Genomic DNA, 57,671 nt, shown 5'->3' on the forward strand with positions numbered 1-57,671 from the left:
TGTGACGAATCTGAAGTATTTGCCAAGACAGGATGGACAAAGCAACGGCAGAATTACGGCTTACAATGTTTATGTAAGTAATGATGGCGTTAACTTTACGAAAGTTTCAACCGGAAACTGGGCGAATGATGCGACAGAGAAAGACGTTACGATTCCGCCTACAAATGCTTCCTATGTGAAGCTTGAGGCAACAGCGGGGGTCGGCGGATTTGCATCGGCAGCGGAATTCAATGTTTACTTTGACTTGCCGGTGTTAATTCCACATTCGCAAATGTCGGCAACCGCAACGAGCGCTCAAGCCAGTGATGCAGCGCCAAATGCTATTGACGATAACACGTCCACCATATGGCATACGAAATGGGATTTATCTAATCCATTGCCACAGTCGATCACGCTAAATTTAGGAGGCAGCTATAAAGTTAGTCAAGTCAATTACTTGCCAAGGCAAGCAGGTGGTTCGAATGGAATCATTACGGGTTATAACGTGTATACGAGCACAGATGGCGTGAATTACACGAAAGTAACGAGCGGAAGCTGGGCAAACAGTTCAGCTCTCAAAATCGCTACATTTACACCCGTAAACGCAGCTTATGTGAAGTTGGAGGCAACTAGCGGAGCAGGCGGATTTGCATCAGCAGCAGAAATTAACGTGTATCGAAGCGGTCTCGGTACATCTACAGGATTAACGACAACGGACAATGCGCCAAGTGGCTGGGTCAATCAAAACACCACGGTAAACCTAACCGCAACGGGTGGCGGATCTGGCGTTGTGACGACAAATTACATCGTAGACGGTGGAGCCCAGCAAACTGGAACTTCGATCGTGCTGACAACGGAAGGCGTTCATACAATTAAATATTGGAGCGTAGAGGACGCGGGTACCACAGAAGCCCAAAAGACGGCAACGGTTAAAATCGACAAAACAGCGCCAGTCTCAACAGTGACTCTGTCACCAGCCGGGCCGAACGGACCAAATGGCGAATACATCACTCCTGCCACGGTTACAGCAAGTGTCTATGATAATCTGTCTGGTGTGAAGAAGACGGAGTACAGTCTGGATAACGGGAATACATGGGTGGCGTATACAGCGCCTGTTACTTTCGTAGAGAATGGCCAGTACATGGTTATGGTTCGTTCAACCGATCAAGCAGGACTTGTTGAGCAACCAAAAAATCTTAGTTTTACAATAACGATAAGCGGGCAAACAACGCCTTTAGTGGCACTTGCCGCCTGGTGGAAGCTCGACGAAGGTTCTGGTACAACCGTAACTGATTTAACTGGAAACGGCAACACAGGAACGATGACAGCCAACAGCCCGACTTGGACCACGGGCAAGTTCGGTGGAGCGCTTTCATTTAATGGTACTGCTACAAACACTCAACGGGTCGAGTTCAGCAATTCGTCTACTTTGAATTCAACGGCGGCGAGCGGTGAGACCCAAATGTTCTGGTTCAAAACTTCTCAGGCCTCATCCGGTACAAAAGCTGACCTAATTCGTCATGATGGACGTTTCACTGGATTGCAGCTTGATGCCGCAGGTAATGGCCGTGCTGTATTTTGGCCAAACACTTCATCAAGTTATGTTCCGCTTACGTTTACATGGAAACCTGGCTACTACGATAACAACTGGCATCATTATGCAGCTTCCTACGATAATGTAACAGGTATGAAGATCTATATCGACGGTAATTTAGTAGCCCAAGACACAACCAACACCGGAGCGCTTAAACAGTCATCGAAACTATTTGAGTTAGGAGCCGCAGAAAACAATTCTGAACCTTACAATGGATTGCTGGACGATGTCCGCGTATACAGTGGTGCGTTGACTCGAGCTCAAGTGCAGCAAGTGATGAATGCTGTTGCATGGATCTCTGTAAGCGGTGCAAATGGTGTGAATGCCATCACTAGCAAGAATGACACACTGCAAATGCAGGCTGCTGTTCTGCCTGCCAATGCAACAAACAGCAGTGTAACATGGAGCGTCTACGAGGTTGATGGTGTCACGGCAACGGATAAAGCGACGATTGATGCCACTGGATTAGTTACGGCTGTCAAAGATGGGACAGTGAAAGTGGTTGCAACAGCTGCGGACGGCAGCGGTGTACAAGGTTCCGCGACGATAGCGATAAATGGACAAACACCGCCTGTGCCAACGTTGCCTTTTGCAACGCTAACGGGTCCAGCCTCGGTTCAGGGTGGAGCATTATTCAGCACGAATGTAGGCTTTGGCAATCTGGCAAACAGAGTTAATTCCTCGGTTTATGCAGCGGATATCACGTTAAACTTTGGAACAAATGGCATTGATTTTGTCTCGGTGGAACCGTTGAAGCCCGGATTCGCAGACCTTGAGATCAAGACTGACGTGGCAGGACAAATTCGAATTATAGCAGCGGCTCAAGGGGCAATGGGAGCGTTAACGACAAGTGGAGATGTATTCAAGATCAATTGGAAAGCGAAGTCGCTCACACAGGTGGCGCAAGTCAACTTGAACCTGACCGGTGCTGCCCTTTCCAATGCCTTGGGTCAAGAGACAGGAGCCGCATTGACTTCATTATTGGTATCGGTTACCCCTGTTGATCGTACATCTTTACAAGCGGTCATTGACACAGCGCAGTCCAAATACGATACAGCGGTAGAGGGTTCTCTAGCCGGTCAATATCCGGCAGGTTCCAAAGCGGTGTTGTTGTCTGCTATTAACGCAGCTAAAACAACCAACTCGGATCCTGCGGCTACCCAGCAGCAGATCGATAACGCAGCTAATACGTTAAACCAGGCATTGCAAGCCTTTAATCAACTGATTATCACCTTCGTTCCAGGAGATCTGAATGGTGATGGTCATGTAAGTATTGGAGACTTGGCAATTGTAGCCGCGAATTATGGAAAGACGTCGGCCAGCGAGGATTGGAATAAGGCTAAATTTGCCGACTTCAATCATGACGGCAAGATCGATATTATTGATTTAGCGGGAGTCGCCATTTTGATCCTGCAATAATAGACAGTAGATAGGGAAGAGGTTGTCCCAAAGCCATGAAAATGGCGAGGGGCAGCCTCTTTTCAATTTCGTAAAATAAAAAGAAAACGTTCTTTGGTAAAACAAATGGGGCTGACTCACAAGCAATATTTGCTTGAAGCAGCCCCCTCCACAAAAGTCAGTACAATGTTAGACTATTACAGTACGAATTTCTATTACTAATTATCCGTAGACGCGATATTCTATTTATATATCGTACATGAAACATGGTTGGGTATATCGAATTATTTGATGGTGCAGCGAAAGAACAACTGGAGGGAATACGGATGAAAAGCAATGCAAACGTAATCATTGGAGATGACACCAAATCAAGTTATCCAAAAAAAGGGGTATTATTATCCATTTTTAAACGAAGTGATACAAGTGTGATCGTGGCAACATTAATTCTATTTATCGTATTTTCGCTTGGATCTTCCAGTTTTTTATCTTCTTATAACTTGTTTAACGTCTTTAGAACGTCCTCTTTGTTTTTATTCGTTGCATTAGGTCAAGCCATCGTACTGGTCATTGGTGGTATGAACTTATCTTTGGGAGCTATTGGAGGACTTTCCGTCGTTACTGCAGGTTATGCGATGCATACGTTGGGATTACCTGGTTGGGTAGCTGTCCTGTTAGCGTTAATCGTTGGAGCTGTAGCTGGATTTATCAATGGTTTTGTAATTGTTCGATTGAAGTTAAATTCCTTTGTAGTCACGTTGGCGACTTCATTCATTTATACGGGTCTTGTTTTTGGTATATCTAAAGGATATCCATACACGAAAATTTCGAAGGGGTTTACTTTTATAGGCAGGGAAGGCTTTCTTGGATTGCCTTATCTATTCTGGCTTATGATCGTGACATTAATCGTGTTGTGGTATGTATTTAAGTACACCGTAATTGGCAGGCAAATTCTTGCAACTGGCGGGAATTTAGTAGCTGCACGCTATTCCGGAATTAAAACAGATAAAATTATTGTGTTAGGCAATGTGTTGTCAGGTGTATTTGCTGCTCTAGCTGGCGTGTTATGGATCTCAAGAATGGGGTCGGCTACACCGGCAACTGGAACGGATTGGATGATTATCTCATTCGCTGTGGCTGTTATCGGCGGGACTGCTCTAAATGGTGGTGCCATAAGCGCAATAGGTCTATTTGCAAGTTCGTTAATGATCGCGCTGATTAATAATGGCTTAATTATGCTTGGTGCCAATGTCTATTATGAACAAACCTTCCTTGGGGCTATTATCATGCTTGCGGTTATGGCAGAAAGTTTACGACACAAATATAGTTCACTACGAAAGTGATAAGTGAGGAGGGTTTACATGCTGGAATTAAGGGGTGTTAGTAAACATTTTCCAGGTGTTAAGGCACTCGACAATGTTTCGATTACGTTCAATCCCGGTGAAGTTCACGCGCTATTAGGGGAGAATGGAGCAGGGAAAAGTACGCTTATCAAAATTATCTGTGGGTTATATCAGCCTGACGAAGGCGAGGTTTTCTTAAACGGCAAGAAAGTACAATTTACAAGTTTTCGTGATGCTTTAGAAAACGAAATAAGTATTGTTAACCAAGAAATACAAGTGATTCCCCAATACAGTATAGCGGAAAACATTTTTATAGATAAAATTAGTAAATTTGCACATGCAGGGATTGTCAATTGGAAACAGATTAATGCGGAAGCAGCCAAATATTTAAAGATGGTCGGTTTGGATATGGATCCAACAACCATTATCTCCGGTTTGAGTGCAGCCCAGAAACAACTCGTTCAAATCGCCAAAGCGATATCTTCCAATGCAAAGGTTTTGCTGCTCGATGAACCAACTTCCTCATTAACGAAGCATGAAGCCTTAAAACTATTTACACTTGTGACGAAGTTAAGGCAACAAGGTGTTGTGCTGATATTCGTATCACATAAACTTGAGGAAGTTTTATCGCTCAGCGATAAAGTATCTGTCTTACGTGATGGAAAGTATGTGGGTACTAAGGATCGTAGAGATTTAACCAAACAAGATATTGTGAAAATGATGATTGGTCGAGAAACCAAAGATCATTATTTGGGGCAGCTCGATATTAATCAGAGCAATAAAGTTCTTGAGGTGAAGAATGTAACGCAAGCAGGGCGATTCAACAATATCAATCTCGATTTACACGAGGGTGAGATATTGGGCTTCTATGGTCTTGTAGGATCTGGAAGAACAGAATTAGCGAAGATTCTGATCGGTGAAGATAAGATGGACGCTGGCGAGGTGTTCATTAACGGCAAGAAGGCATCCATTAAAAGCATGGCGGATAGTTTATACAAGTATCGTTTGGGATATGTATCCGAGAACCGAAAGGAAGAGGGACTAATCCTGGAGGAAAGCGTCCGAACAAATATTGGTATAACGATCTGGAGTAATATTGTTCAACCGATGATCCGAAAAATTAATTTGAAAACGGAAGAATCCGTAGCACAGCAGATGATAAAAGTACTTAATATCAAAGTGACCGGTTCAGACGATATTGTTGGTGGCCTGAGTGGAGGCAATCAGCAGAAAGTAAGTATTGCGAAATGGCTTGCCGCAGGCTGCGATATATTAATTATCGATGAGCCATCCGTTGGCGTAGATGTTGGAGCCAAGGAATATATCCATGAGTTGATATGGAATTTAGCGAAGGTTGAGAAGAAATCGATTATCGTCATTTCATCTGACTTGCCTGAATTGTGTACACTTGCAAGAAGAATACTGGTATTTAGAGAGTTTCAAATCGTAGGTGAATTGAATGATATTAATGATAGGCCTTATTCGTATGAGGAGTTAAGCGGCAGGATTGGTCAATTTTTAGCTTAACATATGCATGATGTTGATATGGGAGTTGGCAAGTTCACTTCCAATTTACATATAAATGAAAAGGGTTTCAATAGTCGAAGGGGGAAAAACAAAATGAAAAAGGGTCTTGTTTCACTTATGGTTTTATCACTTACTGGTACAATTCTAGCTGGTTGCAGTACATCTAAGACTGTAGATAATGCAGCATCAACAACGAAAGCGGCTGCAACAGAGGCGGCTGCAAAGAAAGCAGATTACAAATTAGGTTGGTATGCGTCCGCTCCTCATCCGTATTTTGAAGAAGTGAAAAAAGGCGTTGAAGCTTTTGAGAAAGATTACGGCATTAAGGTCGAGAAACAAATCGGACCCGACTGGAAGCAGCCAAGTGAAACCGACAATGTGCAAGCTTTAGCAGCCAAAGGCATCAAATATTTCTCCATTTATCCATCCGACGGTAGTGGAGCAAACGGATTGTTTGAAGAATTAACAAAACGCGGCGTGAAGTTTGTCAACTTCGGTGCATCTACAGTTCAACCTACGACAGCATCATTCTTTGTTGGAACAGACGCGAAAGCGGCAGCAATGGTCGCTACAGAAAAACTGATCACTTTGATGGGCGGCAAAGGGAACATTATTAACGTGCTTGAAGTGTTGGAAGACTCGAATACGATTTTACGGAAACAGGGTATAGAAGAAGTTGTAAAGAAACACCCTGATGTAAAAATTATTCAAGAGATATCCGGCATGAAAAGTACAGAAGAAGCCGTTCAGAAGGTTGACAGCGCTATTGCTGCCAATATCGATAAAGTAGACGGTATTATTGCTACTGGATTTACCCCTACGGTTGCAATTGCCCAGGTTATGGCGGATTACAAAGGTAAAGGCGGCAAACGTACTATCCATTCTATTGGAATTGACACGGATCCGATTGTGGTTAAAGCCATCAAAGAGGGCGCGATGGATGCAACCATTGCACAGAATTCATTCGGTGCAGGTTACTTGTCTATGCTGTTGCTCAAAGAAATGGCTGACGGATGGTCACCCAAAAAAGATGCATACGCGGTCGACGGCGGTATTGTTGTCGTGACGAAAGACAATGTAGAGACGTTCCAAAACGATATTATGAAAGTAACTAATGATCTTAAAGCTAGCTTAGAGACAAAGTATTTGGAGAAAAAGTAAAAATAATTGAAAAATGCTCTTCGTAAAAGTGCCAGGATGTTTTATCTTATCGATGAACACACTGGCACTTTTTTAATGAAATTCTCTCGTAAAGCGATCTAAGTGAGGGGAGGTGAGTGTTGGTTCTGTTTCTAGTGCAGTGGCAAAGACTCTTTACCATTAAGTTAGTAAAAGTAACAAACATTTGTTTCTCATTGAAAATCATGTAAAGCAGGAGGTATTACAGATGCTCTTGGAAAGTGTTATATCAAGTAAGGCTAGACTGTCTAGTCGGGTTCTTTCTTTATGTCTTACTCTAATTGTAAGCGTTCTTATTCAGCCGAACGTATCACATGCCGCATCCCAAAATTCGTTTTATGCATCACCTACAGGAAGCGGAAATAGTTGTACGTTTGCTTCTCCATGTTCGTTAACAGGTGCACGAGATAAGGTCCGCACTGTAAGTTCCAATATGACAGGAGACATCGAGGTTATTCTACTGGACGGAACGTACAATTTAACATCGTCTTTTACTTTAACTGAAAACACGACTACACACGACTCAGGCACGAATGGTTTTAACATCATTTATAAAGCAGACAATGGTGCCAAGCCAGTCATCAGCGGTGGAACTGGGCTTACAGGCTGGGCGTTATTTGAGAGCACTAAAAATATTTATCGTGTTAATGTGGGCACTGCGCTAGAGACGCGTCAATTATATGTCAATGGTCAACGGGCAACAAGAGCAAGGGGCGATGTGCTCCCTTCGGGATTTGTCAAAACCGCAACTGGATATACATTGCCGTCTTCAGGAACCTATGCCAATATGGCGAGTTGGAGAAATATTTCGGATATTGAAGTTGTAGATACGTCAAGTTGGAGACACTCACGTTGTGATATTTCTACGATTTCAGGCAGGAGTGTTACGATGAAACAGCCTTGTTTTAAAAATGCCAATATCACTGGCGCTGCGGGATCTGGATGGTCACCGGTCATGAACAATGTTCCATCTTATATTGAGAACGCTTATGAGCTACTCGATACTCCTGGAGAATGGTATTTGGACCACGCAGCAGGATATCTGTATTATATTCCGAGGAACGGTGAACCAATCAACAATTCGGAGGTTATTGCACCAACAGTAGAAACTTTAGTTGCTGTAACAGGAACATTGGATAATCCGATCCACAATATTCAATTTTATGGATTAACTTTCTCCTATGCGACATGGATGCGTCCGAGTACGAACGAGGGCTATGCCGGAATGCAAGCTGGATTTACTTATACGGGTAATAAAACAACGGTAGATTTAACGGGATCTGATTTTACAAAAACGCCGGCTAACATCTCTTTTGTAACTGCGAAAAATGTCCGATTGGAACGTAATGTATTTCAACATCTTGGGGGAGCAGGTGTCGGCTTCGAGGTTGGAAGCCAGAATAATAACATTATTGGAAATAGCTTTTCAGATATTTCGGGTAATGGCCTTCAAATTGGTGATGTTACGGTAAAGGATCATCACCCAACGGATAATCGATATATTAATTTAGGACATACAATAAAAAACAACTATATTAGTGACACTGGAACTGAATTCTGGGATGGTCTAGGCATATTTGTGGGTTATACGCAGACAACAAAAATTGATCACAATGAAGTTGCGAATACGGCTTATAGTGGAATTTCAATGGGGTGGGGATGGTCAAAAGCGGACGCGGGTGGAGCCGGAGGCTACACAACGGATTCAATTGCTAAACAGAATGAGATTACGAATAATTTAGTTTACAATGTTATGAATACGACAGCATACGAATCAGGAAGAGAAACTGTCGATGGTGGGAATGTCTATACACATGGGGCGCAAGGTTCTGGCATTGGAAATGGGTCTATTGTCAAAAATAATTATTTACATGACAATGGACAAAATTTTGCTGCCATGTATTTAGATGGTGGAACAAAATATTTTACTTATGAAGCAAACGTCGTTCACAGTACGCCTACTTATCTGTTGATACAATCTTGCTGTGATCAGTATTCCAAATACAATACGGTGAAAGACAACTTTAGCGATACTACTGCTGTACAAGATAGAGGTGATAGTACAAATACGATAACAAATACAACATTTGTTACAAATGGAAACTGGCCAGCTGCAGCCCAAACGATCATGAATAATGCTGGTATTGAAACCAGCTATCAAAATATTAAGCCGCCAACGAATCTAGCATTAAATAAAACAGTAACGGCTAGTAATTATTGGCAGAATGATCCGAGATTTAGCCCTTCGAAAGCGGTGGATGGCTCTACACAAACAAGGTGGGCGACAAATGGAGGAACAAGCAGTGCGACTTTGGAAGTGGATTTTGGATCTAAAACCACATTCAATCAAATCGTTTTTAAAGAAGACAAGAATTTTGGTAATGCCATAACAGGGTATAAAATTCAATACTGGGACGGTACTAATTGGGTTGATGCCTATACTTCCGATAAAAAGCCTTTATTTACTGAGATTGATTCCTTTGCTCTAGTGACTGCAAGTAAAGTTAGGCTTAACATTACGAGTGCAACGGGCGGCCCTTCTATTAGGGAGTTTGCGGTTTATAACGTACCTGCGCCTAAGCCGCAGAATCCTCTTCAAACGATCGAATTGACTCATATACCGAACGAGTTGAAGGTTGGCGATACGGTCCAAGCGATTGTATATGCGAAATACGGCAATGGCGATGTCACGCCAATTACCGATGTCGTAATGTACAATAGCAGCAGTCCGGAGGTTGCTTCCATTGACGCCACGGGTACCATTCATGCGCTTAGTTCGGGTCATACAACAATTATGACTGAATTTAGAGGCAAGCAGGCGTCTGTTGATGTTACGGTAACAAAGATCGCCTCAACCCAGGTCGAAAGCACCTTAACCGGAAGCGATTCTATCGCTGCGGGAGCTGCTTTTACCGTTCAATACGGGCTGAATAACGTGCAAAATGTATATGCACAGGACTTAACCTTTGCTTATAATTCGGATCTGTTGGAATATGTTTCAGCAGAATCGCTTAAAGAGGGATTAGTCATTGTTAATAAAACGGAAAAGCCAGATCAAATCCGGCTTATTCTGGCAAGCACGAGCGTAAATGCCTCCAATGCGAGCGGAGATCTGCTGAAACTGCACTGGAAAGCCAAATTAATCTCTCAGCCGCAGGCAGCAGTATTCACGTTGTCTAACATTAAGATTGCTAACGGCGAAGGTGTGGAAACAGTAGTGTCCGGTAGTTCCAACAGCGTACAAATTACTGTTGTGGACAACTCTATTCCTGGCGACATTAACGAAGATGGCAAAATATCTATTGGCGACTTAGCTATTGTAGCTTCGGCTTATGGAAAAACTTCTGCAGACCCAAATTGGAATCAGTATAACAAAGCGGATGTTAACCATGATAACAAAGTAGACATTAGTGACCTTGCAGCAGTAGCAACAAAAATTCTCGAATAACACAACGTGCATACACGTAGTCACAAGCGATAGAGAAACAGAAGACAGATAGAATGTGTATATCAGCATCTGTGCGATATACACATTCTATACTTAAGGTCAGCGACCTGATCAGGATTTATAAACGGAAGAGAAGAACACACGTCTGTTCATAATGATACAATTTGTATCATTATGAAACCTTTGTATTCTGACTTACACCAAATCAATGAGGTGAAAGAAATGAGAAAAATGATCAGCGGTATCTGTTTGGCCACTTTGCTATTGGTTTCTCTGCCGTTCCAGCCGGCCCTTGCTGCCGAAACAAGCACGAATTCGAAACCGAAAGTCATTCCAAGTTTACAGGAATGGACAGGGGATACGGGCACTTTTACATTAGGAAGCCAATCACGGATTGTCATTCCGCCTTCAAGCGATTTAGCGAGAACCGCATCTGTTTTTAAAGAAGACTTGAAGGCAATTACAGGTCGCGATGTTTCTATCGTGCAAGCAAATTCTCCGGTTCCTGGCGATTTCTTCCTTACCTTGGACCAGCAAAAAGACACTTCGATTGGCGAAGAGGGTTATTTTTTCGAAGTTGGCGATGTTGTCAACATCCATGCCAACACGATCACCGGCGTGTTCTACGGAACCAGAACGGCGCTGCAAATCTTGCAGCAGGACACGGCTAAGGCTAGCCTTGTCAAAGGAAAGGCCAAAGATTTTCCGAAGTATAAAGATCGCGGGTTCATGCTTGATGTGGGCCGTAAGTTTTTTACGATGGATTTTTTGAAAGACTACGTGAAATTCATGTCGTACTACAAAATGAATGACTTTCAACTTCATTTGAGCGATAACGAATTTGCTACAGGCGACAGGCAGGGACAATGGAACAAATACTCGGCGTTCCGGTTGGAAAGTACCAAGTACCCTGAACTCACGGCCAAAGACGGACACTACACGAAGCAGGAATTCCGCGAGCTGCAGGATCTGGCCAAAGACCGGGGCTTGACGATCACGCCAGAGCTTGACACGCCGAGTCATGCTCTAGCCTTTACGAAAGTCAGACCCGACTTGGTGAAAGACAACTTGCCGCTTGACCATCTGGACATTACCCGCCCGGAAGCGGTTGAGTTCGTCAAAGACGTCTGGAGCGAATATTTGGACGGCAATTGGTTTGATGCGAAGGAAATCCATATCGGTGCGGATGAGTTTGACCGGAATGATAAAAGCACGGTTGAGGCATACCGCCAGTATTTAAACACGTTGAATGCCCTTTTCAAAAGCAAAGGCAAGACCGCAAGAGCGTGGGGCAGCTTGTCGTTCTTCCCGGGCACGACGCCGGTGGACAGCGATATTACGCTGAACGGTTGGAACAACAGCTGGCAAAATCCGATTGATGCGGTGAACGCAGGCCATAAAATAATTAACACGACGGACGGCTTGCTGTATATCGTACCGAAAGCGGGGTATTACTACGACTATTTGAACACCCAGTGGCTGTATGGAAACTGGGAACCTACTTATTTCAGTAGTACTTTGAAATTAAGCGCGGACAATCCGAAATTGCTAGGCGGCATGTTCGCAGTATGGAACGATTTGTTAGGTAAAAAAGTTAGCGCCCCAGATGTGCATGATCGTGTGAAAGACGCGCTGCCGACGTTAGCGGAGAAAATGTGGAGGGGCCAGTCAAGTGACACGACTTACACCCAATTCCGTCAGATTAGCAGTGTGATCGGCGAAGCGCCTAATACGAATTTGCTTCATAAAGTCACAACGCAAACCGAAAAGGTGCTCAGCTATCCGTTTGACGAAGGCAGCGGCCTAACGGCTGGTGATACTTCCGGCAACGCTTATAACGGTACTTTGAGCGGAGTTAAATGGGCGAACGGCAAGACAGGCAAGGCTGTTGTATTTAGTAATCCAAGCGACCGCATAACAAGCGGCTTGATAACGAAAGGGTTTCCATGGACGGTATCGGCGTGGGTCAATATGACCGACAACTCGCAGCCGGAAGCGATTCTGCTTGAATCCGCAGACGGTGCAATCAAATTGAAGCAAAAGGAAACGGGCAAAGTTGGCTTCTCTCGGGAAGGCTTTGACTACAGCTTCAATTCGGCGATTCCGACAGGACGTTGGGTGCATGTCGCATTAAAAGGAGATTTAAAGGGAACGTCGTTGTATATAGACGGTGAGTTGAAAGATAAACTTACGGATACGACGATGCTCCCAGCAGCTGTTGTGGGCAGTGCAACGCAGGCGTTCAAAGGCGCATTGGATGATTTGAGGATTGTAGACCGGGTGCTGTCCGACAAAGAAATCGCGGTTGCCGCAGGTTCTCCTCAGTGGACGATTAACATAGCTGCACGCCAGCCGGCAGTGGCTTCTTCGACAGAAGTCTCTTATTTATCGGCAAACCTGGCGTTTGACGAAGTTGAGTCGTCAAGCTCTCGCTGGGCATCCAATTACACTGATAACGAATGGATTTATGTGGATCTCGGCAAAAACTATGACATCAACAAGGTGATCTTGAAATGGGAAGCTGCATACGCCAAAGGGTATAAAATCCAGGTTTCAAATGATGCGCAAACGTGGAAGGATGTCTACACGACGAGTGCGGGGCTCGGCGGAACGTCAGTCATCAATTTCCCTACAGAGAGTGCCCGTTATGTGAAAATGCAGGGTGTTCAACGGTCGAGTACTTATGGCTACTCGTTATACGAGTTCGAAGTGTATCAGGCAAATACGATAGTGTCTGTATCTGGCGTTCAGCTTGATAAGACGACGCTTGCCTTGAAAGCAGGCGAGATTGCGGAACTTGTCGCCACAGTACAGCCGAATAATGCGACGAATAAGAACGCAACTTGGTCGAGCAGCGACGAAACCGTTGCTAAAGTGGTAGATAGCGGAAACGGCAAAGCGGTTGTAACGGCTATCAAAGCAGGCAGCGCAGACATTACCGTCACAACGGCAGAAGGGAATTTTACGGCAGTAAGTAAAGTAACCGTAGAATCTGTCGTTCCACTGGCTCCTGGAACTACGATCAGCGGTGCGAACTCCGTTCTCGCAGGCAGCGAATTCACCCTTCGTTTCGGATTGAAAAACGTGACACAGAGCGTTTACGGTCAGGACATCAAGCTAAACTATGATGCGAACGTCATGGAATTCGTCTCGGCGAAGTCTACGAAAGACGGCATAAGCATGGTCGAGTCTAAGGATCAAGCAGGCACGCTGCGCCTTATCATTGCAAGTCAAGGCGCTGGTAATGCTGTTACAGGAACGGCAGAATTCGCTGAAATCGTCTTCAAGGCGAAGAACGTGACGCAAGCGGCATCGGGGACGATCTCGGTAGCGGATGCAACACTCGGCGATGGCAATGGAACCGAGACGAAAGCGGACGCCTCGTCGATCAGCATCCAAGTAACGCCGGTACCAGTTGGCATCCCTGGTGATGTGAACAACGACGGCAAAGTGAGTATCGGTGATCTGGGCGTTGTAGCGGCGAACTATGGTATCACTTCTTCGAGTCCGAATTGGAATCAGATTAAACGCGCAGATATGAACAATGACAACATTATTGATATTGTCGACCTCGCAGCTATCGCTAACAAAATAATTCAGTAAAGGTAAGGAGAATGGGGGGAGTGTAACGTTGCGTACATTCCCTTTCTTCATACAGTCGTGGTTTATTGGTGGACATTCATTCCCTACACTTTAATTAGGAGGAATCAACGAATGTGCGAATCTTTGAAACAACGCAATAAGTTTATACCTTGTGTTCTGACCGCATTGATTCTGTTTAGTTTCGTTATGATAGGTTTATTTGCCCCTCCTTCTTCTGCTTATGCCGCAAATCGTCCTAATACAATACCTGCCCTTCAAGAGTGGACGGATGGCGGTATGGGTAGTTTCACATTCAATTCAAGTCGTCGGATTGTTGTTGATAGTGCATATAATTCTCAGCTTGCAGGAACGGCTTCAACATTCGCCAACGATCTTCAGCAGCTTTCTGGCTGGACGATTCCGGTCGTAAATGCGGTGAGCAGTAGTGCTGGGGATATATTCTTGACACTTGGCTCTACAGATACTGCTCTAGGAAATGAAGGTTATCAATTTTCCGCGTCGGACCGCCTCGTAATTAGCGCCCGAACGGATGCGGGGGCGTTTGCAGGGACTCGAACCATTTTGCAACTGCTCAAGATGAACTATACGATCGGCGCAGGAACGGCTCGCGACTGGCCAAATTATCCACAACGCGCGTTGATGGTCGATACGGGCCGTAAATATTTTACTGTAGGCTGGATCAAAAATCAGATTCGCGAGTTGGCATACCTCAAATACAATGTGTTGCATCTTCATTTGTCCGACAATGAAGGGTATCGTATCGAAAGTACTAGTCACCCTGAGATCGTATCGGCTAACTATATTACAAAGGCTGAAATGAAGGACATTATCAACTTCGCCAGCCAATATCATGTGATGATCGTTCCGGAAATTGATATGCCTGGCCATATGGGGCAAATATTGACCGCGCATCCCGAGTTGACTTTGACTAGCAGCACAGGTGCGAAAGCGACTGGCTATATAGATATTTCGAATCCTTCCGCATACACACTCATTCAGGATTTGCTTCAGGAATATTTGCCATTATTTCCAGGCCCATATTTCCATATCGGCGCAGATGAATATGTAGGTGACTATACGCCTTATCCGCAAATTCAGGCATATGCAACGAATCGCTATGGCGCGAATGCGGTAGCTCAGGATGTGTTTATCGGTTTGATCAATTGGGCTAACCAAATCGTCAAATCTTCAGGCAAAACGATGCGTATCTGGAACGATGGGCTAACGACGGGAAAAGCGTTGACGATGGATAGGGATTTCCAAATCGATTTTTGGTTGGGCGGCAATGCCCAAGGGGCAATTAATCAAGGTAGAAGCGTGATTAACTCTAATAGCGATTACTTATACTACGTGCTAGGAAAAAGTTGGAAACCGAATAATACGAGCATGTATGAAACGTTTGAACCCAATATGTTTTCTGGCGGTAACATTGCCGCACTAAATCCGAACAATTTGGGCGCCAAATTGCATGTCTGGTCCGATCTTCCGAATGCGGAAACAGAAGATCAGGTACAGTTAGGTATACAAAATTCACTTCGTGTGCTTTCTCAGAAAAATTGGGGCTCTCCTAAGATCGTCTCTTCGTATGCCGGATTCCAGCCTATCATCATGGCGATGGGTAATGCCCCAGGCTACACGGGCCCTTCCGGCTTCGTGGGATCTGGTGATATAGCGCTTGGCAAAACAGCGACGGCATCCTCATTAGAATCGAGCGGGCGGCCTGCAAGCAGTGCGGTTGATGGCGATATCGCCTCGACGCGATGGGCTAGCGCATATAGCGACCCGCAATGGATTCAGATCGATCTAGGCGCCCAGTACTCGATTCAACGGGTCATGCTAAATTGGGAAGCGGCTTATGGCAAAGCATACCTAATTCAGGTTTCCAATGATGCGACGAGTTGGACAACGATATATTCAATGACGAATGGCGATGGACAACAAGATGATCTGACCGGCTTATCGGGCACCGGACGCTATATTCGAATGTATGGTACACAGCGTGCAACAAGTTGGGGCTACTCGCTATATGAGTTCCAAGTGTTCGGTACTCGTTTAGATCCCGGGACTACTGGCGTAACGCTGAATCAAGCGGCATTGAATTTAAATGTACTGGATGCGCCTGTTACCTTAAAGGCAACGGTAGCGCCTCTCAATGCGCCGAACAGATCGGTTACGTGGAGCAGCAGCGATCTGGGCGTTGCGATGGTGGATGAGAATGGCACTGTCTTTCCGAAAGGAGCAGGTACAGCGAGGATTACCGTCACTACGGTGGATGGCGGATTCAATGCAACAGCGAATGTCACCGTAATGGGGCAAACCGGTTTGGCGGAAATCCCGCAAAGCCAAATGACGGCAACGGCTTCAAGCTTCCAACCTGGAGATGACCCTGGCAATGCGCTCGATGGCGATGTGAACACATTGTGGCATATCAAATGGGACAAAACCGATGTACTTCCGCAATCGATTGTATTGAATTTGGGCGGTACGTACCCAGTCAGCAAGCTGCACTACTTGCCTCGTTCGAATGGCGGTAACGGAACGATCACTGCATACAACGTATACGTCAGCCAAGACGGCGTTCAGTATACTAAAGTTGCTAGTGGTAAGTGGCTGAAAGACAACTTGGTAAAAGAAGTGAATTTCGCACCTGTTGGTGCCGCTTACATCAAGCTAGAAGCGACGGAAGGTGTTAACGGCTTCGCTTCTGCAGCCGAGCTGAACGTGTTTAAGAAGAATGAAGTCGCTCAGCCGACGCTGCAAATGATCGCGTTTGACGCAGCGAGCTATGAAATGAAACAAGGACAATCCGCTGTGGTGAAAGTGACCGCGCAATATTCGGACGGCAGCCATCAAGACGTGACAACAGCGTCCCTGTTCGAAATCGGCAATACCGCATTCGCAACGATTGTGAACGGTACAATCACAGGTTTATCACAAGGTGAAACCGTCGTTACGGCCACGTATGGAGGCAAGCAGGTGACTGCCGGAGTCATGATTACGAAAGCACCTGATCCGGCACAGCTGACAGTAACTTTAACAGGAGATGGCGTTGTCAAGGCAGGACAGACAGTGACTGCTAAGTATGGCCTCACTGGCGTAACCGGAAATATTTATGCACAAGATATTACGATCGAGTATGACCCATCCATCTTGACTTTTGTAGCAGGGTCCGAACAATCTCTGATTTCAGGCGTTGATATTATGAATGATGTAGTTGAGCAGACACCCGGCAAACTTCGCCTGTTATTAGCAAGTTTAGGCGCAGATCATGCCATTACCGGAACTGCTAATGTAGCTCAGCTAACTTTTAGAGCCAAAGATGTTGAGATAACGAGTGAAGGAACAATACGCGTGAGTAAGGCCTTAGTAAGTAATGAATCAGGTACTGAAATGAATGCTGCCTTATCTTCCATGAATGTCAAAGTTGAGGTTGAGGTCAGAAATCCTGGAGACACCAACAATGATGGCAAAATCAGCATCGGCGACCTGTCCATTGTTGCAGCTAACTATGGCAAGGATAGCTCCAGTCCGGACTGGGATCGCATTAAATATCTGGATATGAATAAAAGCGGTACAATAGATATTCTTGATTTGGCGTTTGTGGCTCACAAAATATTAGAGTAAGAGGGAAACAAATGGGGCTAACTCACAAGCAATCTTTGCTTGAGGCAGCCCCTCCACAAAAGTAAGTACAAACTTCGCCTATTATAGTACGAATTTCTCTTAATATTTTTCGGTAGACGCGTTAATCTATTTGTATAATATTCTAAATATTTCCAGTGGAAAAGTGTTGGATTTTCCCCTACAGCTAGGGCGCGATGGATGCAACCAATGCGATAGTAAACAAAAGATGAAAGGGTGATTGTTTTGCGCAAGTTATTGAAGACGCCTCTCAAGAAGGAAGCTTTATTAAGTATTATGGTAGCGGCTTGTATTTCCTCAGGTTTTACTGGTCTTACGACTCTATTGCCGCTAGGAATAGCGCATGCGGCAACTGCGGTCACATACACGGGTTCTGCACAGCCCCCAGCTCATAATCTTGCCCTATGGTATCGACAACCGGCAACGGATTGGCAGAAACAAGCTTTACCGATTGGAAACGGTTACATGGGTGGAATGGTTTATGGCGGTGTAGATCAAGAGCATATCCAGTTCAACGAGAAGACGCTTTGGACAGGAGGCCCGCGGTCTATTGCCGGAGGCGGAAGGGACGGCAATAGAGATGGTGCGGCCGATCATTTAGAGGATGTTCGTCAGAAGCTGGCCAGTGGCGATCAAGCAGGAGCCAGATCGATTGCCGAGCAATATTTGACAGGGACATTAAACGATTATCCGCAATTTGGCTATTATCAAAATTTCGGCGATATCTTTTTCGATTTTGCGCTTCCTGCTTCCGTGACGGTGAGCGACTATCGACGCGAACTTGATCTGGAGGATGGGATCGCACGTGTTACTTACAAGCAGAATGGGGTCGAATATACACGCGAATATTTTATGAGTTATCCAGATAAAGTGATGGCGATGAGGCTTTCCAGCAGTCAGCCGAATCAGTTGAACTTTGATGTTAGGGTTACAAGCCCGCAGACGAATCCTTCCATCGTGGCTAATGGTAATATACTGACCCTCAGCGGTAAGCTTGCTGATAATAATATGGCGTATGAATCGCAGTTCCAAGTTAAGAGCGATGACGGAACGGTTACGGCCGGTAATGGAAAGTTGACAGTAGCAGGCGCTAGCTCGGTTACGATCCTCATGTCTGCAGCTACGGATTATACCAATCATTATCCGGATTATGTCGGAACGGATCCACACCTAACTGTGACCGATAACCTAACAGCAGCTTCTGCCAAAACATATGATGTGCTGCGGGCGAACCATTTGGCTGATTATCAGTCGCTGTTTAAGCGAGTATCGCTTAATCTGAATGACCAGCAAGCCACGATACCGACTGACCAACTTCTGGCCAACTACAGAACGACCCGCAACAGTGCGCTCGAATCTCTGTATTTCCAATATGGCCGATATATGCTCATCGCTTCTTCGCGTCCGGGATCGCTGCCTGCCAACTTGCAAGGCGTCTGGAATAATTCCAAGACACCGTCATGGGGAGCCGACTACCATACCAATATCAATCTTGAAATGAATTACTGGCCTTCTGAAGTTACCAATTTGAGCGAAACGGCGATTCCTTATGTTGATTTTGTCGATTCTTTGCGGGCTCCTGGCCGGGTCACAGCCCAGAAGCATCACGGTGTAACTGGTTCCGGTTGGACGATTCATACGTTCACTAGTATTTTTGGCTATACGGCACCAGGCTGGGATGTTGCTGATTGGGGATGGCAACCAGCCGCTGGCGCATTCCTTTCCCAGCAGCTTTGGGAGAAATATTTGTTCACGGGCGATACGGCATACTTACGTAATAAGCTTTATCCCATTATGAAGGAAGCGGCTGAATTTTGGACAAAAACGCTCGTTACGGATACGGACGGAACACTGGTATCTACGCCGGGTGTTTCACCGGAGCATGGTCCATTAAGCATAGGGGATTCCTATGATCAAGAATTGATTTGGCAATTATATACGAATTGCATCGAAGCCAGCAATGTTCTTGGTATAGATGAAGCCTTCCGCAATGTATTGATTGACCAACGCAGTCGGCTATCTATGCCGAAAATTGGTAAATACGGGCAAGTACAGGAATGGAAACAGGATATCGACGATCCAAATGATAAGCATCGCCATATCTCTCATCTGGTAGGGTTATATCCTGGAAACTTGATTAACAAGGTAACTACGCCCCAGTTATTTGATGCAGCAAAAGTGACCCTTACGCAGCGTGGAGATGAAGCGGAAGGTTGGAGCAGAGCGAATAAACTGAATCTGTGGGCTCGTATGCTTGACGGTGACCACGCTGAGAAGATTTTCCAAGGACAGCTTGATGACAGCACGTACTCGAATTTATTCAATATTGGCCCGCCATTCCAGATTGATGGTAACTTTGGGGGGACATCCGGGATCGCAGAGATGCTTCTGCAAAGTCATACAGGAAGTATTGACTTGTTACCGGCTCTACCTTCGGCTTGGCCCAAAGGAGATGTCAAGGGCTTGAAGGCAAGAGGCGATTTTGAAGTGGATATAAGCTGGAATGGAAAGGTATTGAGGAATGCAGCGATCACTTCCCTGGAAGGAAATGTCGCCAAAGTCAAGGAAAAGACATTCACTCATGCCGGACAATTTACCGTGCTTAAGGCTGCGGACAATACGCCGGTGAACTATACGGTTAGCGGAGATACGATAATGTTCAATACCGAAGTGGGACAAAAGTACGTGATAACGTCGTCGCTGCCAGCGACACAATTGGCTGTTACGGCTCCTGATTACGTTTCTTCAGGAAAAAGATTTGAAGTAACGACAACATTTAAAAATGACGCACCGAACGCAATTTCAAACGCGAATCTCTCTTTACAGGCTCCGAGCGGATGGACAGTCGAAGCTGTTACACCAAATGTTATTCAGCAAGTAGCGCCGGGCCAATCCGTTGATACAAAATGGGCCGTCACAGCGTCTACAACGGCTGCTACTGGCATGTATGAGCTCTCAGGCAAAGTGACTTACGATTACGGAGCTTTCACTGGCAGTGTTGACTCCAAAGTGAAAGTAACCGCTCCGCCAATTGTGCCTTCAGGCGAAGCTTATTTAGGCGACGCTACCTGGTTGAGTATGACGAATGGATGGGGACCCGTTGAACACAACATGAGTAACGGAGAGTCATCGGCTGGTGACGGTAAGCCAATTACTTTGAATGGAGTTGTCTATCCAAAAGGACTTGGTGTCCATGCAGCGTCCGAGATATCCTATTATTTAGGTGGGAAAGGGAAGCTGTTTACATCGGATATCGGTGTCGATGACGAAGTAGGAAACAGTGGAAGTATCATTTTCCAAGTTTGGGCAGACGGTAGTAAAATTTATGATAGCGGCGTCATGAACGGAAGCAGTGCAACGAAGCCCATAAGCCTTGATATGACTGGCGTGAATGTCCTTAAGCTAGTCGTAACGGATAGTGGAAACGGTAACGGTTCCGATCATGGGAATTGGGCTAACGCCAAGGTTACATCACCTATACCAGTTGGGGCGGTAACCGGCGTACAACTGGATAAGATGGATGTTGCGCTTAAAGTGGGAGAGACGACACAGCTTAGCGCAACGGTTCAACCCGCGAATGCTACGAACAAAAACGTCAGCTGGGCAAGCAGTGATCCGTTGGTAGCCAAAGTTGAAGTTGTCAATGGCATAGCTAAGATATCAGGTCTCAAAACAGGCACCGCCGAAATTACGGCGACGACTGCAGACGGAAACTTTAATGTGAAGGCCCAAGTGGTCGTCACGAATAAGAATGAGACCGTACAAGCAATAAAAGTCGACGAAAAGGATCCATCCATCGTGTATACCGGCACATGGTCGACTTATAGCACATCTCAAGATTACGGCGGTTCAGAGAAATACAGCAGTACAGCTGGCAGCTCCGCGCAATTTACGTTTACGGGAACAGCGATCAAATTAATAAGCATGAAGCAGACGAACATGGGCAAGATTGATGTGTATTTGGATGGCGTGTTAGATCAAGCGGATATCGATTGTTATGCGCCCATTACAACCAAACAGGCTGCCCTCTACAGCAAGACAGGTCTGCCGGCAGGAGAACATACGATCAAAATCGTTGTTAAAGGTACGAAAAGCCCATCGGCAATTGGTACAATCGGAGCTATCGATGCATTCGAATATACACCAGCAATAATAGCACCGAACGTTTCAGCAGACGATACAAACAATGTAATTGTAGGTGCTGACGAGAGTATGGAATATTCGATAGACGGCGGTGTTAGCTATACAAAGTTCAATGCTACCCAAAGCCCTTTATTCAATGGCGACAAGTCCGTACTCGTACGTGTTGCGGCAAATGAAGTTAACTCGGCTGGACTCGCGAAGACGCTGACGTTTACACAGAATTCGCTTCAGCCTGCAACCACGTTAACTGGAACCAACACGATCGCAGCGGGAACAGAGTTTACCGTTCAATACGGGCTTAGTAACACGCAAAATGTATATGCACAAGATCTGACCCTTACCTATAATTCGGATCTGTTGGAATTTGTTTCAGCAGAATCGCTGAAAGAGGAATTAGTCATTGTAAATAAAACGGAAAAGCCAGGTCAAATCCGACTCATTGCAGCGAGCACAGGCACAAATACCGCTAATGCGAGCGGAGATTTGCTGAAGCTGCACTGGAAAGCCAAATTAATCTCTCAGCCGCAGTCCGCAGTAATCACGTTGTCTAACATTAAGATTGCTAACGGCGAAGGTCTAGAAACAGAAGTATCTGGTAGTGCCAACAGCGTACAAATTACTGTTGTGGATAGGGCGGCACTCACTGCCATAATTACTGAAGCGCAAACGAAACATGATGCAGCGGTAGAAGGCACACAAGTCGGACAGTATCCAATTGGTACCAAAACAGCACTGCAAACAGCAATTGATAAAGCTAAGACAATAGCAAATGACTTGGGAGCAAATGAGGCTCAAGTGACGCAGGCAGTGACAGAGTTGAATGCTGCAGTTCTGTCCTTTACATCTTCCGTCAACATCTCTATTCCTGGCGACATCAACGGAGATGGCAAAATATCTGTTGGCGACTTAGCTATTGTAGCTTCGGCTTATGGGAAAACTTCTGCTGACCCAGATTGGAATCAGTATAACAAAGCGGATGTTAACCATGATAACAAAGTAGACATTAGCGACCTTGCAGCCGTAGCGAAAAAGATTCTCGAATAATACAACACGCAGGCACATAGTCACAGGTGATTGAGAAACAGAGGACAGTTAGAATGTGTATATCAGCAATTGTTCGATATACACATTCTACACTTAAAGTTCAAATAGTAGAGAGGATGGTTATTTATTTGAAAATCAGCCATCGCAAGTTGAAAAAAAGCGCAGCAGTATCATTAGCATTGCTTACAGCTATGCAAATATATGCCGCTGTACCGGCAGGTACAGCTCAGGCGGCTGTGGGGGATGCTTATTTCCAGGACTATAACAACGGTCAAATTGGCGGCTGGAAACAAGCCTCCGGCACCGCGACTTTCAGTGTAGTTAACAATATGCTCAAAGTCGCTGCTTCCGGAGCGACTTTGGTGGTAGACGACAATTCACCTTCGTTGCAGAATGCCGAGTTCGCAACTAAATTTAGTGTCGATAGCGGAACAGGCCGGTATGGATTCCTGTTCCGGTATGTCGATGTCAATAATTTTGCCGGCGTTATTTATGACGGTGGCAACTGGCTCTACTACTATAAAAAGAACGGTACGGAGTCCTACGCCACGATTGCCTCCAAGGCGATGTCTAACAACCAGACCTATGATATTAAAATCAGATATGTGGACTCGGATATTATTTTGTGGATTGACGGTGTGAAGGTCGCTGCTACAACCGTCGCAGGGATGCCTACTGCTCCTGGGAAAATCGGAATGAGAGCGTGGTACGACAATAAATCGCTGTATCTCGATGATACCAGCTATACGCCATACACGAAGCCCACACCTCCTCAGCCTAATCCTAATGCAGTTAATTTTGTGATTGAATCGGACACCATGAAAGCGGAAGTGGACAGCACGTTCCCCCGCGTAGACAACTACGTGTGGAAAACTAACGGAGCCGTCATGAACGGGCAGAAAAATTATCTGTACGCCGTGAAAATCAACGGGGAAGAGTATTGGCCGAAAACGACGGCAGAGAAAGTGGGGAACAGCGTTATCTACACGCTGAATGTAGAAGAGCTTGCCATACTGTTGAAAGTGAAGTTGGAAGTCGTGGACAATGTACTCGAGCTGAAGTTCACGGATATCCAAGAGAACGGCAGCACGAAAGTGAAAACGATCGAGTTCCCGAACCATAGCTTGGTCTCTGTCTCTTCGACACAGCCGAAAGCACAGGAGGCGGCTGCGCGGTTCTCCGGCGGTTGGGATCCCGTTTTTGAAGAATATATTGATTTGAAAAATGGAGCGCAAAACCTGAATCCAAGCGGCAGGACGTTCGGCTTCGTCAATTCCGATCAACTGGCGGCGACCATTGTCAATAATGTCATTAACGCTAATGATAAAGTGCGTGCCAGTGTGGCTGATGCATCATCGGGCGAGAAAGTTGCAACATTATCGAACGGTGCTTGGACGTACCGTGAAAGTATGATCGCCCCGGCTCCAGAAGCGTTGCCATGGTCGAAAGTCGTTATTACGCCGGACGCGAATCATGACGGCACTCTTGATTGGCAGGACGGAGCCATCATGTACCGAAGCCATTCCGAGATGCCGTACGGAAGCGACATGATTAAGGATAATATTTCTTGGATCAGCATGAATATTGGAACGGCGGGAATGCCATTTCTGCGCTCGCTTGACAACGCCAAGAAAATTTCCCATTTGACCGATGGCTTCGGACAGCTCGTTGTGCAAAAGGGCTATCAAGCCGAAGGGCATGACGACTCGCATCCGGATTATGGCGGCCACATCGGTATTCGACAGGGCGGAAAGGACGATTTCAACTACTTCCTGACCGAAGGAAAAAAATACAATATCAAAGGCGGCGTGCATATCAACGCCACGGAGTTCCATTTGGACGCATTCCAAACAAAGATGGCGAATTTGGTCGCTCCGCTGAGCAAAGGCTGGGGCTGGCTCGATCAAGCCTACCTTGTCGATAAGCGCAAGGATATCGAGTCCGGTGAATTGAAACGGCGCTTGGATATGCTGAAAGCGGATACTGGGAACAATTTGGACTTCGTTTATGTTGACGTTTATTCAGGTGCAGGCTGGGATGCCAAAAAGTTGTCCGAATACATCAACGGCAACGGCTGGATGCTGGGCACGGAATACGCTGGTCCGATTCAGGAACAAACGGCATGGGTTCACTGGGGGACGGATCCTGCATATCCGAACCAAGGGAATAACAGCAAAATCGTTCGTTTCATTCGCAACACCAATGTGGACGGATTTTTGAGTGAGCCGTTATTGAAAGGTATTCAACAAGCTGGTGTCGGGTACTGGCAGGCAAACTCGAATTTCTACAGTTATCAGGAAGTAACGAAAACATTCTTTAACCAGAACCTGCCGACGAAGTATATGCAGCATTTCCCGATCATGAAAATGACGAACAATCGCATCGATTTTGCAGGGAATGTCTCAGTTGCACGGGCTGGAGACGGAAAAATTCATTTGACCAAAGACGGCAATGATATCGCGATCATGACAGATTCGAGCAATGTGAGCAACAGCACTGTGTTTATTCCTTGGGATCCAGTGAAAGAAGATAAGATTTACCACTGGAATCCGTCAGGTGGCAGCACAACATGGAAGCTACCTGCTTCGTGGAACGGCGTACAGTCCGCTAAGCTCTATAAGCTGACAGATACTGGCCGTGAGTTGGTGGGAGACGTCCAGGCATCGAATGGACAAGTGACACTAACGGCTGTGCCTAATGTCGGTTATGTGCTGTACAAGACTGATGCTCCGCAGGAACCTGCAACCGTCTGGGGCGCAGGCAGTCCGGTCAAAGATCCAGGTTTTGACAGCCATCAGTGGGGGACTTGGAGCAAATCATCTACTGGAGGAACGACGGATCATATCTCCTTTAAGAAAAGCAGCAATGCGGAGGATTATCTGGAAGTAAAAGGAACAGCTGACGCGAAGATAGATCAGGTTATCACAGGACTGAAGCCGGGCAAAACGTACAGCGCATCCGTGTGGGTGAATGTAAACGGAGCAGACCGCAAATCGTCCATTAGCGTCAAACAAGGCGACAAGGAAGTGTCCAATTACTTGGTGGACACCAAACTGAAATATTTTGCTCCGCAGCACAAATATTACAATACCTTTTTCCAACGCGTGAAAGTGAATTTTGAAGCACTAAGCGATACGGCTGTACTCTCACTAACCGTTGCGCCGGGGGATGCAACGGTTTCCTTAGACGATGTGCGGGTTTGGGAAAACCCTGGGAAAACGGATGGAGCAGATGTGATCCTTAATGAAGACTTCGAGAATGTTGATGAAGGTTGGGGACCGTTCGTCTACGCGAAAGCAGGTAATGTTCAAACGCATATGGTGGATACAAACGGAAATCAAGTGAAATCGTATGTGCTTGACGGCAGATTCTCGCTGAAAACGAATGAAGGCGGAGCAGGCGAATGGCTGCGTACACTGCCGCAGACGCTTCGTCTCGGTACGAATTCGAAGTACCGCTTGACGATGCAGGCAAATGCGGATGTCGCCAATCAGTACACGGTTGCCGTTCGTGTGAATGATAACGGCACTGTACGTGACCTTGCGACCAAAACACTGCCGGCAGGAGCAAGCGCCGTCGACTTGACGTTCACGACTGACAATGCAAAGAATGCTTATCTCGCCATCGTGAAAGGCGCAGACGTCAGCAGCGCCGAGCTCAATGGACAACTCACAGTTGACAACATTCGCGTGACAGACGAAACGCTTCATGCGGTGACAGGTGTCGTGCTCGACAAAACGGAAGCATCGATCGTAGAAGGAACTACCGTAGAGCTGAATGCCACGGTGCAGCCCGAGAATGCGACGAACAAAAACGTGACGTGGTCCAGCAGTGATGAAACAATCGCCAAGGTTGAGGTAGTAAACGGTAAAGCAATCGTTACAGGCTTAACAGCAGGCAGTGCAGCCATTACAGCAACAACGGCAGATGGCAGCTTCAAATCGACGGCGCAAGTCACCGTCACGAGGGTGATCACATCTCCAGGAACGACAGTACTCGCACCGTCGTCCGTTCAAAAGGGGGAATCCTTTAAAGTACGAGTAGGTTTGTCAAGCGTGACACAAGCCGTTTACGCACAGGATTTGACGTTATCCTATGATCCGGCAACAATGGAATATGTGTCATCCCAATCAACTCAAGAAGGGATCAGCATAATTTCCCAGAGTGATGCAACACCAGGCAGCCTCCGGTTCATCCTTGCCAGCCAAGGCGCGGCTCATGCGTTCAGCGGCAGCGGCGACGTACTGGAGCTTACCTTTAAAGCGAAAGACCTCGTCCAGTCGGGAGTGGGCCGAATCGCTGTGGAAAAGGCAATGCTCGGGGATGCTGTGGGACAAGAGAAGAACGCGACGCTTGCGTCTGGCAATGTTGCGATCACTACGTCGCCTCCAGGTACCCCAGGCGATGTGAACGGAGATAACAAAGTGTCGATCGGTGATCTTGCGATGATCGCAGCTAGATATGGTAAAGACTCAACTAGCGCGGATTGGCAGCTTGTGAAGAAAGCCGATGTTAACGGCGACAATAAAATCGATCTGTATGATCTTGTGATTGTGGCTTCACGGATCATCAACTAAATGTACCGCCAGGGAGGAAATATCCCTGGCGGTATTTTATTTTGACCATAAGAAAACAATGGAATGTTTTCCAAGAAAAAATTTGGGGTTATGCTGAAAAATAGCTCGAACTCTGATATATTTAAAAGGCAAACCCTGAATATGTATAATAGACAATCCCTGCTACTGAAAGCGATCACATCTTAGAAAAAGAATAGGGGAACTGATGTGGGGAAGTTAGTAGGATTTTTCAGACACCGTAAATGGACGAATCGATTCTATCATTATTTATTCTCCTACATTTTACTTGTCGTAACACTGTTATTATTTGTTAGCGGTGTAGTATACAAATCTTTTATTGCTACTTTAAGTGATGAAATAGAAGCTTCCACTGTTTCAAATATGAGTAAAATTAAAGACGAAATGGATACAAGAATTGGCGAATTAAATCGGATGGCTTTGCAAATTGGCTCCGACTCTTTATTAACGCCATTTAAAGTTTCTGAGGATGCATATTCATCGTACATCACAGTGACAGAATTAAAAAAATATCAATCAACAAACCTCTTCATTCGCGACATCGTTTTATATTACTCTTGCCTTTCATGCACGTCCATGTACGCAGCAAGCGGAACATATGATACAAATAACTTTTTCAACTTCATCTATAAATATCAGAATTGGGGTTTAGAACCCTTTTTAAAGTCATTACCCACCATGGATTCGCCAGTAATGCGGCCGCTGGAACGTGTAAGTATTAATGGAAGACCAATTAATATGTCTACATATTTGTTTCCGATTCCATATAATTCGCCAAAACCATTTGGCGCATTAATGTTCTTAATTGAGGAACGGACAATGAACCAACTAATTCAAAATGTATTGGGAAATAATCGCGGGTTCGTGTTTATAAAAAACAGCAGCGAAATCTTAGCACATCATTCGAACGGCGAAAGCGAGGAAGATGTGGCGCATATCCAACAATGGGTTGAGACACACAAGGATACAGCTCCCGTAAGTGAAGTGAAGATCAATCGCATTAACTATACCGTAATTCATGTGAAATCGGACTATAATGGATGGTCTTACGTCACCGTATTGCCGAATGCGCAAGTGATGAATAAATTGGTTCAAAGTCGCAAGTTATTTTTTTGGACAATTGGTGCTGTGTTCATACTGGGAATATTGATGGCCGTTTCCTTTTCAAAAAGAAATTACAGACCCTTGAAAAAGTTAATTGCGGCAATAAACTTTGTTCAGCATACTTCGATAAAGGATTTATCGAAAAAGTCAAATGAAATCGATTTGATTTCTGATTTTGTATCGGAAATGAATAAAGAACGTGAAGGATTAATGAATAAGCTGCAAAGCCAAGCAAGCATTGTCAAAGAACAATCTTTACTTCAAATTTTGAAAAGAAGCCCAAAAGAAAAGGAACAGTCAGATACTGTGGCTGCTATTTCGAGACTAGAGCTGGATAAATCGCATTCTATCGTCATGTTATTTATGATTGACAATTACAATCGATTCATTCAACAATACCCAAAATCCATGCAAGAAATTTTGAAATATAGTTTAATCAAGGTTACAGAAGAGTTATCTGCAGAGCTGGGAAAGGGATTCGGAGCGGAATTGACGGATGATCGAGGAATCGTGATCTTGCTCAATATGAATGAAGAGACCGCTAAACTTGAGCAAATTAAACATTTGGCAAGTAAGGTCAAAGCGTTCTTTAAACAAGATTTCGATTTGACACTAACCGTTGGAATCGGCAACGTCATTAACGATTATTCGATTATTCATCAATCTTATTTACAGGCCAAGCAGGCGATTCGGTATCGTTTTATAAAGGGAGTAGACCAAGTTATTTGCTACAGCGAGATTCAAAACTCCAAGAAATATGAAAATTGGTATCCCAACGAACTGGAAATGCAGATGTTAATGGCGATCAAACAAGGGAATGATGGAGAAGTACAGAAAATCATCAGAGAGACAATGGACAATGTCGTAATAAGACAAATGTCGCTTGAGGCTGTGGAGTTTATTTGTTTCGGCATTGTTAATACGATAATGAAAGCTCTCATGGAATTGAATATCGAAACCGAACAAGGAATTGAGCAAATGCTGGAGGATTTATATATCCCGCGTTTTGAAACTATTGAAGAAATGGAAATCATTATTTTAGACTTCTGCCGCAAAGTGTGCAAACACATTGGGGACAAGAAGGAAAGTAAAAATGTAGTACTGCTTGAAAACATAAAAGTTTATATTACCAACAATTTCCGGGACAATACCATCGATCTTAACAGAATCGCCGATACGTTCGGTATGTCCGGTTCATACGTTACCAGATTTTTTAAAGATCATACGGATTATTCAATCATGCGTTATATCGATCAACTAAGAATGGATGCAGCAAAAAAATTAATTGGTGCGACAGAGTTGACGTTAAAGGAAATTCTACTTGAAGTAGGTTATGTTGATTCAACCAATTTTATCAGAAAGTTTAAAAAAAACGAAGGAGTTACGCCGATGGAGTATAGAAAAATTGCCAAAGGCAAATCCTCAGAGATAGAAATCGAATTTCTGCAAATGGAGGATATACTTTGAAAATGATAAAATTGTTCTCTATATGCATGGGAACAGTGATGTTTTCATCGCTCATTGCCGGCTGCAGTAGTGAAAATGGCAGAGATAAACCGACTGAGCAGAAGAAAACGGTAACAGAATCGAATCTGACAATGTCGGGACTGCCCATTGTCAAAGAGCCAATCACGTTGAAATTTTTTGCGCCTAAGCGATTAACAACGCAAAACTTGAACGATATTTTGCTTTGGAACGAATATGAGAAAATGACGAATGTAAACATAGAATGGACCGATGTCCATAGGGATCAAATGGTGGAGAAAAGGAATATTATTTTGGCTAGCGGGAACTATCCGGATGTGTTTTACGGAAGCCGGTTTTCGAGCTCGCATGTGCTCAAATATGGGCAACAAGGCGTTTTCATTAAACTGAACGACTTGATTGACCAAAATGCACCTAATATAAAACGTCTTATTGATCAAAATCCTGAAATTAAAAAAGCAATTACACTGCCCGATGGAAACATCTATACCATTCCGACATTGATCGATCCATCATTCGAATCCATGCGATCAGGTACCTTTTTGTGGTTCCAAAAGCAGTGGCTAGACAAGTTAAATATGTCAGTGCCTAAGACGACGGAAGAACTTTATAAATTCCTCAAGCAAGTTAAAGAAAAGGATTCTAACGCCATTCCATTGGGCGGCAGTGGTCATGTCATCAGCCTTATTAGGGGTTCATGGGGACTTGGTAACCGGGGCAATTCTCATCCGTATGTTGACATGGATCCGAAAACAGACGTATTGCGATTTATTCCATCCTCAACAGGGTATAAAGAAATGCTGCAGTATTTAAACAAGCTGTATAGTGAAGGACTCCTGGAAAAAGAAATTTTTACAGCAAACGCTGAGCAATCAATTGCCAATGGTACGCAAGGGAAGTATGCTGTTATTCCGGGCTATAATCCAGAAGCTACGCTCAAGCAAAAAGGATATATCGCCGGCGTGACTTTGAAGGGTCCTAATGGAGATCAGTTATACGCTAACGTGGACTCATTAGTCAGATCAACCGGGGATTTTGTCATTACCAAAAACAATAAAAATCCTGAAGCTACAATGAGATGGATCGACTATTTTTACAGTGATGAAGGCGCAAAAATGTTCTTTATGGGCTTCGAAAGTGCGACGTATACAAAGACGGCGGATGGCCAGTTTGAGTTCGTGGATGACATCAAGAACAATCCGAAAGGGTTGACGCAGGATCAAGCTGTTGGTCAATACTTGACTTGGCCTGGGAACAGTTATCCCGGAATTCTGAAGCAGCAGTTTTTTAAAGGAGCGGAAGGGATGCCTGCTTCTGTTGAGGCAGTAAAGAAAGTGAAGCCTCAATTCATTTCAGTGATTTGGCCGCCATTCTCCTATTCGACTGAAGAATGGAACCGTATGTTGGCGTTAAAAAACGATATTGAAACGTATGTATCAGAGATGCTCGCCAAATTCGTTACGGGAAACGTACCTTTTACGGAGTGGGACAAATATACAACGACATTGCAGAAGATGGGTATTGACGAGTATATGAAAATTTACACTTCCGCTTATGATCGTTACAAAAAGTAAATAGCGGCTTAATCCAAAATGTTGTCTATTCCAAGCGGAAGGGCTCTTTTAGATAACCAATTTCTGGGCCTATTAGACAATTACAGCATGAAAATTAACTTTTAAAGTGAAAAAATCGATTTTCAACGTGAAATTTTTCAAATACAATAGGTATGTAAGTAGGAACGATAGGTATGTAAGTAGGAACGATCCACGATCAGTACAAATTGATATGAAGGAAATGAATGATGAGAATCAACCCTAGTCATCGATACCAGCATTTTAGAAGGAGTCACAATAATACGACGAAGCAATCTAAGTTGCAGTTGAGTGAACAACGTTATCGACGCATGGTTGAGATTTCCCCTGAACCAATAATCGTCCATAGCGAAGCAATTCTTATCTTCTTAAATAGAGCAGCTTTAAAACTGATTGGTGCGGATTCTCAAGAGGAAATGATCGGTAGATCCATTTTTGACTTTATTCAATGTGATTACCATGGAATAGTAAAACGCAATCTTCTCGAAGTAGGCGATGAAGAAAACTACCTAGAATTCATACCTATTGAATTAATTCGTATCGATGGAGAGAACATTGAAACTGAAATCTCTAGTATAGAGGCGTTTAATTTCTTGGGGAGGGCAGTCATACAAAGTGTAATAAGAGATATCTCTGCTAGGAAAAGAAATGATGAATTTTTAAAAAGAACAGACAAACTTTCTGCTATTGGACAATTAGCTGCAGGAGTTGCCCATGAAATACGTAATCCACTAACGACACTTAAAGGATTCACACAGTTACTAAAAAGTAAGTATAATGAACCCTATTGTGCAATCATGTTGGAGGAACTGGATCGCATTAACTTAATTGTAAATGAGTTCATGTTACTGTCAAAACCTCAGATTGCAAATAGTAAACAAAATAATATTAAAATACTGATAGATAATGTAATCTTCCTTTTAGAAGCACAAGCAAATATTAACAATGTACAAATCATTGCTGAACTGGAAGAAAACATTCCCCCAATTTATTCTGATGAGAATCAACTGAAACAGGTATTTATTAATATTATGAGAAATGCAATTGAAGCAATGCCTAACGGTGGGAGTTTAATTATTCAGACTCAAGCAAGTAGTGAAAAAATAGTACTCCGTTTCATCGATCAGGGGGATGGCATTCCCCAAGATCAGATCCTTAAACTTGGTCAACCTTTCTTTACTACGAAGGAGAAGGGGACGGGCTTGGGATTAATGGTGTGTTATAATATTATAGAAGCGCACAAAGGTACTATTCAAATAAAAAGTGAGCAAGGTAGAGGTACAACCGTTAACATTACTTTTCCCATTTAGTAGAACATTTTAGTCGATTTTATAGCTTTTTGCACCAGAACCGGTTAGGGATCTGCTTTAAAGTTGCAACTCCACTATCGGTATTCGTTAGGTGAAAGACAAGTTTTACTTTTTCTTACCTCTCGAGCCATAGTCGTTTATTTTCAGTTTCACGCTGTACGTAACAGGGGTCTTACTGAACTCATTATCCCAGTTAAGTTTCACCTTTTGCCACACTTGAGGATAATCGATTCTTAGTTGTGTGCCAAACCCGGCAACCTCCACGCGATACTTGTTTTGCATGGCCCCCAGAATCATGTCGATATGCCGTTCGACTTCTTTTTCTGCCGCTTTTTCTGCTGACTGAAGGTATTTGTCATCGAGATAGTCGACGGTTTTACGCCAGTCCTCCGTTAGGCGGCCAGTCGATTCGATGTCGACTTTAAAGGAAATCTTGTCTCCTGCTACATGCGTGTGAATACGGCTCTTAAGCGATTCCAACTCATAGATGATCAACGGCTGATTCTCATCATCCAGTGTTTTCACCACTCCCCCTTTGCTTTTCCCCGTTAACCAAGTCAAGCCCTCCAGCTCCTCTTCGCTTAGAAACCCGATTAGTTTATTTTCCTCCTGCTTGAATACGGCGGCTCCCGCAAATTTCACTTCCCCTTGCGAAGCGACTACGCTCTGGATCAGGAAGCTGGAATGGGTCGAAATCTTTTCCATAATGTTTTGAAGCGTCATCGGCGGCAATATCCTCGTATTTCTGTATTGATTTTTGGTAATACGAACGAGTCGATCCACGGGAATATCCGAGCCTTTTGACTCAAGTGTATCTTTCGCAAGTCCTCTGGCGACGAGCACAAGGCTGCTTTCTCTCGTCCTATTATCAAGAAAACGCTGATCGAGCAGCGTCTGCAAATCCATGCTGCGCACTAGTTTTTCGCCAAATACGAACATTTTTTGATGCTGGTTAAATATAGGTTTGGACTCAAGCGAAACTTCTCGCGAAATTTGGTGAATCATATCCCCTGTAAGGGATTGATTTTTGTATGGTTTCTGGTCCCCAGAGCTGCTAAATATAGTGATAATACGCTTTCTTAAATGTATGCGAAAGTCCCAACGAAACGATGTAATGGTAAATGACAAATCCAGTAAATACATGTACGACTCGAACCACGATGAGCATAGATTCGTACCGTTCGAGGAAGAAGCCGGTAATTTCATAAGAACGGACCATGGAAATCGAGGGCCATGTCAAAGTAGACACTTGTTCGAACGGAATGCTCCCCAATACGACGACGACGGTTACCAAATAAATGCACACGGAAATCCCGATACCTGTCAGAAGCGCTTTGTCTGCTTTTTCAGGTCTGCTCATAAAAGCTGTAATGAATAACATCGTTTCTATTCCTATAAATGACCTCCAGGCTTCGGGAAGTCCTCTGAATACAGGACCAATCCCCAGCCCCAGCCCCAGCACCGGTCGCAAATTTTCAAGCTCGAAAAGCTTAAAGCTTAACAAGAAGCTAATGAATATTAAGACGATGGTAATAGGTAAAGTTATTTCGAGCAGACGAGCGATGGAGTTGATTCCTCCCGCTGTCAGATATACGCCTACGCACATGAAGACGAGGATGATAAACTCTTTCGGTGTTCTTTCAAGAAATAGAAAGTTAATCAACTCTGACATGTCGCGGATTTCAAATCCGGCATAGAGAGCATAATAAACGATCAGAACAAGGTTTAGCGCCTTCCCGACCCATTTGCCTGTAATGATTTGACTGTATTCAAAAAATGTTTTCCCCTGAAACCGCTGACTGAGTTTGACCACAATCAACCCGAAACCAAATGCGATGATACCCCCGACGATCACCGTAATCCATCCATCAGGGGTCTGCATCGTATCCGCCAAAAATCTCGGCAAGGTCAGGATACCCACGCCCAGTAGCGTATTCGCTAAAATAACAGTAGCTTGAGATGCGGTAATGCGATCATTATGACGGATCATGCGATAGCTTCCCTTCCACTGGTTCTTCCCCTTGTCGTGTCATGTTCTGTGGATTCATCATCTGCGGCCGCTTCCTCATGCTCGAAAGGGGAGCGCGTATCAAGAAGTCTTTCCAATCGTTGGGACGGTACGATACAAAGGGAGTTGCGTAAGGAATTCCAAAATTATTAATTTTTACAAAGTGGATGCATAGGAAAAGAGTAAACAAGACAACACCGTAAATCCCGAGTGTGGCCGCGGAAAACATGGCAGCGAAGCGCAGCATGCGCAAAGCGATCCCCGCATCGTATTGAGGAATGGCAAACGAGCATATCGCAGTAAACGAAACAACGATAACCATGATCGGACTGGCGATGCCTGCTTCAACGGCGGCTTGTCCGATGACTAATCCTCCGACAAGCCCGACCGTCTGGCCGACGGGTTTGGTCGGAATTAAACCTTGATGAAACGATAAGAAAGAAATGTAGATGGCCGGTCCGAGTAATGCGACGAACGCTGCGAAAAAACGCAATAATCGCACTAGAGAGGATGGGATCCAGTGAATCCACCAATTTCGGATCGGCGATTCCATCTACATAGGAGATGACTAAGTTTTTCTTGTTTCTCTCCCCCACCTGGTAATTCAGCATTCGCAAATTGGAATCGGATGCCCTTGAACGAAGCAGAGCTATATTCTCATCCACTGAATTGGCAAACCCAATCCGGGGACCCCGCACTAGCGATTCCGAAGATGGTTCTTCAAAATTTTGCGGCACAGTGGATCCCGTTCCGAGGATCAAACTGCCTGAAATACCGTCGATGATCAAAGCTGTTGACCCTGTTAACACTTTTTCAATAACCTGATATTAAATTCGCGCACGGCATAGTCCGAGTTGTCACATAAACGCTCGGATAACATGTATAAATTTGCTTGTAAATTAGTAGTCAGCGTGTCGGCAGGTGGCCAATCCGTCCACTGCTTTCGAGGCAAGTTAGTTGTGTCTGAAAGGGAATTCCAGGAATCTGTTGGCTTGTTCTCTTCGTTCCATCCTCGATTAACCCGTTCCTTATGATGAAACCACCCAAATAATCTAGAGGTACTGTATGGGATAAGAAAAGTGAGAGATGCCCATATGAGCATTTTCCATTCCGGGAGAACTTCTACTATTGTGCGCCACATGTATAACACCTCGGGGATATAGTATGGTTAATTAACAAAATTTTCATGTATGCTTTTGATGCAGGATGGTGTATCTGCTGTACGGAACTTGCTCTAAGATTGGAGTTGCAGTGCATGATTTTACTGTAAATGTGAATAATAACCATTATTCGTTTTGAGGAGTATGTTAAGATGGGGTTTGATTTTTTTCAGCGCAAATGGACATCGATGCAAAAACCGGCAAGCTCTTCAGGTCAAGTAACGGCGCCATGCAAGCTTTACATTTCACTTGACGAAAATGTACGCATGGTTATAAGCAAATTAGGTGAGAGTCCGGACCTTGTTTACCGAAGCTTTCAGCTTGGCGATAGTGATGTGCAAGCCGCTGTGATGTATATGAACAGTCTAGCGGATGACACCGTCATCAATAAAGAGGCCATTAACCCACTCATAAACGCTCGTTTCGAATCCGAAATCAATGAATATGCAGATCTGATCGACATGATAGAAGCAACGATTGTACCGATAGGCCAAATTAATAAAGTCGACACGATAAACGCTTGTATAGACGCTGTGCTGCATGGTAAAACGGTCCTGTTTATCGAAGGTCATCAAACCGCTCTGGTTTTGAAAACAGTTTGTGAGACCACATCGAGAAACATTACTGAGCCCATGAATGAAACCGAAGTCAGAGGCCCGAGAGAGGCTTTTGTCGAAAGTTTGAATACCAATATATCGCTAATCCGCAGAAAAGTGCACAATGAGCATTTACAGTTTGAGAATTTTGAACTAGGGGAGAAAACTAGAACGACTGTATGCTTGGTCTATATGGCTGAACTTGCCCCCGTATCGCTTGTTGATGAGGTCAAAAAAAGGGTCGGAAACATAAAGATGGCCGGAATTTTGGAAAGCAGCTACATTGAGGAATGGATTCAAGATCATCCGACAGGGCTGTTTCCTCAAATCGATTATACAGAAAGGCCGGATCGTGTAGCGGCCATGCTTCTGGAGGGGCGAGTCATCATACTCGTGGATGGCACACCGTTTGCCCTCATTGTACCGACTGTATTTTTGCAGTTTTTCACAACCGTTGGCGACTATTATTTGAACTTTTATTTTGCAACGGCTTTACGTTGGCTGCGCTTGTTAGCTTTTTTTATTTCGCTTGCAACACCGTCGTTGTATATTGCCATAATCACAATGCATCAGGAGATGATACCGACTACGTTAGCTTTACGAATTGCCGGCGCACGCTCTGATGTTCCTTTTCCTGCTTTCGTGGAAGCTTTGCTGATGGAGATCTCATTTGAATTACTGCGGGAAGCAGGGATTCGTCTGCCGAAAGCCGCTGGTCAAGCGGTTAGCATCGTTGGAGCGTTAATTATCGGGCAAGCGGCAGTCGAAGCGGGCGTCGTTTCACCTATTATGGTCATGGTTGTTGCGTTAACAGGAATTTCTTCTCTTGCAATTCCGAGCTTCAGCCTCGCTTTAGTCGTTCGACTGCTTCGCTTTCCACTCATGGTTTTGGCCTCGATTCTAGGCATTCCTGGCATCACAGTTGCACTTCTGTGCATTCTTACCTATATGGCTACAATGAAATCATTCGGTTTGCCATACCTATCTCCGATATCGCCTGCAGTACCAATTGACTGGAAAGATACATTATCACGAATGCCGTTTCCTGCATTCAGAAAAAACAAGCATCATTTCGCTCGGCAGCCCCGCCAAAGCGAGTTTGAACAGGAGGAACAGCTTCATGAGTCAAAGCAAACATAAACCGGTCATTAGCGCAGCGCAGGTCGGCTTTCTCCTTGCAGCCTGTCGTATCGCGACGATGGTCGTTTTTTTGCCAGTCGTCATCAGCACAGCTGGAGGTGGAAAGGACGCTTGGATTGCAGCAATAATCGTCTGGCTATGTGGCTACGTGATTTACGGGCTTTATGTTTATTTGGCGCAAAGGCATCCGAACCTGACGCTTATCCAAATTTGCGTTACGCTGCTCGGAAAATGGGGGGGAGGAGCGCTTTCAATCGTTTTGTTAGCGTTTTTTTTGCAAATGTCTGTCTTTTTGATGAGAACCTTCGCCGAAATGTTGAAAACCGCCGTTTTGCCGGAAACACCTGTGTCTGTTTTTATCTTATTCATAACATTCGCCGTGATATTTTGCGTACAAAGAGGTCTGGAAGGTATCGTCAGGACAAATAGCATTACGCTGCTGATTACAATCGCCTCGCTGCTGCTCATCGTAGTTTTGGTGGCTAAAGAGGCTCATTTCGATGGATTGCGGCCGATACTGGAGCAGGGCTGGGGGCCAATCTTGATTAGAACGGTCGTTCCGATTGCCTGGACGGGTGAAGTTATTCTTATTTCAATGCTGTTTCCATATGTATCCGATAAAAAAAATATGTTGAAATACTCTTTTTGGGCTAATACGGTTTCGGGGTTATTTTTGATCTCGCTATCCATCATGCTAATTAGTGTTTTCGGTGCGGAAGAGGCGAAGAATTTGACACTTCCTGTATTTTCGCTGACGCGCATGGTTTCCATTGCGAATTTTTTTGAAAGAATTGAAGCCGTGTTGGTTGTGGGGTGGATTAGCTTGCTTCTGACAAAAATATCGATATATTTATACGCGGGAGTAACGGGCGTAGGCCAATGGCTCAGATTGAAAACGTACAAATTTTTGATCATACCTATGGCTGTGTTTTCCATGATATTGGCTATAACATCCTTTGACAGCCTAGCCCAATTATTGTACAGCTTCTCTCCTCATAATTTCGGTGTATACGCAAATAGTGTCGAAATCGTGCTGCCATTACTTTTGATTAGCATATCAATGATTCGAAAAAGGAAGAAAGCAATATGAAAAGACGTTTATGGCGAAGTGCCGCAGCTATAACTCTGCTTGCCGCTATTGTATGTACGACAGGATGCTGGAACCGAAGAGAAATTGAAACATTGGGTTTCGTGATTGCTGCGGGTATTGACAGCGATAAGCAAGGGTACCTCTTCAGTACACAGGTCGTAAATACCGACAACATGGGTAAAGGTAAATCAGAACGATTTCCACCCTATCTTGTGTATACAGCTGTGGGGGAAACGATTTTTGATGCGGTTCGCAAATCGACCCACGTATCGCCTAATAAATTGTTTTGGTCACACACAAAGGTTTTGGTTATCAGCGATAAAATAGCGCGGAAAGGGATTAAGCCGGCACTTGAATTTTTCAGCAGAGATGGAGAGGAACGCCGAAATTTTATGTTGACCGTAACTCCAGGGCAGGCTGAACATATTATCAAAGCAGACGTGAATTTGAAGAGAATTCCGACAATCGCACTAATGCAACTAATTGATATTACAAAAGCCACTTCAACTTCATCTCCGATTACTTTAAATGATTTTTTGCGGGTGTATACAAGTAGCACAAGTATCCTTGTGCCTACGGTCAGCATTGAAAAAGAGCAAAGTGGAAAAGAGAGGTATTATATGACAGGGTCAGCTGCTTTTACAGGGGATAAGTTATCTGCTTATTTCTCGCCGGTTCAGACTCGCGGTGTTTTGTGGGTGCTCGGTAAAGTCAAAAGCGCCATTCTCGTAGCAAATTGTCCGGGTACTAACGACCACAAGGCAGAGAATAGACTCGCCTTTGAAGTTTTTAAAGCAAAATCGAAGATCAAAGCGGAGAAGCAAGAGGGGCGATTTATGATGAAAGTACATGTCAAAGAAAGCGGGACTTTGGCTGAAGCCTCTTGCAGCAAAGATGAAATAAATCCGAAAAGCGTGAAAGAGCTCGAAGTCATCAAAAAGAAAGAAATCGAATTGGAAATCGCCCAGGCCATCGCGAAAGCCAAGGAAGAAAAAACAGATGTTTTCGGTTTTGGTGAAACGATACATCGTTCTTATCCGAATGAATGGAAGGAGATTTCCAAAGAATGGAACGACATATTTGCTTCGCTCACAGTCGAAGTCATTGTTGAAACGAAAATAACCGGGAATACATTATTGAAGCGGATTGAGGGAGGGAAATAGTATGTTGCTCGGAGCTGTTATCGTATTGACGCTGTTTAATTTGAAAGATTTGTCCGTATTGCTGAAAACCAAGAAGAAGAAAGAAATGATGATTTTCATCCTGCTAACGGTTTGCAACGTCGTATTGGGTACGCTTGTGGCGATTGACGTGAAGTTTATGACGCCTCTGCAGCTCCTAAACGCGGCGATGGATCGATTTTTCGGTAAAGCTAGCTAACTGTAAAAATTAGCAGATGGACGAAAAAAACAGCAGGTGGAAATAATCAATCCAATGATTCAAATAATATTACAAGAAATCTATATATCTTCTATTTAAATGTTTGGTGAATAATAGGAAACTATAATGTGATTGCAATGAGTGCCCATAGCACATTAGCAATAACGTGAAAATTAGCAGATGGACGAAAAATCTGCCGATGGTATTCATTCAAATTGTCGATTACTGTGGACACATGCAAGATATTTTTTACGTGATCGTATTCGTGAATTCACAAAATCTCAATTTGAGGTGATCAATTATTCGGTTATTACAGGATGATGAATTATTAAATGTTTTAAATATTGCCACGACTCTAAAACTAGAAACTGAATTTATTCAATTGATTTTAAAAGAAATATTTCGACGGAAATTGGAAATCGAATTTTCGTTCATTGAAGAAAAATATAAATATGTATTTGAAGCTTAGAAGAACTAAGATATTAACGCCAACAACAAGGAGTGCTCATAGCACATTAGCAATAACGTAAAAATTAGCAGATGAACGAATAAACTGCCGATGGTATTAAACGGAATTGTCGATTAGTGTAGACACGAGGGACGTTCACTATACATTCAGCTTATAGTGTGAAAACTAGATGTGGAATGTCCAAGGATAGTTTGGGATTAAGTTATGGCACACTGATAAGGTGAGAAAATGATAAAAAATTACAAACCTTATAGAGATAGTATTAGGAAATCATTTATTAGTTATGCGCTTATTCCGGTAATAATCATCGGATTATCAAGTTATTTTCTTTTGTTTTTCAGTTTCTACCGGACTATTGTCTTAAGGAACTATTCGGTCAATGCTCAAATAGCAGAGTCGGTAGCATATATAATAGGATATTACCAAAAAGAAGCAAATCGATTATCAACTGATGAAAGCTTGCTGGACTATCTAGAGTTTAATTATTCAAACAGCGAATTATATGGCGTGTTCTATGAAATTGTGAATAAAATGGAAATAAAAGGTGATTTCTTCGTGTTCGATAATCATCTGAAGCCTTTAATACAAAGCTCGAAGCATCTTCCTGAGTATGCTCAAGGTGAGAGTGCACTCAATTGGGGATTCGTAAGTAGAATGCTGGAAATGCCTGACAAGGTTGTTCTGACCAGACCAACTACTGTGATAACTGCCAGTCAATCATTGTCAGTTGGTAAAGCGATTGTAAAGGATGGCCATGTGGCCGGATTTATTACCTTTGACTTTGTTGAAAGAGACCTGGTTAAGCTTATCAGCAAAAATTTCTCGATCAGTACCGTGATCACTGATAAGTACGGATATGTCATTGCGAGTACCAATGAATTGTTAATTAACCAATCAGATAAGATAAATGTGAATTTTAGGGACAAGTCTGGGTTTATCCAGATGAAAGAAGACAGTCATTATGTTACGAGGACGGATATTCTGGATGGGGAGATAGTTGTGTATACATTCACCTCCATCGGTTATTTGGGCTCGATGCTTATTTTGGCGGGAATACTGTTAATTTTGCTATTTGCTTTGTTGACCTTGACGACTTACTTATTGGCAAGAAAAATAGCAGGCAGTAAAACCAAAGTCATTGATGACATCATTAGGGCAATCGAGAATGTTCAAAACGGCAACCTGGATACCCGGCTCTACGTCAATACCAATGACGAATTCCAGGTTTTTGCAGAAACGTATAATCAGATGCTGACCGATTTGAAAAACCTGATCGAAGTGAACAAAGAAAAGGCCCGACAAAGCGTAATATCTGAAATTAAACAGCTGGAATCCCAATTCAATCCCCATTTTCTGTTCAACACGTTGGAGATGATTCGATATATGGTGAAAATGGATCCGACTTCTGTAAAAAAGGTTATTGTAGGATTATCCGAATTGTTAAGATATAGCATCAATAATACGCTTACAGAGGTAAGCCTGGAAGAGGACGTCAAATATACGAAGAACTATCTTCTCATTCAAAAATACCGTTTTGGTGAAAATTTCAACTACAAAATCCATGTGGAAGAAGATGCCTTGGATTGCATAGTTCCCAAACTTATCGTTCAGCCGATCATAGAGAATGCAATCAAACATGGCTTAGCTAATCGTCAGTCCTTGACTGTACAGATTAATGCAGCTGTAGATGAGGAATATCTGAACGTAATCATAAGTGACGACGGCGAGGGGATTGAACCAAAGGTTCTGGAAAAAGTGAGGGACATTCTTGCGGGGAATAAAAATAACTCCGCACATGTCGGATTGTTTAATGTCCACAGAAGAGTGCAACTCATGTATGGTGAAAAGTTCGGGATCGACATATCAAGTCGGCAAAATGGCGGAACCGTCGTCAAAATCACCTTGCCGGTCGACAGGAGTGCAGCCGAATATGTTAAAGGTGTTAATCGTTGAAGATGAAGAAATTATTAGAAAAGGGCTAGTTCATACCGTTGATTGGATGTCGATGCAATGTACCATCGTGGGGGATGCCAGTAACGGAGAGGAAGGACTTCAATTAATTCATCTGCTTCGACCTGACCTGGTGATTACGGATATTAGAATGCCAGTCATGAATGGGATAGCTATGATTGAACAAGCTTTGAGCATATATCCATTCTACAGCATCATCCTGACAAGTTATTCCGAATTCGAATACGCCAAGAAGGCTATTTCACTGAAGGTATTCGAATACTTGTTGAAGCCTGTCGATGAAGAGAAGCTCGCAGAAATAATCGAGAATATCAAGCGTGATATCAAGCAAGAACAAGTTTTCAACGACATCATCAAAAAAACGAAAACGATCAACAATATTAATATGATAGAGTTGGACGTTAATCTTTTTGCCGAAGAAAAGCTGAATTACTATGTTAGTCAGGCGATCATCCGAATCAAGAACGATTACAATCAAAAGTTGAGTATTGAACTTATCGCTGATGAATTGGGTATTAGTTCGAGTTTTTTGAGCCGTAAATTCAAGGAGACCACCTCCCAAACCTTTTTGGATATCCTTAACAAGTACAGGATCCAGAAGGCTGTAGAACTGCTTGCAACAGGTAAAAGCCGGATATATGAAATAGCTTATATGACCGGCTTTAGCGAATATAAGCACTTCTGCAATGTGTTTAAGAAATATACAAGATCTTCTCCTACAGATTTTATGAAATCCGGTAACCGGATCGTCCTTAAGAATCAAGGAAAAGAAGAGAATGAAGAAGTGGAATTAAAAGAGTAGTGTTCATAACGGTTTAGTTCATTTTTTAGGATAGTTGTAGATTTTTTCGGATTGTTATACTTATTTCAATTTAATAAGATAAAGTTGTAGTGAAATGTTACAAGAAGTAACAAGATATTACAAAAAAAAGAACACTTGGGGGAGAAAAAATGAAGAAGACTTTCGTATTATTGCTAACTGCAACCACGGTATTAATGAGCGCTGCTTGCTCAAGCACAGCACCATCGAGCACGAAGGAAACGGTCCCAGTCAAGGCTGCCGCAGAAACCAAGAAACCAGAACCTACAAAGAATGAGTCCAAAAGTCTTGTCGTTTATACAGCGGCAGCTCAAGATGTCATGAATGTCGTTATTCCGGAATTTGAAGCTAAAACAGGCGTTAAGGTGGAAGTCGTTACAGCAGGTACAGGAGAGCTTCTCAAGAGAATAGAAGCCGAGAAAGCGAACCCGTTGGGAGATATTGAATGGGGGGGTACTGTATCGGTCACAGCTCCTAAGTCTCAATTATTTGAACCTTATAATACGCCAAATGAAAGCGCTATAGCTGATGTTGCCAAGAATACTGAAGGAATGATTACACGTAATAACGTGATTCCGATGGTTCTTCTAGTGAACAATAAACTGATTGGCGATATCAAAATTGAAGGCTATGCGGATCTGCTTAATCCGAAGCTGAAAGGTAAAATCGCATTCGTTGATCCTGCCAAGTCATCAACTGGATTGACTCATCTCGAAAATATGCTTTTAACCATCGGGGCTGAGGATCAGAATAAGGGCTGGGATTTCATCAAAGGCATGGTCAAAAATCTTGACAGAAAACTTCTAGCGAGTTCAGCTGCAGTGCCTAAAGGTGTCGCTGATGGCGAATACATTGTTGGTCTGACTCATGAGGAGCTGGCATCTGCTGCTGTTCGACAAGGCTCTCCGGTATCCATTGTCTATATGAAAGAGGGAGTTGTCGTATCTCCTGGTACTGTACAGATTATCAAGGGTGCGAAAAATATGGAAAACGCTAAAAAGTTTGTTGATTTCCTGACATCTAAAGACTTGCAAACCACTACAGCGAACAAACTCAATATGCGTGCTACAAGAACGGATGTTCCTGCGCCGTCAGGGTTAAAGCAGCTTACGGAATTCAAGATTATACCTGAAGATGTGAAGGTTTTTCAAACGAACAGTCAGGCTTGGCTTGACAAATTTAAAGATGTTTATACAAGCAACTAAGAGGATTTCGTCATAATAAAATAAATGTCTAAGAGCTGTATAAGCCTGTAACCGTTTTATGTTACGGGTTTATATGGTGAGGAGGAAGCAGAATGAGTGTAGCTATCCATGTTAAACATATTGTTAAAAAATACGACAACGGTAATATTACAATAATTCCAGATCTATCGATTGATATAAAGAATGGTGAATTTTTTACCTTATTAGGACCATCCGGTTGCGGAAAAACGACGCTGCTAAGAATGATAGCAGGGTTTAACTCTATTGAGTCAGGAGAAATTTCGTTTGACGATCAAGTAATCAACGATATACCAGCACATAAAAGAAACATTGGGATGGTATTCCAAAATTACGCCATCTTCCCGCACTTGACGGTGAAGCAAAATGTTGAATACGGCTTAAAGCTTAGGAAACTAACCAAAAACGAGATTCATAAAAAAACAGACGAAATGATGAAAGTTGTAAAAATCGATCAGTACAAGGAAAGACTTCCAGAGAAGCTTTCTGGCGGTCAGCAGCAGCGTGTAGCACTGGCAAGAGCGATTGTCATTCGCCCTAGTGTTCTTCTGATGGATGAACCTCTGTCGAATCTGGATGCCAAGCTCCGAATTGATATGAGAACTGCGATCAGGGATATACAAAAAGAAGTGGGGATTACTACGGTGTATGTTACCCATGATCAAGAGGAAGCTTTGGCCATATCCGACCGAATTGCAGTCATGAAGGATGGCGTGATTCAGCAAGTGGGCAAGCCGAGAGATATTTACACCCGTCCAGCCAATGCATTTGTATCTAGTTTTATCGGTCACTCGAACTTCTTTAAGGGTCATATCGAGTTGAAAGCGAACGAAAAATGGATCGTTTTCAAGGATGGCTTTCGGATACCAATGTTTAATTTAGTAGACGATGTGAAAGACGGTCAAAAGATTATTATCACGGTCAGACCTGAAGAATTCTCCATTGCCGAGAAAGGCTTGAGAGCAATAATTAAAAAGAGTACTTTTTTGGGTCAGTATATCAATTATGCAGTAGACTTCAATGCAGGAATGATGACGGAAGCCAGTCTAGCCGGTGAATTCGTTCAGGACTTGGGCAATGCGAGCGAATTTTACGAATCGAAGGATAGGCTATTTCTTTCTCCGAAGTCTGACAAAATCAATGTCTTTACTGAGGACGGAGAAAACAGCTTAATCAAGAATGTGAAGTAATAGGGTGCTCACCAGTTGAGACCTTCTTTAAGGTTACGGCGGTCATGATGATGCCTAGTGTACTTGCTGGAGCCATATTGAGCTGGATAACCGTGATTAATGAGTTAAGCGCATCGATTATTATTTATTATATCCCTATTAATTTTCTTCAAACTGTCAGGAAGCAGGTCGGTTAGTGTTTATCGTAACGCTATACGGCAAACTAGACATGAACACCCCAACGCTTGTTCCCGCATCCCCATATAAGAGCATTCATCCTTTTTTGAATCAAAAAAATCATAACATAACAATTACATTATACGTAAATAAACATAACTTAATGTGTTAAGTTTTTACTTTAAATTTACAAAATGAAAACATACAGTTATTAAACCTTTGCTACTATGAAATATATAACCGGTAGAAGGGGGTATGGGTGTGGAACATTGCCGAGAGATGCATCGATCTAAGAAAGAGGAAGGTGTCAAATCGTAATGGCATTTATACGGAACATGATAGTTTTACTGTCTATCGTGGTAGGTTGGTGCTTAGGTTCGCAACCGGCCGAAGCTCATCAGGGTAATAAAGGCTTCTCGCAAATTAAGATTGAAGGCCGTCAAGCAGTCTATGAGCTGTATTTGCCGGAAGGGGAATTGCCTTTTATTGATACCGATGGAAATCAGCGAGTGAGTGCGGAGGAGTTGGCCGCTGGTCAGGACCTTCTCGTCAATTATGTACGGCAGCATGTAGAGCTGAGGCAGGACGATGAAACGCTGGCATTTCGCTTCGTCTCGGCGAAGTTCACCGAACGGACTGAGAGTCACGGTGTTCAGATGGTGTTGGAATACACTTCGAGGTTTACGTTAGACAATCTTACTGTTCATTATTCGTGTATGTTTGACGATATTGAGCCAACACATGTGAATTTTATTACGATTGTTAAAGGCGACGATGAGGTAAACACGTTTATTGATTCTGGAAACCGCATACTTCAATACGGGAACCCAGACGAACGTCCTTTACTAGGAAAGCTCCTTCAATTCGGCGTGCTTGGAATGAAGCACATTTGGACGGGATATGATCATCTAATGTTCCTGCTCAGCCTGCTCATTGTCGCCGCTGGGTGGCGGGATGCATTGCGCATTATAACGGCCTTCACCGCCGCACACAGCGTGACGCTGCTGCTGACGGCAACGGAAACAATTCAAGTCAACTCGCGCCTGATCGAGATCGTCATCGCTCTTTCCATAGCTTATGTGGCTGCGGAAAATTGGTTTATACGCCGGAGAGCAAATGCCCCCCGTTACCGGTGGCTGCTCACATTCGCTTTCGGTCTGGTGCATGGGATGGGGTTCGCCGGCGCATTGCAGGAGACTGGGCTTCCGAGCCGTAATTTTATCAGCTCGCTGCTCAGCTTCAATGCAGGAATTGAAATTGGACAATTGGCTATCGTCGCAGCGGTACTGCCTTTACTCCTGTTAGCTCGCTCGCGGAAATGGTATTCGCTGCTTGTGATCGGCTTGTCGGCCATCGTGTTCGCATTCGGGGTAGTATGGGCGATCCAGCGTGGATTTCAGCCATAAAGAGCGAGAATGAGTACAGATTTACTTATAACCAAGATATAAGATAAAAGGAGATGTATTTTATGGTAGCGAAGCTTAAAAAGTCATCACTTTCGTTCATCCTGATGGTTACACTCATTTTCAGCAACTTTGCTGGCTATGCACCAGTACATGCAGCAAGCGACGCCTATAGTCGGATAGAAGCAGAAAGCTTTAGTTCCAAATCGGGGGCCAACCTGAAAGTTGAAGCCTGCCCAGAAGGTGGACAATGTATTGGAGGTACGAATGACGGCCAGTATTTAGTATATAACGGTATTGATTTTGGTAGTGGTGATTATGGCGCTACTAAATTTAGTGCTAGAGTTTCAGTAAAGGGACAAAATGCAGGCGGTAATATTGAAGTCAGGCTTGACAGTCCGACAGGTACTTTAGCGGGAACACTCACTGTCGCAACTACTGCACCTGACAATTGGAATGTCTTCCAGACACAATCTACGGATATTGCCAATATTACCGGCACTCATGATGTTTATCTTGTATTGAAGGCTACAAAGACCTATGTAGCCAACATTAACTGGATTCAGTTTTCAAAAACAAGCAGCATTGCCATAACAACACCACCAACGATGCTGATTTACGGCATCGGGGAGAGCCTGGATATCTCCGGCATGGCAGTAACCAGCACTTACAGTGATGGGTCGACAAGGGTGGAAGCCGTCACTGCATCTAATGTAAGTGGATTCAATAGTTCGGCTGCGGTAACTAGCCAGACACTAACAGTCACAGTACGCGGTATGACAGCTACCTACAGCATAGCAATTTCGAGTGCAATTGCAACATTGAGAAGCATTGCCATTACATCACAACCAACAAAGCTGACTTACATCATCGGTGAGAGCCTTGATCTTACCGGGATGGCAGTAGTCGGTACCTATAGTGACGGTTCGACTAAGGTGGAGGCTTTCAAAGCTTCCGATGTAAGTGGCTTCAACAGTTCGGCTGTGGCGGCGAGCCAGACACTGACAGTCACAGTACGCGGTAAGACAGCAACTTTTACAGTAGGGATCAGGTCGAAGACGCTAAGCATCGTAACCCCCGCAGCGATTACTGGCGTATTAAATGGAACGGCGCCTACACCTGCGGCTCTTGGATTACCTAGCACTGTAGTATCGGTAATCGAAGGGGTCAATGTGAATACATTTGTAAACTGGAACGTAGCTGCCTCAGGTTACGATCCAGCTGTAAAGACTGAGCAAAGTTTCACGGTTTCAGGTACGGTTGATCTGCCGTCAGATATTATAAATTCGAATAAATCTACAACCATCCGTGTAACGGTTCTAGCTGCAACAGATCCGAGTAAGGATAACAGCTATAAATTTAGCTATATGGCCTTCTCCGATACGCACGCAACAACACAAGGCTCTCCTCAAGATATTGCGCTTGACAATGCGATGCAGGACGCTATACGAAATAATGCGGGATCCGTTAGCATTGTTGGAGATATTACCGATTACGGAACAGATGAGCAATATAATGTCATCAAGAACACAATGAATAAGTACCCCCAGGTGGAGCGCAATTTTGCATATGGGAACCACGAGGTAAGATGGGTTGGCGGAATCGAAGTAGCGAAAAGCAGATTTTTGAATAATACAGGAATGCCGGGCGTTTATTTTGATAAGTGGATTAACGGATACCACTTCATCTATCTGGGATCGGAGGCTGATGATAAGGACGGCGCTTATATTTCAGATACCCAGTTGGAATGGTTAAAGGTTACGTTGGCAGATGGTGCAAGTAAAGATAAACCGATGTTCTTATTTCTCCATCAGCCATTAGAGAATACGGTGTCCATGTCGCATACGAATGATGGCATTTATGGCTATGATAGCGACGACGCTCAGGATCAAAAGATTAAGGACCTTGTGGGACAATATCCGCAAAGTGTTCTAATAACAGGACATTTGCATGACGATATGACACTGCCGGGCAACTTGTATAACGAACAATATTTTACAATGATTAGAGATGGAGCTATTGTTAATTCGGGCGGCCCGGGCGCTCAAGCCTTGATTTTTGATATTTATAAGGACAAGGTGGTCATCAATGGAAGGGACGTCAACAAACGGACTACGATCGCGTCCTGGACCATCAAAAATTATACAACGGATGCTCTTTCCGCAGATACGCAAGCACCCACCGTGCCTGCCAATGTCACAGCGAAAGTAGTGACAGATACGATGGTAACTTTGGAATGGGATAAGGCTACAGATAATTTTAGTGGGAATGTAGGCGTTATTGGCTACGATGTTTATAACGGCTCTACCTTGGTTGGATCGACATCAGGAAGCACAAGCTTGATTGTGACTGGACTGTCTGCTAATAAAGCGTATCCATTTACAGTAAAAGCCAGGGACGAGGCTGGAAATGCTTCACTTGCAAGTAGCCCGTTCAATGTTACTACATTAGCCTACGATCCAGCTGCGGTGAATGTAGCTCTGAACAAAACGGTTACAACAAACGGGAACTTGACTGGCTTCGAAGCGTCCAAAGCGGTCGATGGATCGACAGCAAGCGGCAGTAAATGGGCGTCTAATACGACCGGAGATAAATGGATGATGGTCGATCTTGGACAAAATTATAATATTGCCAGATGGGTAGTGAAGCATGCGGGAGGAAGCGGAGAGACGATTTCGCTGAATACCAAACACTATAAGCTTCAGGGAAGTGTGAATGGAACGGATTGGGATGACCTGGATTCAATACGAGGTAACGTTTCTCACAGCACTGACAGATATATACCGATATCGACCATAAGGTATGTTCGCCTCTACATTACAAGCGGGCAAAACGCTGTTGAAAATGGAGCTTCAAATATTTATGAGTTTGGAGTGTATGGGGTACCTGGTCCTAACAACATCGTAGCACCTGTATCGATTCCAGTTACGCAATCGATGGTCAATGCTTCTACGATTCCATATCCTGGTACAGGAGGGACAACGCAGCAGAACGGCTGGCGTGCGTTCGATAACGATTTAAACACATCGCCCGATACATTGTCGGGTTCAAGCTGGGTGCTTGTAGACTTTGGCGCAAACAACAAGCAAGTGATCGGCACCATCAAGTTTTATCCTAGATCAAGTAATATAGGCCGGCTGAACGGAGGGATATTCCAAGGCTCTAACGATGGAACGAACTTCGTCAATCTGTATACAGTAGGCAGCCTCAGCGAATATAAATGGTATAAGGTGCCGGTAACCGACAAGACACCTTTCCGTTATTTCCGCTATTACACGCCTAACGGATTTGCTAACATTGCAGAAATCCAGCTTTTTAAGCCGGTGATTGACAAGTCGTCGCTCACGCAGCTATTAAATCAAGCGGCAGCCGTTAATGCTAACCAGTACACGGCCGACAGCTACACTGCACTTCAAACAGCTATAACGACGGCGACTAGCGTGTCTGCGAGTGCAAGTGCAACACAGGCAGATATCGATGCTGCGACGGTCAGTCTGCAGACGGCACTGAACGGATTGCAAATTCAGCTCTCTCCTAAGTCTACATTGACAGGTGTATCGCAGGTAACTTCTGGGCAAACCTTCACTCTGACGATGGGGCTGACAGACGTTACGCAAAGCGTATACCAGCAAGTGTATGCCCAAGTTCTAACACTTCAGTATGACCCTTCAAGTGTGCAATTCGATGCGGTTACATCTGTAAAAGAAGGGTTTCAAGTCATTGATAAAAAGGAAACAGCTCCAGGACAACTCCGGATTGTGGCTGCGAGCGTGGGTGCGAAAGTGTCTGCCCAAGGCGATTTGCTCGCGATCCAATTTAAGGCCAAATCTGTAGCCCAGGCAACCAGTACGACAATTTCTGTGGGCCATGTAAGTATTGCTAACGGGGCGGGAAATGAGCTGCAGCTGGGCGGTTCCTCCCACGAGATCCAAATAACTATACCTAGTATACCTGTAGACAAGTCACTCTTGAATACGTCGATAGCAAGTGCTCAGGCGAAGTACAATGCAGCAGTAGAAGGCAATAGAGATGGTCTGTATGTGATTGGCTCCAAAGCGCAATTGCAGTCGGCTATCGATACGGCTAGTGCAATAACGAATAATTCGAACGCGACTCAGCAACAGGTGAATAATGCGAAGACCGCATTGGAAGCAGCAGTTCAGTTATTCGAAAGCAAGCTAATAACCGCAGATATCAATGGAAATGGTGTCTCAATTGGAGACTTGGCTATTGTTGCGGCAGCTTATGGTAATAGTCGAGGTCAAGAAGGCTGGAATGAGAAAGCGGATGTAAATCATGACGGCAAGGTTGACATTGATGATCTGGTAATCGTAGCGTATGTGATCATTAACTAAAACAGCTTTAAGATTTTATTAAGGAATAGTCTATCTAAGCAACCTTATTACGTTATGCAACTGCGGGGTAAGGTTGTTTAGATTATTCTTAGAAGGGAAATTTGAAATATCACATGCCTGTATACTATTTCGAACAGTTATGGACGCCACTTAAACTAATCGGGATTCGTTTCTATCGAGATGACCAAAATGGTTTATGGATAAAATGTTGGAACAGACCTAGACGACGTTTAAAATTCATGGAATAGATGCGGAATCAGGGCAGCCGAACGATCTATCATTAAACCAACCCACACCATTTTATTTGAAAGGGAGAATTTCTTCGATGATGAAAAAAATACATGCATTTAGTCTGATATTTCTCTTAACAATAATTGTACTTCCACCACTCGGTATACAAGCAAACTCCGACCCAGCCTTTGTGCTTTCGATCTCGGATGACAACATATCGGCAGGCGATAACTTCCAAGTGACGGTGAGTGGAAAGCAAGTAAACGACTTGTACGCCTATGAAGTCAATTTATCGTTTGATACTAGCCATTTGAAATTTATCAATGGTTCTAGTGATCGTAGCGGATTTACTGTGGGGCCACTTGTGAAAGACAACAAAATTCAAATTGCGAATACGCAAACAGGCAAAGTTCCAGGCAAAAACGGGGATGTGACACTAGCCAAGCTGACATTTCAAGCGATTAGTCAAGGGTCTGCTGAAATTGCACTAGAAAGCTTGAAACTAGTGAATTCGCAGTTAGTGTCTACTGTTGTTTCAAGCAAGAGTAGAGCTACGGCTACTATAAACAACAAGCTCCCTATGAAAGATGTGTTTAATAGCGACATTGTTAGTATAAAAGTTTTAGTTCAAGCTATTCAGTCTAAGGTAGAGGAAGCCTTGAAATCTAATACGGAAATTGAACTGTCTGACGTTAAAGGACACTGGGCCGAAAAGACCGTCGGTACGTTCGTGAAACTGGGCTTTATCGATGGGTATGAGGATGGATCGTTCCAACCGGATAGCAAAATTACACGTGCTGAGTTTGCAGCGATCATCGCGCGCGTATTTGATATCAGCAGTGGTGCTAATCATTCCGTTGTACTGAACGATCTCGACAGTCACTGGGCTAGGGGCGTTATTGAGAAACTTGCTAGCGCAGGGCTGATTAATGGTTACGAAAACGGATCCTTTAAGCCGGATAAAACAATCAGTCGTGAGGAAATGGTCGTTATTTTATCCCGTATTATCAACTTGAATAAACTGGATAAAGATGCTTCCAAAGGCAACTTCACAGATTTGGCAAGTGCAAGCTCCTTTGCAGTGAATCAAATCAAAGATGCGGCCGAATCTGGACTCATCAGCGGCAAGAATGATGGAATCTTTGATCCGCATAGCAACACCACAAGGTCAGAGGCGCTTACGGTCATTCTGAATGCATTGAACCTTAACCCTCAAATTAAAACATTATTGGATAGTTTGTACTAATTCTTCGTCATGTAGCAGATCTGTGCCATTCGCACAGGTCTGCTTTCAATTATAATTCTCTGGCGAAAATAATTTTCAAGGGGGTTCCTAGTTCCTCGCCTTAACTAATGCTGCCTAGGGGAGAAAATGATGGTTACAAAACCAATATCGTTCCAACACCGCTTAATGATTGTCATTCTTATTACTGTATTGTTACCTTCCGTTTTGATCAATCTTCTTACGTTTTCAATTATTAAAAGCCAAATGCAGAAGGATGCAGGAGCCTGGCTAACAGGTAATACAATGAACTCAGGGAAGTCGATGGAAAGTTATGTTCGACTTGTTAAAGGAATAACCAAAAATCCGGGGTATGACGTTACACTGATGAGTATTTTTGAAGAGCATCGCTTTAATATCAACGGTATTTACGGATATTCATACGAAGAATTATCACAAATTAACGGGTGGCTCTCCATGATCAAGGAGACGGATACGAATATTGTTGCGGTCAACTTTATGGATGGAAACGGAAATCGTTTTCACCTTGGGAAGGAAATACTTGAAGAAAACGGAAAATGGATCAATCAGTCGAATGCTGCAGAAGGTGGGAGTGTCATTTGGCCACCTGTTAGAACATCTGATGGAGATACCGTATTCGCTGTTTCCAGAGCGATCATAAATCCCAGAACTTTTCATTCGATCGCTACCATTCAACTGTATTTTCAACTCCATTTTCTTACAGATACAGATAACGATATGTTTAAAACTGCTGGAAATGTCATCATTTTAAATCATGAAAATACCGTTATTTTTGATCTCAAGGGCAATACGATGGAACATAAGATGGATTGGGATAATCAGGAACAATTTTATGCTAGCTTTAATTCTGAACTAACAGGATGGAAACTGGTTGGAAGCATTCCTAAAGCCGTATTATTTAACAAAATAGATCAGCTTCAGAAGTGGATTTTGATCGTGAATCTCATTTTTATCTTTTTATCAATGGCGATTGTGTATCTACTTAGCTTCAGACTAACCAGACCGCTCTGGAAACTGAGCAAGATTATGCAAAACGCCCCCAAAACGAATTTCATTGTCGCTCCTCTGCGTTTTAGACAATTTGATGAAATCGGAATGATCTCATCAAGCTTCAATCTAATGATCGGAAGAATTCACGACTTGATTGGCGAAGTGACCGAAACCGAGCGCAAAAGCAAAAAATCGGAAATAGCAGCGTTGCAGGCGCAAATTAATCCGCATTTTCTATATAACACGTTAAATGCGATCGCCATGCAGGCCGAGTTGGATGACAACTATAGGATTTCTGATATGGCCTCTCTACTCGGAAACTTGCTGCGATATTCGATCGGAGGCGAGCGCGAATGGGTTGAGGTTAAGCAGGAATGCGACTATATCCGGATATATATACGCATTATGGAATATCGATTTCCGCAAATCCGGTTAGATTTGAAGATAGATGACAGCGTCAAAGAGTGGTTGATGATTCGTCTTATCATTCAGCCTATCGTGGAGAACGCAATCATACATGGAATAGTGCCTAATGGAAGGGAAGGCAGCATTGTCATTCGATTGGGTGAGAAAAAGACGGATGCCGGCGAAAGCAGATTGTTCATTCAAATCCACGATACTGGAGTAGGAATGAGTGAGCGAACCGTTGATAATATCATGCAATATTTAGGCGGAGCAGAAAAAATCGAAGTTCCTAAATGCGGAATAGGTCTTAAAAACGTTTACGACCGAATCGCTCTTTCTTATGAATGTGATTTTGGATTTACTTTACATAGCGTAGAAGGGGTAGGAACTAGGTTTTACATTGAGGTTCCTAGGAGGATTAACTATGAGAATTATGATCGTCGAGGATGAAGATCTACTGCGGGATGGGTTAGTGAAGATGATTGGACGTATGGATTTGAACTGTTCCGTAGTTGCCACCGCGTGCAATGGGGATGAAGCGTTGGCGCAGTTATTTCATATTGGTGTCGATTTATTAATTACAGATATTCGTATGCCTAAAATGGACGGGTTTCAGTTTTTGCAGAAAGTGTATGATTTATTTCCTGGAATTCGTTCCATTATTTTGAGTGGATATAACGATTTCGAATATGCCAAATGTGCCCTGCAGTTAAATTGCAAGGACTACTTGTTAAAGCCTCCTAATTACATGGAACTTTCTGAACGATTAATGAGAATTCAAGACGAGCTGGAAGCAGAACAGAAGAAAACAATTGATGATTATAAAAAAAGTGAAATGTTGAATTATCAATATATTATCCGAAATGAGTTCTTACGCAATGCGTTGAACCGGCAAGTGATACATTCACCTGAAGATTTTGTTGCGAAGGCCAATTCCATAGGAATTCGACTGGTACTTGAAGAATATCACGTTATTTCGTTAAGGTTTGATCGATTAGTTGAAGTGAAAGCAAGGTACGACAACCATGACTGGAGCTTGTTAAAGTATGCAGCGCATAATATTGCAGCGGAGATTACGGATTCTTCAGCGTGTTTTTATGACGATGATGAGTGTCTTATCGTTTTTCTGCAAGCCTCCGATTTAGAAACAGCGACAGTGATTTGTCATGATCTGCAGGCGAAATCTCGGGAATATTTGAAGCTTTCGATCTCCGTCGGTATTTCGCAATCACATGCTTTGCCATTCATCTCAGAAGGGTATTTCGAATCGAAACAGACGCTGAAGTACCGCATGATTTCAGATGACGGTATGGTTATGACTTATCAAGACGCCTGCCTCTATCAAAATACATGTTCAGATCGATATTTGAATCAGATGTCGACGCTTTTTGAACTTGAACATTCCCAGACGATCATTGATCGGCTCCAAGAATGGAACGAAGAGATCAAGAACGCCAGATTCCATGTAACGGCTTTGGATGCAATAGAAAAAGAATTAAAGGTTGTTCTGATCGCTTTATTAAGACATCTTGTTAAGAGGAAAGTCGGCTATAATCATAATCTCCAGTTAGGTAAACAGATTGATCAGATTGAGAGCGGAGATTCCTTTTATGAGAAAATGCAGCCAGTTTTCCAACTGTTGAACGACATGATTCATCAGGATAAGAGAGGGAAAATTGAAAATCGCACAGTTGAACAAGCCATACAGTTCATGAGAGAAAATTTTAATCAAAGTTTGTCCTTGTCTGCGATCTCGGAGCACATATATATGAATTCATCTTATTTCAGCGTGATGTTTAAGAAGAAAACAGGCAAAGGTGTTATTGAGTTTCTTACGGAAATTCGGCTTGATGCAGCTAAAAAATTGCTTAAACAGCCTGAGTTGAAAACTTATCAAATAGCGGAAATGACAGGATTTAACGATGCGGCTTATTTTTCCAACCAATTCAAGAAATTTGTGGGCATTTCTCCGCAGGAATATCGAAATATGAACCCGTAATACCATAAATTGGAAACGATTTCGAATAAATAGAGAAGATACTTAAAGAAAATAGCGATTGGATCGGGCATTTCTCGTCGGGGATGTAGAAAATGTCAAAATTTGAACTCGTAGTGCTAACTTCAATATATATTACATGATCTCTATAATCCCTCTATGTCGAATAGTAGAACGGTTCGATACAATAAACTTGTAGCTAAAATATGATTTTTTACTTCAAGGAGGAGAATGGAATGAGGAAAAAAGGGGTCTTATCATTTGCTCTTGTTACAGCATTAAGTTTATCGGCAGTTGGGTGCGGGACGAAGGAGGAAGCTTCGAAACCGGATACACAAAAGGATGCAACGAAATCAACAAAACCGGCTAGTGCCAAATTTTATTACGACTTGCCTGCACTCACAGATTATTTGAAAGAGCTTAATCCTATCTTGCAAAAGAACGACAATCTAAATTTTGAGTCTGTTCCGTATAATGAATCGACGTCCTTCCAAACAGCTGTTCGCGTTGGTTTCACTACACAAGAAGCAGCGGATGTATTTAAATGGTGGAACGGTTTTCGAATGAAGGAATTGGCAGACGCTGGTTATTTGGCCGATATGACAGAACAATGGAAAGAAATGGTGAAAGACGGTGTGCAGCCATCATTGGCAGATCCCCTTACCATTGATGGAAAAACTTACGGAATTCCAGGCGGCGTACATTATTGGGTCATGTATTACAATAAAAAGGTGTTTGCCGAGAATGGCTTGAAAGCTCCGTCAACATGGGATGAATTTATGAAGGTTTGCGATACTCTAAAATCAAAAGGAGTCGCACCAATCGGTCAAACAGTCACAGA

Annotated in this window: 30 protein-coding genes and 1 pseudogene (1 of these 31 running past the window's edge); 27 read left to right on the forward strand and 4 right to left on the reverse strand. The window is 43.7% G+C overall.

What is annotated here, in order from left to right; genetic code table 11:
* The 12 genes from AC58PQ_RS15085 to AC58PQ_RS15140 form a co-directional block, all read left to right on the forward strand.
* The coding region (locus tag AC58PQ_RS15085) for a discoidin domain-containing protein (RefSeq protein WP_497242790.1) at window positions 1-2,992 on the forward strand (2,992 nt) is incomplete at its 5' end.
* Between the two features lie 305 nt (window positions 2,993-3,297).
* The gene (locus AC58PQ_RS15090; protein WP_497242792.1) at window positions 3,298-4,311 is read left to right on the forward strand and encodes an ABC transporter permease; all 1,014 of its coding nucleotides are present in this window, start codon (window positions 3,298-3,300) and stop codon (window positions 4,309-4,311) included.
* Window positions 4,312-4,329: 18 nt separating this feature from the next.
* Window positions 4,330-5,838: a sugar ABC transporter ATP-binding protein gene (locus AC58PQ_RS15095; protein ID WP_497242794.1), complete on the forward strand. Its 1,509-nt coding sequence runs from the start codon at window positions 4,330-4,332 to the stop codon at window positions 5,836-5,838.
* Window positions 5,839-5,931: 93 nt separating this feature from the next.
* Window positions 5,932-6,999, forward strand: coding sequence for a sugar ABC transporter substrate-binding protein (locus AC58PQ_RS15100; protein ID WP_497242796.1), 1,068 nt, complete (start codon window positions 5,932-5,934; stop codon window positions 6,997-6,999).
* A gap of 226 nt (window positions 7,000-7,225) precedes the next feature.
* Complete coding sequence (locus AC58PQ_RS15105) at window positions 7,226-10,465, forward strand: galactose-binding domain-containing protein (protein WP_497242799.1); 3,240 nt, start codon at window positions 7,226-7,228, stop codon at window positions 10,463-10,465.
* 222 nt (window positions 10,466-10,687) lie between these two features.
* Window positions 10,688-14,068, forward strand: a complete 3,381-nt coding sequence (locus AC58PQ_RS15110; RefSeq protein WP_497242801.1) for a family 20 glycosylhydrolase — start codon at window positions 10,688-10,690, stop codon at window positions 14,066-14,068.
* Between the two features lie 111 nt (window positions 14,069-14,179).
* Window positions 14,180-17,692, forward strand: a complete 3,513-nt coding sequence (locus tag AC58PQ_RS15115) for a family 20 glycosylhydrolase (RefSeq protein ID WP_497242803.1) — start codon at window positions 14,180-14,182, stop codon at window positions 17,690-17,692.
* 243 nt (window positions 17,693-17,935) lie between these two features.
* On the forward strand, window positions 17,936-22,897 hold the full coding sequence (locus AC58PQ_RS15120; RefSeq protein ID WP_497242805.1) for a DUF4073 domain-containing protein: 4,962 nt from the start codon (window positions 17,936-17,938) through the stop codon (window positions 22,895-22,897).
* Window positions 22,898-23,025: 128 nt separating this feature from the next.
* Window positions 23,026-27,474, forward strand: coding sequence for an endo-alpha-N-acetylgalactosaminidase family protein (locus AC58PQ_RS15125; protein WP_497242807.1), 4,449 nt, complete (start codon window positions 23,026-23,028; stop codon window positions 27,472-27,474).
* Between the two features lie 207 nt (window positions 27,475-27,681).
* On the forward strand, window positions 27,682-30,063 hold the full coding sequence (locus AC58PQ_RS15130) for a helix-turn-helix domain-containing protein (protein WP_497242809.1): 2,382 nt from the start codon (window positions 27,682-27,684) through the stop codon (window positions 30,061-30,063).
* A 2-nt stretch (window positions 30,064-30,065) separates the two neighbouring features.
* The gene (locus tag AC58PQ_RS15135) at window positions 30,066-31,655 is read left to right on the forward strand and encodes an extracellular solute-binding protein (RefSeq protein ID WP_497243012.1); all 1,590 of its coding nucleotides are present in this window, start codon (window positions 30,066-30,068) and stop codon (window positions 31,653-31,655) included.
* Between the two features lie 224 nt (window positions 31,656-31,879).
* Window positions 31,880-32,983 carry an ATP-binding protein gene (locus AC58PQ_RS15140; protein WP_497242811.1) on the forward strand — a complete coding sequence of 368 codons (1,104 nt, stop codon included), beginning with the start codon at window positions 31,880-31,882 and terminating at the stop codon, window positions 32,981-32,983.
* 105 nt (window positions 32,984-33,088) lie between these two features.
* On the opposite strand, the gene AC58PQ_RS15145 is transcribed toward AC58PQ_RS15140, so the two are convergent.
* From AC58PQ_RS15145 to AC58PQ_RS15160, 4 genes and pseudogenes are all read right to left on the reverse strand, one after another.
* Window positions 33,089-34,126: a Ger(x)C family spore germination protein gene (locus AC58PQ_RS15145; RefSeq protein WP_497242813.1), complete on the reverse strand. Its 1,038-nt coding sequence runs from the start codon at window positions 34,124-34,126 to the stop codon at window positions 33,089-33,091.
* Window positions 34,038-34,973, reverse strand: coding sequence for a GerAB/ArcD/ProY family transporter (locus tag AC58PQ_RS15150; protein ID WP_497242815.1), 936 nt, complete (start codon window positions 34,971-34,973; stop codon window positions 34,038-34,040). Before AC58PQ_RS15150 ends, AC58PQ_RS15145 begins: the two co-directional genes overlap by 89 nt.
* Complete coding sequence (locus AC58PQ_RS15155) at window positions 34,960-35,493, reverse strand: spore germination protein (RefSeq protein WP_497242817.1); 534 nt, start codon at window positions 35,491-35,493, stop codon at window positions 34,960-34,962. Before AC58PQ_RS15155 ends, AC58PQ_RS15150 begins: the two co-directional genes overlap by 14 nt.
* A gap of 49 nt (window positions 35,494-35,542) precedes the next feature.
* Window positions 35,543-35,800 (reverse strand): annotated as a pseudogene (locus AC58PQ_RS15160) (spore germination protein); the annotation flags it as partial.
* A gap of 503 nt (window positions 35,801-36,303) precedes the next feature.
* Here AC58PQ_RS15160 and AC58PQ_RS15165 point away from each other — a divergent pair.
* The 15 genes from AC58PQ_RS15165 to AC58PQ_RS15235 all read left to right on the forward strand — a co-directional run.
* Window positions 36,304-37,887, forward strand: coding sequence for a spore germination protein (locus AC58PQ_RS15165; protein ID WP_497242819.1), 1,584 nt, complete (start codon window positions 36,304-36,306; stop codon window positions 37,885-37,887).
* Window positions 37,868-38,977, forward strand: coding sequence for a GerAB/ArcD/ProY family transporter (locus tag AC58PQ_RS15170; protein ID WP_497242821.1), 1,110 nt, complete (start codon window positions 37,868-37,870; stop codon window positions 38,975-38,977). The genes AC58PQ_RS15165 and AC58PQ_RS15170 overlap by 20 nt, the downstream gene beginning before the upstream one ends.
* Window positions 38,974-40,140 carry a Ger(x)C family spore germination protein gene (locus AC58PQ_RS15175; RefSeq protein WP_497242823.1) on the forward strand — a complete coding sequence of 389 codons (1,167 nt, stop codon included), beginning with the start codon at window positions 38,974-38,976 and terminating at the stop codon, window positions 40,138-40,140. The genes AC58PQ_RS15170 and AC58PQ_RS15175 overlap by 4 nt, the downstream gene beginning before the upstream one ends.
* A 1-nt stretch (window position 40,141) precedes the next feature.
* Window positions 40,142-40,357, forward strand: coding sequence for a hypothetical protein (locus AC58PQ_RS15180; RefSeq protein ID WP_497242826.1), 216 nt, complete (start codon window positions 40,142-40,144; stop codon window positions 40,355-40,357).
* 301 nt (window positions 40,358-40,658) lie between these two features.
* Window positions 40,659-40,826, forward strand: coding sequence for a sporulation histidine kinase inhibitor Sda (gene sda, locus AC58PQ_RS15185; RefSeq protein ID WP_497243014.1), 168 nt, complete (start codon window positions 40,659-40,661; stop codon window positions 40,824-40,826).
* Window positions 40,827-41,285: 459 nt separating this feature from the next.
* Window positions 41,286-42,779, forward strand: coding sequence for a sensor histidine kinase (locus tag AC58PQ_RS15190; protein ID WP_497242828.1), 1,494 nt, complete (start codon window positions 41,286-41,288; stop codon window positions 42,777-42,779).
* The gene (locus AC58PQ_RS15195; RefSeq protein WP_497242830.1) at window positions 42,757-43,599 is read left to right on the forward strand and encodes a response regulator transcription factor; all 843 of its coding nucleotides are present in this window, start codon (window positions 42,757-42,759) and stop codon (window positions 43,597-43,599) included. Before AC58PQ_RS15190 ends, AC58PQ_RS15195 begins: the two co-directional genes overlap by 23 nt.
* 149 nt (window positions 43,600-43,748) lie before the next feature.
* Entirely contained in the window at window positions 43,749-44,822 is a 1,074-nt protein-coding gene (locus AC58PQ_RS15200) for an ABC transporter substrate-binding protein (RefSeq protein ID WP_497242832.1), read from the forward strand.
* Between the two features lie 92 nt (window positions 44,823-44,914).
* The gene (locus AC58PQ_RS15205; RefSeq protein WP_497242834.1) at window positions 44,915-46,030 is read left to right on the forward strand and encodes an ABC transporter ATP-binding protein; all 1,116 of its coding nucleotides are present in this window, start codon (window positions 44,915-44,917) and stop codon (window positions 46,028-46,030) included.
* A gap of 473 nt (window positions 46,031-46,503) precedes the next feature.
* Window positions 46,504-47,592: a HupE/UreJ family protein gene (locus AC58PQ_RS15210; protein WP_497242836.1), complete on the forward strand. Its 1,089-nt coding sequence runs from the start codon at window positions 46,504-46,506 to the stop codon at window positions 47,590-47,592.
* A 62-nt stretch (window positions 47,593-47,654) separates the two neighbouring features.
* Window positions 47,655-51,944, forward strand: coding sequence for a carbohydrate-binding protein (locus tag AC58PQ_RS15215; RefSeq protein WP_497242838.1), 4,290 nt, complete (start codon window positions 47,655-47,657; stop codon window positions 51,942-51,944).
* Between the two features lie 325 nt (window positions 51,945-52,269).
* The gene (locus AC58PQ_RS15220; RefSeq protein ID WP_497242840.1) at window positions 52,270-53,421 is read left to right on the forward strand and encodes an S-layer homology domain-containing protein; all 1,152 of its coding nucleotides are present in this window, start codon (window positions 52,270-52,272) and stop codon (window positions 53,419-53,421) included.
* Window positions 53,422-53,550: 129 nt separating this feature from the next.
* Window positions 53,551-55,284, forward strand: coding sequence for a sensor histidine kinase (locus AC58PQ_RS15225; RefSeq protein ID WP_497242842.1), 1,734 nt, complete (start codon window positions 53,551-53,553; stop codon window positions 55,282-55,284).
* Window positions 55,259-56,833, forward strand: a complete 1,575-nt coding sequence (locus AC58PQ_RS15230; protein WP_497242844.1) for a response regulator transcription factor — start codon at window positions 55,259-55,261, stop codon at window positions 56,831-56,833. The genes AC58PQ_RS15225 and AC58PQ_RS15230 overlap by 26 nt, the downstream gene beginning before the upstream one ends.
* 233 nt (window positions 56,834-57,066) lie before the next feature.
* On the forward strand, window positions 57,067-57,671 hold the start of the coding sequence (locus AC58PQ_RS15235) for an ABC transporter substrate-binding protein (RefSeq protein ID WP_497242846.1). 688 nt of this gene lie beyond the right edge of the window; only the first 605 of its 1,293 coding nucleotides appear in the window; its start codon is at window positions 57,067-57,069; its stop codon lies off the right edge, out of view.

It is taken from the genome of Paenibacillus sp. J22P143, assembly GCF_059692035.1.

Bases quoted from the DNA above. Each gene is read 5' to 3' on its own strand.
- AC58PQ_RS15095 (WP_497242794.1), top strand. From the start codon at position 4,330: ATGCTGGAATTAAGGGGTGTTAGTAAACATTTTCCAGGTGTTAAGGCA.
- AC58PQ_RS15110 (WP_497242801.1), top strand. From the start codon at position 10,688: ATGAGAAAAATGATCAGCGGTATCTGTTTGGCCACTTTGCTATTGGTT.
- AC58PQ_RS15180 (WP_497242826.1), top strand. From the start codon at position 40,142: ATGTTGCTCGGAGCTGTTATCGTATTGACGCTGTTTAATTTGAAAGAT.
- AC58PQ_RS15220 (WP_497242840.1), top strand. From the start codon at position 52,270: ATGATGAAAAAAATACATGCATTTAGTCTGATATTTCTCTTAACAATA.
- AC58PQ_RS15195 (WP_497242830.1), top strand. From the start codon at position 42,757: ATGTTAAAGGTGTTAATCGTTGAAGATGAAGAAATTATTAGAAAAGGG.
- AC58PQ_RS15105 (WP_497242799.1), top strand. From the start codon at position 7,226: ATGCTCTTGGAAAGTGTTATATCAAGTAAGGCTAGACTGTCTAGTCGG.
- AC58PQ_RS15090 (WP_497242792.1), top strand. From the start codon at position 3,298: ATGAAAAGCAATGCAAACGTAATCATTGGAGATGACACCAAATCAAGT.
- AC58PQ_RS15205 (WP_497242834.1), top strand. From the start codon at position 44,915: ATGAGTGTAGCTATCCATGTTAAACATATTGTTAAAAAATACGACAAC.
- AC58PQ_RS15165 (WP_497242819.1), top strand. From the start codon at position 36,304: ATGGGGTTTGATTTTTTTCAGCGCAAATGGACATCGATGCAAAAACCG.
- AC58PQ_RS15175 (WP_497242823.1), top strand. From the start codon at position 38,974: ATGAAAAGACGTTTATGGCGAAGTGCCGCAGCTATAACTCTGCTTGCC.
- AC58PQ_RS15170 (WP_497242821.1), top strand. From the start codon at position 37,868: ATGAGTCAAAGCAAACATAAACCGGTCATTAGCGCAGCGCAGGTCGGC.
- AC58PQ_RS15215 (WP_497242838.1), top strand. From the start codon at position 47,655: ATGGTAGCGAAGCTTAAAAAGTCATCACTTTCGTTCATCCTGATGGTT.
- AC58PQ_RS15145 (WP_497242813.1), bottom strand. From the start codon at position 34,126: ATGTATTTACTGGATTTGTCATTTACCATTACATCGTTTCGTTGGGAC.
- AC58PQ_RS15200 (WP_497242832.1), top strand. From the start codon at position 43,749: ATGAAGAAGACTTTCGTATTATTGCTAACTGCAACCACGGTATTAATG.
- AC58PQ_RS15150 (WP_497242815.1), bottom strand. From the start codon at position 34,973: ATGATCCGTCATAATGATCGCATTACCGCATCTCAAGCTACTGTTATT.
- AC58PQ_RS15115 (WP_497242803.1), top strand. From the start codon at position 14,180: ATGTGCGAATCTTTGAAACAACGCAATAAGTTTATACCTTGTGTTCTG.
- AC58PQ_RS15135 (WP_497243012.1), top strand. From the start codon at position 30,066: ATGATAAAATTGTTCTCTATATGCATGGGAACAGTGATGTTTTCATCG.
- AC58PQ_RS15225 (WP_497242842.1), top strand. From the start codon at position 53,551: ATGGTTACAAAACCAATATCGTTCCAACACCGCTTAATGATTGTCATT.
- AC58PQ_RS15210 (WP_497242836.1), top strand. From the start codon at position 46,504: ATGGCATTTATACGGAACATGATAGTTTTACTGTCTATCGTGGTAGGT.
- AC58PQ_RS15140 (WP_497242811.1), top strand. From the start codon at position 31,880: ATGATGAGAATCAACCCTAGTCATCGATACCAGCATTTTAGAAGGAGT.
- AC58PQ_RS15230 (WP_497242844.1), top strand. From the start codon at position 55,259: ATGAGAATTATGATCGTCGAGGATGAAGATCTACTGCGGGATGGGTTA.
- AC58PQ_RS15100 (WP_497242796.1), top strand. From the start codon at position 5,932: ATGAAAAAGGGTCTTGTTTCACTTATGGTTTTATCACTTACTGGTACA.